Source organism: Alteromonas sp. PRIM-21 (assembly GCF_027563165.1).
GTDB classification, from domain to species: domain Bacteria; phylum Pseudomonadota; class Gammaproteobacteria; order Enterobacterales; family Alteromonadaceae; genus Alteromonas; species Alteromonas macleodii_A.
Genome location: NZ_JADOEK010000003.1, coordinates 1 through 57,671, shown reverse-complemented (window position 1 = coordinate 57,671; position 57,671 = coordinate 1). Strand labels below are relative to the sequence as shown.

52 protein-coding genes (1 of these 52 running past the window's edge) are annotated in these 57,671 nt (G+C 43.2%); 31 read left to right on the top strand and 21 right to left on the bottom strand.

Annotated elements, in window-relative coordinates:
* The 7 genes from IW644_RS06880 to gyrA all read right to left on the bottom strand — a co-directional run.
* Positions 1–1,801, bottom strand: partial view of a PilZ domain-containing protein gene (locus IW644_RS06880; protein WP_269916997.1) — the 5' portion only. It extends 542 nt beyond the left edge of the window; 1,801 of the gene's 2,343 nt are visible here — the first part of the coding sequence; the start codon lies at positions 1,799–1,801; its stop codon lies off the left edge, out of view.
* 202 nt (positions 1,802–2,003) lie between these two features.
* Complete coding sequence (gene ihfB / locus IW644_RS06875) at positions 2,004–2,291, bottom strand: integration host factor subunit beta (RefSeq protein WP_014949641.1); 288 nt, start codon at positions 2,289–2,291, stop codon at positions 2,004–2,006.
* A gap of 76 nt (positions 2,292–2,367) precedes the next feature.
* Positions 2,368–4,038 (bottom strand): 30S ribosomal protein S1, encoded by a 1,671-nt coding sequence (rpsA, locus tag IW644_RS06870; protein ID WP_179983542.1) that lies wholly within the window; start codon positions 4,036–4,038, stop codon positions 2,368–2,370.
* Between the two features lie 118 nt (positions 4,039–4,156).
* Positions 4,157–4,828 (bottom strand): (d)CMP kinase, encoded by a 672-nt coding sequence (gene cmk / locus IW644_RS06865; RefSeq protein WP_014976668.1) that lies wholly within the window; start codon positions 4,826–4,828, stop codon positions 4,157–4,159.
* Between the two features lie 184 nt (positions 4,829–5,012).
* Positions 5,013–6,296 (bottom strand): 3-phosphoshikimate 1-carboxyvinyltransferase, encoded by a 1,284-nt coding sequence (gene aroA / locus IW644_RS06860; protein ID WP_269916996.1) that lies wholly within the window; start codon positions 6,294–6,296, stop codon positions 5,013–5,015.
* A 1-nt stretch (position 6,297) separates the two neighbouring features.
* Positions 6,298–7,383, bottom strand: coding sequence for a 3-phosphoserine/phosphohydroxythreonine transaminase (serC, locus tag IW644_RS06855; RefSeq protein ID WP_269916995.1), 1,086 nt, complete (start codon positions 7,381–7,383; stop codon positions 6,298–6,300).
* A gap of 144 nt (positions 7,384–7,527) precedes the next feature.
* Positions 7,528–10,242, bottom strand: a complete 2,715-nt coding sequence (gene gyrA, locus IW644_RS06850) for a DNA topoisomerase (ATP-hydrolyzing) subunit A (RefSeq protein WP_269916994.1) — start codon at positions 10,240–10,242, stop codon at positions 7,528–7,530.
* A gap of 302 nt (positions 10,243–10,544) precedes the next feature.
* Between gyrA and ubiG the strand changes: the two genes are divergently transcribed.
* From ubiG to yfaE, 4 genes are all read left to right on the top strand, one after another.
* Positions 10,545–11,249 carry a bifunctional 2-polyprenyl-6-hydroxyphenol methylase/3-demethylubiquinol 3-O-methyltransferase UbiG gene (gene ubiG / locus IW644_RS06845; protein ID WP_269916993.1) on the top strand — a complete coding sequence of 235 codons (705 nt, stop codon included), beginning with the start codon at positions 10,545–10,547 and terminating at the stop codon, positions 11,247–11,249.
* A 547-nt stretch (positions 11,250–11,796) separates the two neighbouring features.
* Positions 11,797–14,118 carry a class 1a ribonucleoside-diphosphate reductase subunit alpha gene (gene nrdA, locus IW644_RS06840; RefSeq protein ID WP_269916992.1) on the top strand — a complete coding sequence of 774 codons (2,322 nt, stop codon included), beginning with the start codon at positions 11,797–11,799 and terminating at the stop codon, positions 14,116–14,118.
* A gap of 126 nt (positions 14,119–14,244) precedes the next feature.
* Complete coding sequence (gene nrdB / locus IW644_RS06835) at positions 14,245–15,375, top strand: class Ia ribonucleoside-diphosphate reductase subunit beta (RefSeq protein WP_269916991.1); 1,131 nt, start codon at positions 14,245–14,247, stop codon at positions 15,373–15,375.
* Positions 15,376–15,387: 12 nt separating this feature from the next.
* Entirely contained in the window at positions 15,388–15,660 is a 273-nt protein-coding gene (gene yfaE, locus IW644_RS06830) for a class I ribonucleotide reductase maintenance protein YfaE (RefSeq protein ID WP_269916990.1), read from the top strand.
* Positions 15,661–15,769: 109 nt separating this feature from the next.
* Here yfaE and IW644_RS06825 read toward each other — a convergent pair whose 3' ends face one another.
* Positions 15,770–16,012 (bottom strand): DUF2164 domain-containing protein, encoded by a 243-nt coding sequence (locus IW644_RS06825; protein ID WP_269916989.1) that lies wholly within the window; start codon positions 16,010–16,012, stop codon positions 15,770–15,772.
* A 389-nt stretch (positions 16,013–16,401) separates the two neighbouring features.
* Between IW644_RS06825 and IW644_RS06820 the strand changes: the two genes are divergently transcribed.
* Complete coding sequence (locus IW644_RS06820; protein ID WP_269916988.1) at positions 16,402–17,499, top strand: NADH:flavin oxidoreductase; 1,098 nt, start codon at positions 16,402–16,404, stop codon at positions 17,497–17,499.
* Between the two features lie 39 nt (positions 17,500–17,538).
* Here IW644_RS06820 and IW644_RS06815 read toward each other — a convergent pair whose 3' ends face one another.
* From IW644_RS06815 to dapA, 5 genes are all read right to left on the bottom strand, one after another.
* Positions 17,539–19,893, bottom strand: a complete 2,355-nt coding sequence (locus tag IW644_RS06815; protein WP_269916987.1) for a sensor domain-containing phosphodiesterase — start codon at positions 19,891–19,893, stop codon at positions 17,539–17,541.
* 255 nt (positions 19,894–20,148) lie between these two features.
* Positions 20,149–21,015 (bottom strand): DMT family transporter, encoded by an 867-nt coding sequence (locus IW644_RS06810; protein WP_269916986.1) that lies wholly within the window; start codon positions 21,013–21,015, stop codon positions 20,149–20,151.
* Positions 21,016–21,198: 183 nt separating this feature from the next.
* A complete protein-coding gene (gene purC, locus IW644_RS06805) occupies positions 21,199–21,912 on the bottom strand; it encodes a phosphoribosylaminoimidazolesuccinocarboxamide synthase (RefSeq protein WP_179983555.1) in 714 nt (237 codons plus the stop codon).
* 12 nt (positions 21,913–21,924) lie between these two features.
* On the bottom strand, positions 21,925–23,028 hold the full coding sequence (gene bamC, locus IW644_RS06800) for an outer membrane protein assembly factor BamC (protein WP_269916985.1): 1,104 nt from the start codon (positions 23,026–23,028) through the stop codon (positions 21,925–21,927).
* 12 nt (positions 23,029–23,040) lie between these two features.
* Positions 23,041–23,925: a 4-hydroxy-tetrahydrodipicolinate synthase gene (gene dapA / locus IW644_RS06795; protein WP_269916984.1), complete on the bottom strand. Its 885-nt coding sequence runs from the start codon at positions 23,923–23,925 to the stop codon at positions 23,041–23,043.
* A gap of 178 nt (positions 23,926–24,103) precedes the next feature.
* Between dapA and IW644_RS06790 the strand changes: the two genes are divergently transcribed.
* Positions 24,104–24,667, top strand: a complete 564-nt coding sequence (locus IW644_RS06790; protein WP_269916983.1) for a glycine cleavage system protein R — start codon at positions 24,104–24,106, stop codon at positions 24,665–24,667.
* Complete coding sequence (gene bcp, locus IW644_RS06785; RefSeq protein WP_118494502.1) at positions 24,645–25,109, top strand: thioredoxin-dependent thiol peroxidase; 465 nt, start codon at positions 24,645–24,647, stop codon at positions 25,107–25,109. The genes IW644_RS06790 and bcp overlap by 23 nt, the downstream gene beginning before the upstream one ends.
* A gap of 67 nt (positions 25,110–25,176) precedes the next feature.
* Here bcp and IW644_RS06780 read toward each other — a convergent pair whose 3' ends face one another.
* Positions 25,177–26,250: an AI-2E family transporter gene (locus IW644_RS06780; protein WP_179983560.1), complete on the bottom strand. Its 1,074-nt coding sequence runs from the start codon at positions 26,248–26,250 to the stop codon at positions 25,177–25,179.
* Positions 26,251–26,662: 412 nt separating this feature from the next.
* Here IW644_RS06780 and IW644_RS06775 point away from each other — a divergent pair, with 412 nt between their 5' ends.
* Entirely contained in the window at positions 26,663–28,126 is a 1,464-nt protein-coding gene (locus IW644_RS06775) for a M48 family metalloprotease (protein ID WP_269916982.1), read from the top strand.
* A 54-nt stretch (positions 28,127–28,180) separates the two neighbouring features.
* Here IW644_RS06775 and IW644_RS06770 read toward each other — a convergent pair whose 3' ends face one another.
* Complete coding sequence (locus IW644_RS06770; RefSeq protein ID WP_269916981.1) at positions 28,181–28,696, bottom strand: TlpA family protein disulfide reductase; 516 nt, start codon at positions 28,694–28,696, stop codon at positions 28,181–28,183.
* 217 nt (positions 28,697–28,913) lie between these two features.
* Between IW644_RS06770 and arsC the strand changes: the two genes are divergently transcribed.
* The 3 genes from arsC (at position 28,914) to IW644_RS06755 (ending at position 30,372) form a co-directional block, all read left to right on the top strand.
* Positions 28,914–29,267 carry an arsenate reductase (glutaredoxin) gene (gene arsC, locus IW644_RS06765; protein WP_269916980.1) on the top strand — a complete coding sequence of 118 codons (354 nt, stop codon included), beginning with the start codon at positions 28,914–28,916 and terminating at the stop codon, positions 29,265–29,267.
* Complete coding sequence (gene wrbA, locus IW644_RS06760) at positions 29,267–29,875, top strand: NAD(P)H:quinone oxidoreductase (RefSeq protein WP_269916979.1); 609 nt, start codon at positions 29,267–29,269, stop codon at positions 29,873–29,875. The genes arsC and wrbA overlap by 1 nt, the downstream gene beginning before the upstream one ends.
* A 74-nt stretch (positions 29,876–29,949) precedes the next feature.
* Positions 29,950–30,372 (top strand): DUF2069 domain-containing protein, encoded by a 423-nt coding sequence (locus IW644_RS06755; RefSeq protein ID WP_269916978.1) that lies wholly within the window; start codon positions 29,950–29,952, stop codon positions 30,370–30,372.
* A gap of 33 nt (positions 30,373–30,405) precedes the next feature.
* On the opposite strand, the gene hda is transcribed toward IW644_RS06755, so the two are convergent.
* Positions 30,406–31,143 carry a DnaA regulatory inactivator Hda gene (hda, locus tag IW644_RS06750; protein WP_269916977.1) on the bottom strand — a complete coding sequence of 246 codons (738 nt, stop codon included), beginning with the start codon at positions 31,141–31,143 and terminating at the stop codon, positions 30,406–30,408.
* A gap of 6 nt (positions 31,144–31,149) precedes the next feature.
* Complete coding sequence (locus tag IW644_RS06745; RefSeq protein ID WP_269916976.1) at positions 31,150–32,547, bottom strand: DUF2066 domain-containing protein; 1,398 nt, start codon at positions 32,545–32,547, stop codon at positions 31,150–31,152.
* A gap of 303 nt (positions 32,548–32,850) precedes the next feature.
* Between IW644_RS06745 and purM the strand changes: the two genes are divergently transcribed.
* From purM to IW644_RS06720, 5 genes are all read left to right on the top strand, one after another.
* A complete protein-coding gene (gene purM / locus IW644_RS06740) occupies positions 32,851–33,891 on the top strand; it encodes a phosphoribosylformylglycinamidine cyclo-ligase (RefSeq protein WP_269916975.1) in 1,041 nt (346 codons plus the stop codon).
* Entirely contained in the window at positions 33,888–34,538 is a 651-nt protein-coding gene (purN, locus tag IW644_RS06735) for a phosphoribosylglycinamide formyltransferase (RefSeq protein ID WP_269916974.1), read from the top strand. Before purM ends, purN begins: the two co-directional genes overlap by 4 nt.
* Positions 34,498–35,250: a DUF3108 domain-containing protein gene (locus IW644_RS06730; RefSeq protein WP_269916973.1), complete on the top strand. Its 753-nt coding sequence runs from the start codon at positions 34,498–34,500 to the stop codon at positions 35,248–35,250. Before purN ends, IW644_RS06730 begins: the two co-directional genes overlap by 41 nt.
* A 384-nt stretch (positions 35,251–35,634) precedes the next feature.
* Complete coding sequence (fadE, locus tag IW644_RS06725) at positions 35,635–38,097, top strand: acyl-CoA dehydrogenase FadE (RefSeq protein WP_269916972.1); 2,463 nt, start codon at positions 35,635–35,637, stop codon at positions 38,095–38,097.
* 73 nt (positions 38,098–38,170) lie between these two features.
* Complete coding sequence (locus IW644_RS06720) at positions 38,171–38,779, top strand: CAP domain-containing protein (RefSeq protein ID WP_269916971.1); 609 nt, start codon at positions 38,171–38,173, stop codon at positions 38,777–38,779.
* A gap of 48 nt (positions 38,780–38,827) precedes the next feature.
* Here the strand turns inward: IW644_RS06720 and IW644_RS06715 are convergent, their stop codons facing one another.
* A complete protein-coding gene (locus IW644_RS06715) occupies positions 38,828–39,463 on the bottom strand; it encodes a response regulator transcription factor (protein WP_179983573.1) in 636 nt (211 codons plus the stop codon).
* Between the two features lie 174 nt (positions 39,464–39,637).
* On the opposite strand from IW644_RS06715, the gene cmoA reads away from it, so the two are divergent.
* The 9 genes from cmoA to IW644_RS06670 all read left to right on the top strand — a co-directional run bounded on the left by cmoA (position 39,638) and on the right by IW644_RS06670 (position 49,848).
* Complete coding sequence (cmoA, locus tag IW644_RS06710) at positions 39,638–40,369, top strand: carboxy-S-adenosyl-L-methionine synthase CmoA (RefSeq protein WP_269916970.1); 732 nt, start codon at positions 39,638–39,640, stop codon at positions 40,367–40,369.
* Between the two features lie 57 nt (positions 40,370–40,426).
* Complete coding sequence (gene cmoB / locus IW644_RS06705) at positions 40,427–41,425, top strand: tRNA 5-methoxyuridine(34)/uridine 5-oxyacetic acid(34) synthase CmoB (protein WP_269916969.1); 999 nt, start codon at positions 40,427–40,429, stop codon at positions 41,423–41,425.
* 94 nt (positions 41,426–41,519) lie between these two features.
* Positions 41,520–42,392, top strand: coding sequence for a kinase (locus tag IW644_RS06700; protein WP_269916968.1), 873 nt, complete (start codon positions 41,520–41,522; stop codon positions 42,390–42,392).
* Positions 42,389–43,198, top strand: a complete 810-nt coding sequence (locus IW644_RS06695; protein WP_179983577.1) for an HAD-IIB family hydrolase — start codon at positions 42,389–42,391, stop codon at positions 43,196–43,198. Before IW644_RS06700 ends, IW644_RS06695 begins: the two co-directional genes overlap by 4 nt.
* Before the next feature lie 12 nt (positions 43,199–43,210).
* Positions 43,211–44,434: a glycosyl transferase gene (locus IW644_RS06690; protein WP_179983578.1), complete on the top strand. Its 1,224-nt coding sequence runs from the start codon at positions 43,211–43,213 to the stop codon at positions 44,432–44,434.
* A gap of 5 nt (positions 44,435–44,439) precedes the next feature.
* Positions 44,440–46,194, top strand: a complete 1,755-nt coding sequence (locus tag IW644_RS06685; protein ID WP_269916967.1) for a sugar phosphorylase — start codon at positions 44,440–44,442, stop codon at positions 46,192–46,194.
* Between the two features lie 93 nt (positions 46,195–46,287).
* On the top strand, positions 46,288–46,959 hold the full coding sequence (locus tag IW644_RS06680) for a phosphoglycolate phosphatase (RefSeq protein ID WP_269916966.1): 672 nt from the start codon (positions 46,288–46,290) through the stop codon (positions 46,957–46,959).
* 148 nt (positions 46,960–47,107) lie between these two features.
* The gene (moeA, locus tag IW644_RS06675; RefSeq protein WP_269916965.1) at positions 47,108–48,322 is read left to right on the top strand and encodes a molybdopterin molybdotransferase MoeA; all 1,215 of its coding nucleotides are present in this window, start codon (positions 47,108–47,110) and stop codon (positions 48,320–48,322) included.
* Positions 48,323–48,474: 152 nt separating this feature from the next.
* Entirely contained in the window at positions 48,475–49,848 is a 1,374-nt protein-coding gene (locus IW644_RS06670) for an MATE family efflux transporter (RefSeq protein ID WP_269916964.1), read from the top strand.
* 52 nt (positions 49,849–49,900) lie between these two features.
* Here the strand turns inward: IW644_RS06670 and IW644_RS06665 are convergent, their stop codons facing one another.
* From IW644_RS06665 to IW644_RS06655, 3 genes are all read right to left on the bottom strand, one after another.
* On the bottom strand, positions 49,901–50,683 hold the full coding sequence (locus IW644_RS06665; protein ID WP_269916963.1) for a nucleotidyltransferase family protein: 783 nt from the start codon (positions 50,681–50,683) through the stop codon (positions 49,901–49,903).
* Positions 50,684–50,830: 147 nt separating this feature from the next.
* On the bottom strand, positions 50,831–52,012 hold the full coding sequence (locus IW644_RS06660) for a vWA domain-containing protein (protein ID WP_269916962.1): 1,182 nt from the start codon (positions 52,010–52,012) through the stop codon (positions 50,831–50,833).
* Complete coding sequence (locus IW644_RS06655) at positions 52,012–52,848, bottom strand: AAA family ATPase (RefSeq protein ID WP_269916961.1); 837 nt, start codon at positions 52,846–52,848, stop codon at positions 52,012–52,014. Before IW644_RS06655 ends, IW644_RS06660 begins: the two co-directional genes overlap by 1 nt.
* 271 nt (positions 52,849–53,119) lie before the next feature.
* On the opposite strand from IW644_RS06655, the gene cysK reads away from it, so the two are divergent.
* The 6 genes from cysK (at position 53,120) to IW644_RS06625 (ending at position 57,448) form a co-directional block, all read left to right on the top strand.
* Entirely contained in the window at positions 53,120–54,085 is a 966-nt protein-coding gene (cysK, locus tag IW644_RS06650) for a cysteine synthase A (RefSeq protein WP_269916960.1), read from the top strand.
* A 230-nt stretch (positions 54,086–54,315) separates the two neighbouring features.
* Positions 54,316–54,774 (top strand): hypothetical protein, encoded by a 459-nt coding sequence (locus IW644_RS06645; RefSeq protein ID WP_269916959.1) that lies wholly within the window; start codon positions 54,316–54,318, stop codon positions 54,772–54,774.
* A gap of 226 nt (positions 54,775–55,000) precedes the next feature.
* Positions 55,001–55,630, top strand: a complete 630-nt coding sequence (locus IW644_RS06640; protein ID WP_269916958.1) for a hypothetical protein — start codon at positions 55,001–55,003, stop codon at positions 55,628–55,630.
* Positions 55,631–55,753: 123 nt separating this feature from the next.
* On the top strand, positions 55,754–56,215 hold the full coding sequence (locus IW644_RS06635) for a hypothetical protein (RefSeq protein WP_269916957.1): 462 nt from the start codon (positions 55,754–55,756) through the stop codon (positions 56,213–56,215).
* Positions 56,216–56,350: 135 nt separating this feature from the next.
* A complete protein-coding gene (locus IW644_RS06630; protein WP_269916956.1) occupies positions 56,351–56,734 on the top strand; it encodes an MAPEG family protein in 384 nt (127 codons plus the stop codon).
* 162 nt (positions 56,735–56,896) lie between these two features.
* Positions 56,897–57,448: a hypothetical protein gene (locus IW644_RS06625; RefSeq protein ID WP_269916955.1), complete on the top strand. Its 552-nt coding sequence runs from the start codon at positions 56,897–56,899 to the stop codon at positions 57,446–57,448.
* The last annotated feature ends 223 nt before the right edge of the window (positions 57,449–57,671 follow it).

The window sequence follows — 57,671 nt, the reverse complement described above, 5'->3', positions numbered from 1 at the left end:
TCATTACGCAAAGTACCGACAACGAAGGCATGTGCCTTACTGCAAGCTCCCAAATGTAACGATGTGTGAGGCGCTGAATACGCGCAATATCTCTTACTTTGAAATAAGCGGTATTCTCTTCAACCATATGGTCGACGTTAGAGCTCACTTTAGCTTTACGTGTGTCTTCTACAAGGCACAACCTGACTACGCCGGTTTCAGCTTGGTAATGGACAACTTTATATTTTTCGCCTTTAATTTTCAGTTCCGGTACAGAAACCCGAATTTCTTTTTGAAGGTCGCTGTGCGGTGCTACCGTCAATTTCATCCCGCTGGCGCTTAAATCGGCCACTCGCGCGTCAAGAGACGTAAGCAAACCAACTTTAATAGAAGCAGGTTTGTCTATAACGTAGCGGGTTTCGCTCCGTCTATCTAAGTCTTCTTCCATGACATAATCTATGCGCCAATTATTACCGCTGGCTTTCAACGTTTTCGACAAAGGCTTAAAGTCACATTTTGCAGAAAGCGTTAAATTTGTGAGGTAAGCGGAGACATCTTTGCAGTATAAAACGTGGGAAACCTGAGCAAGCTCCTCAAAATCCTTACTGGCAATATCGTGAATAGCAAAGGCCTTTTGCTTATCTTCACGAGTTACACTATCTAAGCGACAGTGGGTACATATAAAGTCTTCACTTTTAGCAAGCAAGTATACAAGTGCATTAAGTTGCTTAAGTTCAAGTAGCTGCCTGTGCGTAGCGGTTATCTGCACGTTACCATTTTTGGTTTTAATATTGCCATGAAATACATAAGCTTCGTTGTACTTACGCAGTTCATCAACTAACGTGGCGAAAATAGGCTTATCTTGCAAACTTGCCAGTAGTTTTTCTGCATCATTGTGTTCAACATTTGCCTTAGTAAAAAGTGCAATTATAGGTTTGAGCGATTGCTTTACAGGTGCGAGAAAAACAGGAAGCCACGGGCTATTTTCTAGAATACGGTCACGCTCGAGCTCTTGCATAGCACGCTCTATTTCTAGGTCTCGTTGTAGCGGTTGCTTGTATGAAGTTACTGCTACATAGCGCTTTAGTGTTGCAAGAAAGCTCTTATCGACGTCGTCTATAAAGTTAAAGGTCGTTTCGTATTTTCCCAAATGCTTGTTGTATTTAACAGACTCTAATTCGAGCGTAATTTCAGTGGGTTCTTTGGTTAGACCTTTAACTTCTGGGATAGTGAAAGTAATAATATCGCCAGTGGATGCATTGGGGGGTCTTTTTGTCTCCAGAGCAATACCTCGATGGGACATAGAGCTTATGGAGCAATGTCGACCTTTCTCAAATTCAGGTGAAGACAAAGTAAAGTTTGGGCGAATGGCAATGTCATCGCCAAAGTCGATATCGGTAAATGACTGACTCTCGACATTAAACGCGTCAACGATTTTTTTAAACTGTTCTTTTTTTATTTGGTTTTGGTAGAAGTCTGAGTTCATTACTGACTCAAACACACCTACAGTATATCTGTCTTGATAGAGTGACGTTTCGTTTTTAAGGATTTGCGCCCCTACCTTATCAAGACGCATTTGCACACCGAAGTGCTTAAATTTCATGACTGGAAACTGAGCAAAAGCAGAATTGTCGGCAGGTGCATCCGTCAGTGATGTTAATCGTACCACCTCTTCTTTCACGACCTTTCGGACACTACTAGGCAGACGCTTCGAAAACTTATTAATCCCCTCCAACAATCTATTTTGTTGTTCGTATGGAATTAACGCGCGAATGAGCGGCTGGTACTGTTTTATTATTGCTTGTTCATCGCCGGCTGACATTACTTCTATGTATACCGTTTATTATTATTTGAATAATATATAACCCTACTTTAGCCGGGGTCAATAGGTATAAAAATTTAAACGAATGTATATTAGGATATTCGTGATATAGAGGTGGGAGATAGTGCAAAAATAGTGAAGTCGTGACCAAGGTTAATCGACAGGCACAAAAAAGCCGCTTTACAGCGGCTTTTAAAATGCATTATGCGATTGAGGCGTCTACCCTTTCGCGAAGCTCTTTACCAGGCTTAAAGTGCGGCACATATTTACCGTCTAGTTTCACTGTCTCACCCGTTTTAGGGTTTCTACCTACGCGTGGAGCGCGATAGTGAAGAGAGAAACTGCCAAAGCCTCTTATTTCAATACGCTCGCCCTTCTGAAGGGTTTGAGCCATTTGTTCTAGAAGCTCTTTAATTGCCAGTTCGAGTTCTTTCGCCGGAATATGACGCGCTTGATCCGCGAGCCGTTCAATTAATTCAGACTTGGTCATGTTTAACCTCATTGTCAATATTATTGTTTAAACAGCTATCGCGAATTGGGTGTGCAAATGCACACCCACAAAAGCATTATTCGCCTTTAGCAGCTTTAAATGCTTCTGCCATCGCGTTAGCGAAACCAACATCTTCTTGCTGGTTAACTTTATCGATAGCTTCTTTTTCGTCAGCCTGATCTTTCGCTTTAACAGATAGGTTAACAGTGCGGTTCTTACGGTCAACGCCCATGAACTTCGCTTCGATGCTATCACCAACGCTTGCTACTTCAGTTGCGTCTTCAACACGCTCTACAGCAAGATCTGCAACGCGGATGTAGCCGTCAACTTCTTCAGCTAGGTTTACAGTAACGCCTTTCGCATCAACTGCTGTTACTGTACCAGTAACGATAGCACCTTTCTTGTTATCTGTCAGATACTTGTTGAAAGGATCTTCTTCGATTTGCTTAACGCCAAGAGAAATACGCTCACGCTCTGGGTCGACTTGTAGTACAACAGCAGAGATTTCGTCGCCTTTCTTGTAGTCGCGAACCGCGTCTTCACCAGACTTGTTCCAGCTGATGTCAGAAAGGTGAACTAGACCGTCGATGCCGCCGTCAAGACCGATGAAGATACCGAAGTCAGTGATTGACTTGATCTTACCAGAAACTTTGTCACCTTTTTCGTGTGACTCAGCAAATGTTTCCCAAGGGTTAGCAATGCACTGCTTAAGACCTAGAGAAATACGACGACGCTCTTCGTCAATTTCAAGAACCATTACATCTACAGTGTCACCTAGGTTAACAACTTTAGATGGGTGGATGTTCTTGTTAGTCCAGTCCATTTCAGAAACGTGTACAAGACCTTCAACGCCGTCTTCGATTTCAACAAAGCAGCCGTAGTCAGTAAGGTTAGTAACCTGACCTGTGATCTTAGTACCTTCTGGGTAACGAGACGCAATTTCTTGCCATGGATCGTTGCCCATTTGCTTCATACCAAGAGAAACGCGCTGCTTCTCTTTGTCGAACTTAAGTACTTTAACGTTGATTTCGTCACCAACATTCACGATTTCACTTGGGTGCTTAACGCGCTTCCAAGCCATATCTGTGATGTGTAGAAGACCGTCTACGCCACCAAGGTCAACGAACGCACCGTAATCGGTAAGGTTCTTAACGATACCCTTGATTTCGTGACCTTCTTCAAGGTTAGCAAGAAGCGTTTCGCGCTCTGCGCTGCTTTCTGCTTCGATAACTGCACGACGAGAAACAACAACGTTGTTACGCTTAGCGTCTAGCTTGATTACTTTAAACTCAAGCTCTTTGCCTTCAAGGTGTGTAGTGTCACGTACTGGACGTACGTCAACAAGAGAACCCGGAAGGAACGCGCGTACACTGTTAACTTCAACAGTGAAACCGCCTTTAACTTTACCGTTGATAACGCCTTTAATTGTAGCTTTATCTTCGTAAGCTTTTTCCAGCTCAACCCAAGCTTCGTGACGCTTCGCTTTTTCACGAGAAAGGATAGTTTCACCGAAACCATCTTCAACTGCATCTAGTGCAACGTCTACTTGGTCACCGATAGCGATTTCTAGTTCGCCTTCAGCATTTTTAAATTGGTCAGCTGGGATAGCACTTTCTGATTTCAAGCCTGCATCAACAAGAACGATGTCTTTGTCGATAGAAACAACAGTACCTTTTACAATTGAACCAGGACGTGTTTCTAGTTCTTGTAAGCTCTCTTCAAAAAGTTGTGCAAAATTTTCAGTCATAAGTCTCAAATAACTTTTAAGTTGATATCCACGCTTCTTATCCGGATAACGCGGGGTTATTAAATTTAGTCGCCACTTCCTGTAGCAACACTGCTTTGGATGCGATCAGCTCTCGTCATTAAAGGCGTGAGGAAATAATATCCATCGCTTTTTCAAAGACTTGGTCAATATCCAAGTCCGTTGAATCTATAATTACTGCATCTTGTGCCGGTACCAAAGGAGCCACCGCACGTTGTGTATCGCGCTCGTCTCTTGCCTTGATATCGGTTAAAAGGCGCGCAATATTAACATCCATGCCCTTTGCTTTCAACTGGCTATAGCGGCGTTCAGCGCGGGCCTCTGCGCTAGCTGTAAGGAAAATCTTTACAGGCGCATCAGGAAATACCACGGTACCCATGTCGCGACCATCGGCAACAAGACCTGGATCTTGTTGGAAAGCGCGCTGTCTGCGAAGTAACGCTTCGCGAACACGAGGTAATGCTGCAACTTTTGATGCCACAGCGCCAACTTCTTCAGTGCGAATATCGTCAGTAACGTCTTCGCCTTCTAAAATAATGCGAGTGGTATCGCCATTCGTCTCGAAACTAACATCAAGACCGGTTGCTAGAGGAACAACACATTCTTCATCATCACACGGAAGGTCGTGGTGAAGTGCAGCAACTGCTAATACGCGGTAAATTGCGCCGCTATCTAGAAAGTGCCACCCTAATTTTTTTGCCAGCAAGCTACTTAATGTACCTTTGCCTGCACCACTAGGACCGTCAACCGTGACTACGGGTGTGGAATGCATACCTGCTCCATCGTTTAAATTACTAAAAATCGCGCGCAATTATACGCTTTAGTGAGAGATAAGCAATGCCGCCTCTTAGTGACGGCATTGTACATTAGGATAAATCTGATTCAGATCAACGAAGCAACTAAAGGGTTAACCTACGTAGCCCTTCATTAACCTGTGACTTAGTTATACAAGGCTTTTACGCGCTATATAAAGTTTTAAAGCGGGTAAAATAGTCAGGAAAGGTTTTGCGTGTACAACCTGGGTCGTTAATTGTTACCGGGGTATCGCTTAATGCAACTAGTGAAAAGCACATTGCAATACGGTGGTCGTTATACGTATCTATTTCAGCATGTTTTAGTGAATCAGTTGGCCACACTTTTATGTAGTCGTGCCCTTCTTCTACTTTAGCACCTAGCTTTTGAAGCTCGGCCGCCATAGCCGCAAGTCGGTCTGTTTCTTTAACACGCCAGTTATAGATGTTAGTCATGGTCGTTGGACCTTCAGCAAACAGCGCTGTAGTAGCAATGGTCATGGCAGCATCCGGAATATGGTTCATATCCATGTTTACGCCTTTAAGTGGCGCACCGGTTATTTCAACATACTCATCATTCCATACTACCTTTGCACCCATAGCTTCAAGCACGTCAGCAAAGCGGATGTCGCCTTGAATACTTTTCTGCCCAATTCCGGTTACGCGTACCGCTCCGCCTTTAATGGCGCCGGCTGCAAGGAAGTAAGATGCCGAAGAAGCATCGCCTTCTACCATAAATTTACCTGGCGCAACGTACTTGGCGTTGCCAGAAACCGTAAACGTCTGGTAGTTGTCATTCTCTACAGTGACGCCAAATTTAGCCATGGTGTCTAACGTAATATCGATATAAGGCTTAGACACTAATTCGCCTTTAATACGAATAGTCACATCTCCTGAAAACAGGGGTGCTGCCATTAAAAGCGCCGTTAAAAATTGACTAGACACGCTGCCATCAACCGACATTTCGCCACCGCTTAACGTCTTACCTTTAATTTGAAGCGGAGGGTAGCCTTCATTTTTAAGGTAAGACACGTCAGCATCTGCTTCGCATAGCGCATCAACTAAATCGCCTATGGGGCGCTCTTCCATTCGCGGTTCACCCGTTAACACGGTATCCACGTTACTCGCGGCGAGTGCTGCGCATAAAGGACGCATTGCTGTACCGGCATTACCTAAGAAAAGCTCAAGTGGCTCAGCCACCTCAAATGCGCCACCATTGCCTTGCACAACGCATTGAGTTTTATCTTCGCTTAAGCGATAGCTAACACCCAACTTAGTAAGTGCATTTAGCATATGCTCGATATCTTCGCTATCAAGCAAGTTAGTTAATTCAGTCTCACCTTGTGCTAACGCAGCAAGCAACAGTGCGCGGTTAGACAGACTTTTTGAGCCAGGTACATTGACCTCTCCCGATACTTTTGCAATCGGGTCTAATGTTAACTGCTCCATTTTATCCATTCACTCTTTCAAATTCGCGCATAAATTCAACTAGCGCAACAATGCCCTCTACCGGCATTGCATTATAAATACTGGCACGCATGCCCCCTACCGAACGGTGTCCTTTCAATGCAAGTAAACCTGCATCTTGCGATTGCTCAAGGAATAGCTTATCTAAATCAGGATTAGCCAAATGAAACGGCACATTCATTTTAGAACGGTTGTCAGGGTGAACTTTACTTGAATAGAAATCAGAACTATCAATGGCAGAATACAAAAGTGCAGACTTCTCTGCATTGCGCTTCGCCATAGCATCAACGCCGCCCATGTCTTTAAGCCACTCAAATACAAGCCCAGCTAAATACCATGAGAAAGTAGGCGGTGTATTGTACATAGAGTCTGATTTTGCCGCTAATGCGTAGTCGAAAATAGAGGGCGTTTCTTTACGCGCTTTACCAACGAGGTCTTCGCGAACAATAACCACAGACAAACCGCTTGGCCCGATATTCTTTTGTGCGCCGGCGTATATAACACCGTGTTTTGCCACGTCTAGCGGTTGTGACAATATCGTCGAGGACATGTCAGAAACCAGCGGCACCTTACCAGATTCGGGCAGCCATTCATAAGCAATGCCATCTACCGTTTCGTTTGGACAAAAATGATAGTAGGCCGCAGACTGATCGATATCGCTAACATCAGGCTTAGCGATATAGTGAAGCCCATCTTTTTCTGTAACATCGCCCACAACTACCGCATTATTGTATTTATTCGCTTCACTCACCGCGCCTTTTGACCAAGAGCCGCTCACTAAGTGAAGGCTGGTATCACCAGCGGATGATAAATTGAGGGGAACAGCAGCAAATTGACCGCGTCCACCACCATGTGTGAAAAGCACATGGTAGTTAGACGGCACAGATAGCAAGTCACGCAAATCCTGCTCTGCTTTTGCGGCTATCTCAATGAAGTCTTTACCACGATGGCTAACTTCCATTACAGAACAGCCTAAATCGCGCCAATTTGTAAATTCTGATTGTGCCTTTTCCATCACTTCTTTAGGAAGCATGGCCGGCCCAGCACTAAAGTTAAAAACCTCTTTCATTGCGTTTTTCAACACCTGTAGATAAGTACCGTTCAACCCGCTTTATTACAAACATTTTGCGGGCTTATTAGGTAAACAAGCGGCAAAAGCCGCTTGTTTGAAAGAACACTGATAATGCGCATGGACTATACCTGCGCGCTATCCCTACTCTTCTGTCGTTGAGCTATCACCGTCTTCTGCGGTGTTTTCTTGCTCTTGAACAGCAGTTTCTGCTTGTTCTGGCGCATCTTCTGAAATGATTGGGTTACCGTCCTCATCGAGTTCCTGTAACTCTGCCACTTCTTCAATACGCTGTAACCCTACAACATGCTCGCCTTCTACTGTGCGTATTAAGCGAACGCCCTGTGTGTTACGGCCTACTACTGACACTTCGCCTACACGAGTACGAACCAGTGTACCTTGGTCACTAATAAGCATAATTTCATTGGTTTCGTCTACCTGCACAGCGCCAACTACTTTACCGTTGCGCTCAGACACCTTGATAGACACAACACCTTGTGTCGCACGGCTCTTCGCAGGGTAATCTTCAAGCGGTGTACGCTTACCGAAACCATTTTCTGTTGCTGTCAGGATTGGACCATCGCCTTTTGGAACAATAAGTGATACCACTTTTTGTCCATCTTGAAGACGAATACCACGAACACCTGTTGCAGTACGTCCCATTGGACGAAGTGCAAGAAGTTCTTCACCCGTCTCTGGGTCTCGTTTCACTTCACCGGTTTCGCTGTCGCGAAGCTTCTCGTTAAAGCGAACTACTTTACCCGCGTCAGAGAACAACATGATGTCGTCATCACCGTGGGTAATATCAACACCAATTAGCTCATCACCTTCATTTAGGTTAACAGCAATAATACCGCTTGAACGAGGGCGAGAGTATAGGCTTAGGTCAGTCTTTTTAACTGTACCGTTTGCCGTTGCCATAAGTACAAACTTGCCTTCTTCGAATTCTTTAATAGGAAGAATAGCAGTAATACGTTCGTTTTCTTCAAGCGGAAGAATGTTAACAATTGGGCGTCCACGCGCATTTCGGCTAGCGAACGGCAATTGATACACTTTCAACCAGTATAAGCGGCCACGAGTTGAGAAGCACAATATGTGATCGTGTGTATTCGCAACAAGAAGCTTTTCGATGAAGTCTTCATCTTTCATCTTAGTTGCAGACTTACCACGACCGCCACGACGTTGTGCTTCGTAGTCTGTAAGCTTCTGGTACTTCACATAACCTTCGCGAGAAAGCGTTACAACAACGTCTTCTTGCTCGATTAGATCTTCAATATCTATATCGTGGCTTGCAGCGGTAATTTCAGTACGACGCTCGTCACCAAACTCATCGCGAACTTTTTCAAGTTCTTCTTGAATCACTTCCATCAAACGCTCTGGGCTATTAAGGATGTGAAGAAGTTCTGCGATTAGCTCTAGAAGTTGCTTGTATTCTTCAAGGATCTTCTCGTGCTCAAGACCCGTTAGCTTGTGTAAGCGTAGGTCAAGAATTGCTTGCGCCTGCTGTTCCGTTAGGTAGTACTTGCCGTCGCGGATACCAAATTCTGGCATTAACCAGTCAGGGCGCGCAGCGTCATCGCCTGCGCGCTCAAGCATTTGCGCTACGTCGCCTAAGTCCCAACCCTGTGCAACAAGCGATTTCTTCGCATCTGCAGGGCTCTGCGATGCTTTTATCAACTCAATAATTGGGTCGATATTAGCAAGCGCAATTGCCAAACCTTCAAGGATGTGGGCACGGTCACGGGCTTTACGTAATTCAAATACAGTACGGCGTGTTACCACTTCACGGCGGTGAAGGATAAAGGCTTCAAGCGTTTCTTTAAGGTTAAATACTTTAGGCTGACCATTGTCTAGCGCAACCATATTGATACCGAATACCGTTTGAAGCTGTGTATTCGCATATAAATGGTTAAGCAGAACTTCGGCAGATTCGTTACGTTTAACTTCAATAACAATGCGCATGCCGTCTTTATCAGACTCATCACGCAGTGCCGAAACACCTTCAATACGCTTCTCTTTTACCAGTTCAGCGATCTTTTCAATAAGACGTGCTTTGTTAACTTGGTAAGGAATCTCGTTAACAACAATGGTTTCTTTACCGTTGTTGTCTGTTTCAATTTCCGCTTTAGCACGAAGATAGATTTTACCGCGACCGGTGCGGTAAGCATCTTCGATACCTTTACGACCGCTGATCATCGCTGCCGTTGGGAAATCAGGACCAGGAATATGCGTCATCAAATCATCAATGGTAATTGATGGGTCTTGAATTAAGGCAACACAGCCGTTGATCACTTCAGTCAGATTATGCGGCGGTATGTTTGTCGCCATACCAACTGCGATACCTGATGAACCGTTAACTAAAAGGTTAGGTACCTTAGTTGGTAATACTTCAGGGATGAATTCAGTACCGTCATAGTTAGGTACAAAATCAACGGTTTCTTTATCTAAATCGGCAAGTAATTCGTGCGCAATTTTCGCCATGCGAACTTCGGTATAACGCATCGCAGCGGCAGAGTCGCCGTCTACAGAACCAAAGTTACCTTGACCGTCAACCAGCATGTAACGCAGTGAAAACGGTTGGGCCATACGAACGATAGTGTCGTAAACCGCAGAGTCACCGTGAGGGTGATATTTACCAATTACGTCACCTACCACACGGGCAGATTTTTTGTATGGCTTGTTAAAGTCGTTTTTCAGTTCGTTCATTGCGAACAGCACGCGACGGTGCACTGGCTTCAAGCCATCTCTTACGTCAGGCAAGGCTCGCCCGACAATAACGCTCATCGCGTAATCAAGGTAGGAGTTCTTTAACTCTTCCTCAATATTAACGGGGAGGATTTCTTTAGCGTTATCAGACATAAACTGCTTAATCCCTTTATTTTGGTTTGTTCTGCGTTATCCAGCGCTTTACTTCACATCATTGTGAAAGCAAGGCTTGGGAGCGCACTGTTGTTATTATGTGGGTCATAATCGTGCTTCGAGTGTACCACTTGATGACAGAATTATGTAGCGCTTAATTACGCTTATTAATCAACTAAAAGGCAAGCGATTATTTTTCGCTCATCCCTTCGTATAATTTAGCTATTTCTGTTTAAAAACAGTGAAACACAACCTGAATTTACGATATCTTAAAAAGAGATAGGTTAAGGATTGTTTTACTAATGACGAACGTCGATCAACAAGAAATCAATAAATTCTCTGAACTTGCGTCTCGCTGGTGGGATCCAGAAGGCGAATTCAAGCCACTACACCTTATTAATCCACTGCGACTAGACTTCATTAATCAACATAGCCAAGGGTTATTTGATAAGAAAGTCGTGGACATAGGTTGTGGTGGCGGCATTCTCGCTGAATCTATGGCCCGTGCTGGTGCAATAGTAACAGGTTTAGATATGGCTGAAGCGTCGTTAGAAGTGGCCAAACTTCACGGTTTAGAGTCTGGGGTTAAAGTTGACTACGTCTGCTCAACGGCTGAAGCATTTGCTGAAGCAAACGCAGGTAAGTTCGATGTAGTAACTTGTATGGAGATGTTAGAGCACGTGCCCGACCCTGCCTCTGTTGTTATGGCCTGCGCGAAGTTAGTAAAACCTGGCGGCCATGTTTTCTTCTCTACACTGAACAGAAACCTGAAGTCATATCTGATGGGGATCCTTGGCGCAGAATACATTCTGAAATTAGTACCTAAAGGTACGCACGATCACGGTAAGTTTATTAAGCCTTCTGAACTTATGGCGATGACGGATCAAGCAGGTTTGTTGCCTCGCGATATGACAGGTTTGCATATGGACCCGATTTCTCAAGGCTTTTATCTTTCGTCTAATAATGTAGACGTAAACTACTTACTATATACAGTAGCGCAAAGTTAATTTAACACTATATGTTGGGCTGCGGTGATATTTTAAACACCATATATCGTGTCTGTATAAAAATTGAATTCTAAGAATAAATTAATTTTTATACTTAAGATTTTGTTTAAAACGCTTGCATTCCAGATATTTTACGCTTGTAGAACGCTAAAAAGTTAGTTGTTACTAACATAAATTTCATGCCAGATTGAGTGCTTGAAATACCACCAGATATTGGGTTGCAATCAAGACAAAACCTCACTATCTTGTGTTTAATTCAGCACGGGATCCCACCAATAATTTTTCGGGATCTCAACTAATGACAAACTGTCTCTGGGACACCATTGATAGTTTGAAACAATAATCTCGCTGAAAACAAAAAAGCAGTAAAGAATTTAATGAGCAGTCTCTACTACAATACTTCTTGGTATTAGTTTAGGCCGCTTTTTGTGTGTGTTTTTAACTGGCGTGAGCCAACAACATTAACAACATACGCATTTAAAATTAAAACGAAAATGGGCAATAGATAGCCCACGCATCAAGCGCTAACAGACAAACGGCCAGTAACATGAACAACAACTTATTCGTCACCAAACGAAACGGTGAAAAAGAGTCCATCGACTTAGAAAAAATCCACAAAGTCGTTACATGGGCAGCCAAAGGATTAAACAACGTTTCTGTTTCACAAGTTGAAATAAAAGCGCAAATTCAGTTCTATGACGGCATTAATACCAGCGAGATCCACGAAACACTGATTAAGTCAGCGGCTGACCTGATCTCTACTGATGCGCCAGACTACCAGTACTTGGCAGCGCGCTTGGCTATCTTCCATCTTCGTAAGAAAGCGTACGGACAATTTGAGCCGCCAGCGTTACTTGAACACGTTGAAAAAATGGTAGATTTAGGAAAGTACGACAAGCATTTACTTGAAGACTACACGCCTGAAGAATTCGCAGAGATGGAAACCTATATTGACCATTGGCGCGATATGAACTTCAGCTATGCTGCGGTTAAACAACTTGAAGGCAAGTATTTAGTTCAAAACCGTGTTACTGGTGAAATTTATGAAAGTGCACAGTTCCTTTATATTCTTGTAGCAGCGTGTCTTTTCGCAAATTACGACAAAGCGACGCGTATGGATTACATCCGTCGTTTCTACGATGCTGCATCAACGTTTAAGCTATCGCTACCTACCCCAATTATGGCCGGCGTACGAACGCCTACGCGTCAATTCAGCTCGTGCGTACTTATTGAAACAGGCGACAGCCTAGATTCAATTAACGCAACGGCAAGCGCGATAGTTAAATACGTAAGCCAACGCGCGGGCATCGGTGTAAACGCAGGGCGCATTCGTGCACTGGGTAGCCCTATTCGCGGTGGTGAAGCATTCCACACTGGCTGTATTCCGTTCTACAAATACTTCCAGACCGCAGTAAAAAGCTGTTCACAAGGTGGCGTTCGTGGTGGTGCTGCTACGTTGTTCTACCCTATCTGGCATATGGAAGTAGAATCTCTACTAGTGCTTAAGAATAACCGTGGTGTAGAAGAAAACCGTGTACGTCACTTAGACTACGGTGTTCAGTTCAACAAACTGATGTATCAACGCATGATGAAAGATGGCTATATTTCATTATTTAGCCCATCTGACGTACCAGGTCTTTATGATGCGTTCTTCGCCGATCAAGACAAGTTTGAAGAGCTATACGTTAAATACGAAAACGACGACAGCATCCGTAAGAAGCAAATTAAAGCTATGGAACTGTTTAGCTTGTTCATGCAAGAGCGCGCAAGCACAGGTCGTATATACCTTCAAAACGTTGACCATTGTAATACGCATAGCCCATTCAACCCAGAAGTTGCGCCAGTTCGTCAAAGCAACTTGTGTCTTGAAATTGCGCTACCGACTAAACCACTTCAACACGTTAACGACGAAAATGGCGAAATTGCCCTTTGTACGCTGTCTGCATTTAACTTAGGTGCAATTGAGTCAGTTGATGAGTTTGAAGAGCTTGCCGATCTTGCTGTACGCGCTCTTGATAATCTACTTGATTACCAAGACTACCCTGTTCCTGCCGCGTATAACGCAACTATGGGCCGTCGTACTCTGGGTGTGGGTGTTATCAACTTTGCTTATTACCTTGCTAAGAACGGCGTTAAATATTCAGACCACAGCGCGAACGGTTTAGTCCACCGCACGTTTGAAGCAATGCAGTACTACCTACTGAAAGCGTCGAACAACCTGGCTAAAGAGAAAGGTGCGTGTCCTAAGTTTAACGAAACGACCTACTCGCAAGGCATCATGCCAATTGACAGCTACAAGAAAGACCTTGATAGCGTGTGCAATGAACCGCTTCATTACGACTGGGATGCATTACGTGAAGAAGTTAAAACACACGGACTACGCAACTCTACACTGTCTGCATTAATGCCTTCAGAGACATCTTCTCAGATCTCTAATGCGACCAACGGTATTGAGCCGCCACGTGGTTTTATCAGCATTAAGTCGAGTAAAGACGGTGTACTTAAGCAAGTTGTACCTGAATACGAAACTTTAAAAGATAAATACGAGTTACTTTGGGATATCCCTTCTAATGATGGTTACCTGCAACTTGTGGGTATCATGCAGAAGTTTATCGACCAAACTATCTCTGCAAACACTAATTACGACCCAAGCCGTTATGAAGGTAACAAGGTCCCAATGAAGCTTCTGCTTAAAGACCTTCTTACTACTTACAAGCTTGGTGTTAAGACACTTTATTATCATAACACTCGTGACGGTGCTTCAGACACCTCGGCGTTAGACGCTAAAGCAAACGAGCCTATGCCACGTCAAGAAGAAGTCGTAGTAGAGGAAGATGATGATTGTGCAGGCGGTGCGTGTAAAATTTAATACACGCCCTTTTGCAAAAATGGCAGGTTCGTAGAAGGATTTTACGGTTACGCCTGCCATTAACGTTTCGCAGCAAGAACACAAACAATAATACGCGTTAATCATTAAGTTTTTAGTTAGGCCATCATGAAATACACTACGTTTAATCAGCAAAGTACTAATCCATTGATCGAGCCGATGTTTTTCGGTAACCCCGTAAACGTTGCACGCTATGATCAGCAAAAGCATGCCATCTTCGAAAAGCTTATTGAGAAGCAAATTAGCTTTTTTTGGCGCCCTGAAGAAGTGGACGTTTCTCGCGATCGTGTCGATTTTCAAAAATTGACCGACCCAGAAAAGCATATCTTCATATCGAATCTTAAGTACCAAACCCTTTTAGACTCGGTACAAGGTCGAAGCCCGAATATTGCATTCTTGCCTATTATCTCACTACCCGAGTTAGAAACATGGGTTGAAACATGGTCTTTCTTTGAGACTATCCACTCGCGCTCTTATACCCATATCTTGCGTAATTTGTTCTCAGACCCAAGTGAAATATTTGAAGATATCGTAGTGAACGACGAGATTAAGCGCCGTGCCGCTGATATCTCGAAGTATTATGACGACCTTATTTTTGCCACCCAACTTTGGCAAACACAAGGTGAAGGCGTTCATACCGTTAATGGTACTGCGTACACGATTAATATGTACGAGCTTAAAAAGAAGCTTTACCTGTGTATGAACTCGGTAAACGCGCTTGAAGCAATACGCTTCTACGTGTCTTTTGCTTGTACTTTCGCTTTTGCAGAACGTAAGTTGATGGAAGGTAACTCTAAAATCATTCGATTAATTGCCCGTGATGAGAACCTTCACTTATCTTCAACCCAGCACATTCTAAACTTGTGGGCCAAGGGTAAAGATGACCCTGAAATGGCACAAATAGCAGAAGAGTGTAAAGAAGAAGCCCGGGCTATCTTCATGAATGCGGTTGAGCAAGAAAAGCAATGGGCTGACTATCTATTCCAAAATGGCTCTATGATTGGCCTTAACAAAGAAATTCTTTGCCAGTACGTTGAGTACATTGCGAATCAACGTATGTCTGCCATAGGTCTAGATACACCATTTGAGATTAGTAGCAACCCGCTTCCTTGGATGAACAACTATCTAAATTCAGACAATGTACAAGTAGCACCACAAGAATCTGAAATCAGCTCTTACTTAGTTGGACAAATAGATTCTGCAGTAAGCGAAGACGACTTTGCTGATTTTGAGCTGTAACGCCCCAGCTTAATGAGCAGTAACGATAAATCACTCCGCATCGACGTTGTCGATGTGGGGGCGATTATTGCCCCTTCTGACATCACTATCTTAAACGCCCTTGAATCAGCGGGCGTTAATATTCACTACCACTGTCGCGAAGGGTTTTGCGGTGCGTGCCGTACAAAGCTTATTGAAGGGGAAGTTGAATACACTACTGACCCACTCGCCTTTATTGACGACGACGAAATTCTTCCGTGTTGTTGTGTGGCTAAATGCCCGTTAAAAATAAAAGTGCCGCTTTAGATTGTTAGCATGTTTGTTTAAAAGTCTGCATAACTCTGGTCGGATATTCCCATGGCTTTTTGTTTTTATCATTACGAGCGGAAAAGACACATAGCGTCACTATTTCGTATTAAAGCACTTTTTCGATGGCGTACAGCTCTTCATCAATAACCTGTAGTCGCGATGCAACAACGGCCCTCGCGTCATTTACACCTTTGTTATAAAACGACGCGCCCATTTCCTTACTAATAAAATCAAGTAGAAACTCTCCGTCAAATTGGCCAAGTTCCACGTTTAACTCATCATCACAGTATCGTTGTAGTTTAGCGACCAATGCGTCTTTTTCCTCACGGGTAAATTTGATTTCGTTCATTACCATTCCTCTTTTGTTATTTGTAAATAACATCAACTTTACTGTCTTTGGCTAAGAGCATTTTTGTTAAGACAAACTGTTTGAAGACACTTTAACGTTATCATGCTTATAATTTTGCATACTAACGTGTTTGCTAACCACTTGTTACCGGTAACCATAACGGTCTAATTAAAAAATGCCCTACGCAGTATACGTTTATACAGTCACATTTATAACCATACCTGTGTGACTTTGCTCCTAACTTATCATTGAGCCAGTTAATGAGAACGCCCGCTTAAGTTAACATCGCACTTCACTTTTACTTATGTCTTACTATCAAGATTTGAAAATTGACTTAACCTACCTTGCCAGTAATATCTGAAAACAAACTATAAACTTAGAGATAAAAAATGGCAGCAAACGCACTGTTTAAGCCTTATTCACAAGGCAACCTATCGTTATCAAACCGCATTGTTATGGCGCCTATGACTCGCCAATTTTCGCCTAACGGAATACCTACCAGTGATGTGGCAGGTTACTATAAGCGCCGCGCGCAAGGTGGCACAGGTTTAATCATTACAGAAGGCACTACGGTTAACGACAAAGTCGCTACTATGGATGCAAACATCCCTCAATTTCACGGAAACGAAGCCTTAGCCGGTTGGAAAAATGTGGTTGATGACGTTCATAGCGTAGGCGGGAAAATCATGCCGCAACTGTGGCACGTGGGTATGGCACGCGTTGCAGAAAAAGCCCCCTACCCCGAGCTTCCAAGCGCTGGGCCATCGGGACTATTCAAACCTGGTAAACAGGGTGCTGAACCCATGACAGTCGAGCACATTGAATCTGTTATATCCGGATTTGCCCAAGCTGCAGCTGATGCCAAAGCTATCGGCATGGATGGGATAGAAATTCACGGTGCGCATGGTTATCTCATCGATCAATTCTTCTGGGAAGGCACTAACCAGCGTACTGATAGCTGGGGCGGCAGTATGGAAAACCGCGGTCGGTTTGCGGTGGAAATAATTAAAGCCATTCGCGCTGCCACTGGTCCCGATTTCCCCATCGTGCTGCGCTATTCTCAATGGAAACAGCAAGACTACACCGCTCGCTTAGCACACACACCTCAGGAGCTAGAGCAGTTTCTACTTCCTCTCAGTGATGCTGGCGTAGATATTTTTCACTGTTCTCAACGCCGCTACTGGGAAAGTGAGTTTGAAGGCAGCGAACTAAACCTTGCAGGCTGGACTAAGAAGATTACTGGAAAACCCACAATTACAGTTGGTTCAGTAGGCCTTAATGATGACTTCTTCGGCGCATTTAAAGGCCAAGACTCAAGTACCCGTGCTGTTGATGACTTACTTGAGCGACTTGATGCCGGTGAATTTGATTTAGTCGCGGTTGGAAGAGCATTGTTACAAGACCCCAACTGGGCTAATAAGATTAAAGAAAACCGAACAGATGAACTAGAACAGTACTCTGGCAAAGCCCTAGCTACACTATCCTAGTTTTATGAGCTAATTGCACTGATGTGCAGCGTAACCATCTCAACTAGCACTTCTCACGGTGCTAGTTGCCTTTAAAAGGGATTCGAAATCAACTTTCCCCATCGGCCTCGCTATGTAATACCCTTGTCCATAGTCACAATTCATTGCTTTTAAGATCTCAAACTGCTCTTGAGTCTCAATGCCCTCTGCAACTACTTTAATTCCAAGCTTTTTAGCCATAATAATAATAGCTTCGCACAATACTTTATCGTTACTCACGTCTGTCATGGTTTTAACAAAGCTTTTGTCGATTTTTATAAAATCGGTAGGAAACTTTTTCAGATAAGAAATAGAAGAGTACCCCGTACCGAAATCATCAAGGGCTATACCAACACCGGCTTGCCTAAACTGAAACAACTTTTTAGAAACCTCTTCGTCAGCTTTCATTAAAAGGTTTTCTGTGACCTCAAGTAAAATAGACCTCGCTGAAACATTTTTCTCAAGCAATCTGTTAAGCCAGCTCGTAATATTCGACTCTTGATGAAGATATTGGCAAGGTGATGTATTTATACTTATTTGAAGATCACGGCAATAATGTGACTGCCAATACTTTACATTCCTGCACACCTCTTCAAAAACCCAGTCGCTAATTTCGATAATTAAACCAGACTCTTCTGCTAAAGGAATAAATTCATCGGGCGGAATTCGTCCTTTTTGTGGATGCTGCCATCGAAGCAAGGCTTCCGCCTTTAAAATCTGACCATTACTGAGCGTCGTTATAGGCTGATATTCAACGAAAAGTTCATTGTTTTTAACGGCATAACGTAGATCATTTAAAAGAGAAAGTCGTTTTACCGCCGCTTCATGCATGTCTAAGGTATAGTATTTGTAACTATTTTTCCCCGACGCCTTCGCTTTGTACATAGCTTGATCAGCGTACTTCAACAAGTCCTTAGTGTTATTAGCATCATCTGGATATAAGGTCACCCCTAAACTACCGCTTGTATGCACCTGCTCTACATCGATTAAAAAGGGTTCAGCTATCGTTTCTAGCAGTTTCTGTATTATATCGTCTACTGAACTTAAGCTATTGATGCTATTTAAAATGATGACGAATTCATCCCCGCCCAGCCTAGCAACTGTATCACTAGCGCGTACGCTGTGCTCTAAACGCTTAGCACACTCCTTTAAAAGTTCATCGCCTACATCGTGGCCGAGCGTGTCATTTATATCCTTAAAATTGTCGAGATCCAGGAAAAGCACCGCAACCTTATCGTTTTCTCTATTAGCAGTCTTAATCGCTAAGTCGAGATGATCCAGCATTAGGTTTCTATTTGGTAGGCCAGTGAGCGTATCAAAATTGGCTTGTTTCCAGATAAGGTCGTTTGCTATATCTCTTTCAATAGCAATGCTCGCAATATGGGCAAATTGCTCTATCAGAATAACTTCTTCAGAGGTCGGTATCGCTTTGTAACTGTGATAGATTGCAAAGGTGCCAATTACATTTCCATTTGCACCTCTAATGGGTTGAGACCAGCAAGACGCTAACCCCGCTTTTGCTGCTAATTCGTGGAAGCCAACCCAATAGGGATGCGTACTAATATCCTCAACTACGGTAGGGCTATTGGTGGCTGCTGCATTGCCACAAGAGCCTACACCATGACCAATTTGAAGACCGTCAATGGCATCGTTATAAAAACCGGGTAATGATGGCGCTGCACCTTTTCTTAGTTTGCCCTCTTGCAGCAGCAAAATACTACAGCGCTTATTCGGATATTCTCCTTCGATAGCATCAACGATATCGAAAAGTACACTGTGAAGAGATTCTGCATTTACCACTTTTTCAAGAATAGTACTTCTAACCCGCGTAAGTTTTTGCGTTTGCTCGAGTTGGTCTTGGTACTCAGTAATCTGTTTTGACAGCTCTGTGTGTTCTTCTCTACAAATTTCTTCGTTTGCCAGCTCAGCTAGCTTTTCAAGCTGAAAAAGTTGGCTTTCATTAAAGTCATGTGGCTTTGTGTCGAGCACACATAAAGTACCCACAGCGCAGCCATCTACAACAAGCTTTATTCCTGCGTAGAAGCGAATATGGGGTTCACCCAAAACAAACGGATTATCTTTAAAACGCGGATCTTTTTGGGTGTCAGGAACAATTAATGGGTCCGTTTCACAAATGGTGTGGCTGCAAAAGGCAATATCGCGAGCGGACTCTTTAATCTCAAGATTGACTGAGGATTTAAACCACTGTCTATTGCTATCAATTAACGTGATCGTCGCGAATCGGCAATTAAGCACACTGCTTGCTAGACCCGTAATCCGGTCAAAACGCGCTTCGTCGGGCGTATCTAGTAGCGCTAATCTTTTCAGAACAGATACTCTTTCGAGCTCGTTAGATAATGCTCCTGTAACTACCACACTAAGCTCCAATAAACTTTTCCACCAATAGTCGCTGTTTCATTTCGCCACTTTGCGCCCAACGATATACACATTGTTAATCGCTGAACTTTAGCATCACGCATGGAAATATAACATTTTTCTTTAGTCTACAAAGATGCGCAACTCTCGTTACACCTCTTCAAAAAAACTTGTGAGTGTGAACAGTCTGTAGATAAACCATAATTCAAATATGAGTAATTCAAAAGGGTGACGTATCTTCCTTCGCGTGGCTAACTACCTTTTTATAACCAAATAGATGCCACCCAGCGTCATGACAGAAGCGATAACAATCTGAATACTAAGTTGTTCACCAAGTATAGCCCATCCCATCAAAGTTGCGATTACTGGAACGCTTAACTGAACAGTGGCAGCAGTAGTTGATTTAATAACTGGCAGCACGCTATACCAAATTGCATAACCACACCCTGATGCCACAATGCCAGAAACAAGTGCTAATAAGGCGCCAGTATTGTCGAACACTAATACACGACTATTGAGCGATAATAGAAACCCAACTAAGGGAATACATAAAATAGATGCGTAAATGAAGTTGCCCGATGTAGCAAATAGCGCAGACTTGCTTCTTTTGCCTAATAGAGAATATACCCCCCACGCAATACCTGCGGTGACCATGATTATGCCAGCTAGAAGCGGTGGCGCCGATGCACTCGGCAGCAATAAAATGACTAGACCTGCCAATGCTAAAAGAAAGCCTAGCCATTGAAAACGCTTAAACCGTTCTCCTCTTGCTAGGCCGAAGCTAATCATAGTTAGCTGAACTGCGCCGAATAACAACAATGCCCCTGTGCCAGTAGCCATAGAAATATAGGCATATGAAAAACACAGTGCGTACAAAAACAGTGACGCGCCACCGAGGAAGGTTGCATTACTTTTTAGGTTAACCCAAAGGCTTGAATCCCCTGGTGCTTTTCGCAAAGAAAAGAGCGACAATAACGTGAGTGCTAATGCACCGCTTATTAAGCGCAACGCGGTAAAGCTAGCGGGGTCAATATCTGTATTTGCCAGCGCCATTCTGCACAGTAACGAATTTGCAGCAAAAGCAACCATTGCTACCGTGACTAAAGAAAGTGTTTTAAACAATGACCGCTCCTTTGCGCATATCTCTATTTCTAGATATTCATTCTTTCAAAGAATGTATCGTTAAAATAATAACTTAAAAAGGTTTTCTTCAAGTAACCAACTTTTAAATGTTAGTCATAAAGGCTTAAACAAAAAAGAGGACCTGAAGGTCCTCTTTTATTCAAACTGCAAGCAGGTCTGTATCTACAGAGACAAACCTAAACGCTCAGCAACTTCAATGTAAGTTTCTACAACCGAGCCAAGCCCCTGTCTAAAGCGGTCTTTGTCCATTTTCTTACGGGTTTCTTTATCCCACAAGCGACAGCCGTCAGGAGTAAACTCATCGCCTAACACGATGTTGCCGTCTTTGTCGACACCAAACTCTAGTTTGTAGTCAACAAGCAACATACCTGCTTCGTCAAACAATGCTTTAAGTACATTGTTCACTTTGAAGGTTAGTGCCTTCATTTCGGCAATTTGTGCTTCTGTAGCCCAGCCAAATGATAGAATATGGTAATCATTCACCATTGGGTCGTGAAGCGCATCGTTTTTAAGGAAAAACTCGAAAATAGGTGGGTTAAGCTCTTTACCTTCTTCCACACCTAGTCTGCGCACTAAAGAGCCAGCAGACAAGTTTCTCACCACACACTCGACAGGGATCATATCGAGCTTTTTAACCAAAGACTCAGTATCAGAAACTAAAGCTTCAACTTGTGTTGCAATGCCCGCTTCTTCAAGCTTAGTCATTATAAAGTGGTTAAACTTGTTGTTTACTTCACCCTTGCGATCAAGCTGCTCTATTTTTTCACCGTCGAACGCTGAAGTGTCGTTTCGAAAGTGAAGAATTAGTTTATCGCTATCATCAGTGTAATAAACAGTTTTTGCTTTACCGCGGTAAAGCTCGTCGCGTTTTTCCATTCTCAGTCTCAGTTATATATCAAGGTTATCTTCTGACATGACCTCAGCAAATGCACTGTATAGGTCGGAAACCTGATTTGCTTCAAACGGTACACTTTCATTGTTCATGAAAGTAACTGATGTGCGATTTGCACCCGCTTTTGCAACTTTCAAACGATAATCACCCTTTTCGAGTAATTCAGCATCGCTTGAGAATAAACCATCCCACCAACTACCCTGGTCACCATTATAAGTGATAAATAGCAGGCCATTTGATTTATCTAAATCTTTAACATCAAACCCAAGTTTGCGAAGTACCAAAAGCATTCTTGGCCAAGCAACGTCATATTGCGCTTCTACAATGTACGCTGGGTCCCCGTCATCGTTAAAGCCCATTTCCGTATTAATACCTTGTCGAATCTTCGCTATTCTTCGCGTTTCAGCAAGCTGAATTTGGTATTCGTAATGACCGATAACCTGGTTTAATACTTCAACTTCTTCGCGACGCTCTTCCAAAGAAGAAACGTCTGCAACTACGTCGTTACCAACGGTTTGCATGTAGTCTTTTAAATCAACCGTCAATGCAGCGCTACGACCATGAGGTTTGACATCCAGGCTGAATTCAAAACGGCGACCTATCTCGCTCTCTTCGTCGATAAAGCTATACCAAGGACCATCAATTTCCTTTGTCATGACCATCCAATCAGTGATCAAAACTTTATCTTCCGGGCTAAAGCTATCTACACCTATTCCCTGCTCATCTAAGAAACTTAATAATGAGTTCCAGATTGCTTGGCTTAGCGGTTGGCTATCATCAACTTGGTCAAACCAAATCGTTGCTGAGCTCTTACCTTCTTCCACGTGAGAGCCAGTAACTAAAGGAAGAACCAACGCAGGAGAACGAACCATCAAGTTCTTACCTACTAGCGACGTGTCTGCTTCTTTGCCTATCTCAGGTAAAGCAAAGTCTCTCGAAAAGGTAGGTGCATCTAAGCCAGGGGGTACTTCTAACGTCTTTTGTTCTTTAGTTTTTAAGTACTCGTAACTACCAGAAGCGGTCTTTCTATCTATTTGGCTTGAACAACCTGCAAGTGCAACCATCGCTACTGAACTTGCTATAGCCAGCGTTCTTTTCATCTGTATTCCTTATTAACCAGAAATCAATGCGTATTTTTTTAGTAGTTCTTCGATACGTTTTTGGCTTGATAGTTCCGGTAAAACCATAGGTAATCGCATAACAGCACTTTTCATCATTCCCATTTTGTATAACGCCCACTTAGGCATTACAGGGTTTGGTTCAATGAAAAGCTCACTGTGCAATAGCTTGATTGTTTCGTCGATCTCTCGACATTTATCGAAATCTTTATTGAGGGCAGTTTCGCACATTTGTGCAATAGCTTTAGGTACTATGTTAGCGGTAACTGAAATGACACCATGCCCGCCCTCGCACATGAATTCAGCACTTGTGCCATCGTCGCCACTTAAAATAACAAAGTCTTCCGGAACAAGAGGCTGGGTTTCTTTTAATCGAGCAATATCACCAGTTGCATCTTTAAGACCAACAATATTTTTGTGGGTAGATAATTCTGCAACGGTTTCTGGAAGCATATCAGCTACGGTTCGGCCCGGAACATTGTATAGGATCACAGGCAAGTCGCTAGCATCGGCAATGGCGTTGAAATGGGCAATCATACCCGCCTGTTGAGGCTTATTGTAGTAAGGTACCACGCTTAAGAAACCATCAATACCTGTAGCACCTAATTGCTCGGTAAGAAAAATCGCTTCGGCAGTAGAGTTTGCACCACTTCCAGCAATAACAGGGATAGCACCTGATGCCATTGCTACTGTTTCTTTAACCACGTTGATATGTTCATCAAACGGTAGTGTTGCTGACTCACCTGTAGTGCCAACAGACACAATACCATGAGTGCCCTGCTCTACATGAAACTTCACAAGTTTCTCTAAAGACTTGTAATCGATATCGCCGTTTTCGAGCATCGGCGTGACGAGTGCTACGTAACTACCAGTAAACATAATCTCTCCGCAAAATGTGAGCGCACATGGTAATTATGTCAGTGCTTAAACACAAGTAATAGCGCATGTAAAATGACAAGAATTTGACAATATCTTATTCAAAGGCGGGAAAAAGGCGCTGACTTCTAAAAAAACTCTGTGCTAACATCCCGACATTATTACCATTGAAGTGAAGTAGATGTCGAAACAACAACTTATCGTTACCATTTTAGGTACAGACAACACTGGCATCCTAAGCGAAATTGCAACAACGGTATCAGAAGCTCAGTGCAATATTTTAGATAGCAGGCAAGCTATATATGGCAAAGAGTTCTCGTTGACTATGATCATAGAGGGAACTCAAACTGCTATTACAAAAGCCGAGTGCATACTACCAGCATTGTTTCAGCGCCTTGATTTGCTGTCGATGATGAAGCGAACGAGTCACCATGAAAAGCAAAATCTCGCACACCTCTTTAATGTTGAATTTAGTGGTGAAGACGAAACGGGCTTGATTAAAGCCGTTACGGGCTTTTTCGCAGAGCGAGATGCCATGATTAGTGCGTTTAGACAGCGTACCTACAAAGACAAAGCCACTGGTAAAGACAACATGCGATGCAAATTTATTGTTTCGCTTACTTCAGATGAAAATATCGATATTTTAGAATCTGATCTAATGTCCCTGTTCAAATCGTTAAACGTGACAGGCAAAGTAGTAGACAAACACAAGAAGGATCCCAATGAAAACGTTACAAGCTGGTGATAAAGCTCCACAATTCTCATTGCAGAACCAAAATGACGAAACCGTATCTTTAACTGATTACGCAGGTAAAAAAGTACTCGTGTATTTTTACCCTAAGGCAATGACGCCAGGCTGTACAACTCAAGCACAGGGATTACGTGATGTTAACGACGAACTAACCGCGAAGAACGTGGTTGTACTAGGTGTAAGCCCAGACGCGGTTAAGCGACTGCCTAAGTTTATAGAAAAAGAAAACCTTAATTTCACCCTGCTTTCTGATGAAGACCATGCTGTTGCCGACGCATTTGGTGTGTGGGGGCCTAAAAAGTTCATGGGTAAAGAATATGATGGCATCCACCGTCAAACTTTCTTGATTGACGAGAACGGTGTAATTGAGCATGTTTTCAATAAATTCAAAACAAAAGAACACCACACAGTTGTTCTTGATTACCTGAACAGCTAAATTTCTTACATAACAAAAAAGCCCCGATAACGTGCAGTTATCGGGGCTTTTTTATACTTAGTGTTAGCTACTTTGCCTCTTCGGGAATTGCAACAGGATTACTTGACCACGCAGTAACCACAGCTTTTACCAACGTAGCAAGTGGTATGGCGAAAAACACGCCCCAAAAGCCCCAAAGGCCACCAAAGACTAAAACAGCAACAATAATATAAAGCGGATGAAGACTAACCGCTTCAGAGAATAATAACGGCACCAATAAGTTACCATCTAATGCCTGAATAATGCCGTAGGCTATCATTAGATACCAAAACTCTGGTGATATTCCCCACTGAAACATTGCAACAACTGCCACGGGTATTGTGACCACTGCAGCACCGATATAGGGAATGAGTACAGAAAAGCCAACTAAAACGCCAAGCAAAATGGCATAACGTAAGTCCATAAGAACAAAGGTCACACAGCTCACTACACCCACGATAATAATCTCAATCACTTTTCCGCGTATATAATTAGCGATTTGAGAGTTCATTTCGTGACCCACTTGGGTAATTAAGCGACGTTCTTTTGGCAATAAACGAGAAATGCTGTCTAGAAAGAAAAGCTTGTCTTTCAGCATGAAAAATACCATCAAGGGTACCAGCACCATATAAACGAGCAGTGCGGCTAAATTGGCGATATTACTGAACGAAGCGGAAATCAGGGTTTCTCCTACTTCTACTAGCTTTTCATTTAAGCCTTCCATCATCTGGTGGATTTGATACACCTGTACGTAATCTGGGTATTTATCAGGAAGCGTTAAGATCCATTCCTGGGCTTTTTGCCAAATTAACGGTGTTTCTTGAATAAGATTCACACTCTGCTTTGAGATAATTGGAACCAATCCAATCAAGGTTAAAATAGTGATAGTGATAAATCCGAGCATTACCACGCCGCATGCCAAAGTGCGACTAACGCCAACACTCACTAAACGACTTACTGGCCAGTCAAGCAGATAAGCAATAACCGCTGCAACCAGTACAGGCATAATTAGCTCGCCCCACAATAGCAACACTGTTGTGGTTAAAAGAATCAAAATGAGCAGCATTGCCGCATCAGGATCGGAAAATTTGCGTCGGTACCAACGACCAAAAACGCTAATCATAGAAACGCCTAGAAATAACCAAGAATAGGACACGCATCATAGTTGATAGCACTAGCAATTAGCAATAAGTAGTAGTTAAGAATCTTTCAAAATCAAACTGGTATGATGTTTTTACAGTATTACTATTAGCGTGTAGAGTGAGAGTGTAGATAGTTGTTAATTAAACTAGGTCAACGTGTCGTAATATCTGCGAAGCGTTTGGCTGAAATAGTCAGAAGCGTGTGAATAAATTAGATAACTTCTGGAGATTCGCTCTAGTATTTGTCTGACTCGTGTTAGTAAAACAACGCTAAATTTTAAATTTGGTCTACTGAAAAAGTAGATATAAGAAAATAATAAATTTTGAAACTGTTTAGCAACTTAGTGCTCTAAGCGTTATGCAGTATTAAACATGTACAATAATTGTAGGTTCATGAGAAAACATTTTTCAGCATCTTTGGTTGCCCTTTCCTTTGTGCTCACATCGAGCCTAACGGCTGTTGCACAAGATGCCAATTACAGCAATAAAAATGCACTACCTGAGATAGGTGTGGTTGCTTCAGACGCTATATCACTTGATAAGGAAATGATCGTAGGCGATGCCGTAATGCGCCAAATGCGCGGGCAAAGCCCGGTTATCTCAGACCCAGTGTTGGACGAGTATTTGCAAGATGTAGGCAATCGTTTAGTTGTCCACGCCGACAATGCAAAGTTCCCCTTCGAGTTTTTCTGGGTTAACAACGACGCCATAAATGCTTTCGCATTTTTCGGTGGTCATATCGGCGTACATACGGGCTTAATGCGTAGAGCTAAAAACGAGAGCGAGCTGGCTTCAGTACTTGCTCACGAAATTTCACACGTTACGCAGCGCCACATTGCACGGCGTATGCAAGCTCAACGACGCTCATCGCCTTTAGCACTGGCTTCGCTTATTGGTGGCGTACTCATTGCTATGGCTAACCCTGAAGCAGGCATTGCGGCCATGCAGGCAGGTTCTGCAGCATCGGCTCAGCTTCAAATTGACTATACACGGACAAATGAACAAGAAGCAGACCGAATCGGTATTGCTATGCTGGCAAGAGCTGGTTTTGATCCAAGCGCTGCGGCCTCCTTCTTTTCTACAATGGCAGAAGAATACCGTATGGTTTCTAGACCGCCTGCACGACTTCTAACTCACCCCCTAACTGAAACCCGTATTGCTGATGCAAGGAACCGCGCTGGGGATTATCCCAGACGTTATCTACCCATTAACAAACAATTTGAATTAGCGAAAGCACGAATAAAGGCGCGTTATTCGTTTAAAGCAGATTACGCATTGGAGTATTTTGAAGCAGCGGTAAACCAAGATGTTCAGCGGAGTAAAGAAGCATCGCTTTACGGTTTAGCTCTCGCCTACATGCGAAACGAACAAATTGATAAAGCAAAAAAAGTGATGGATAAGCTTATTGCCGGCGACGGAGATAACCTTTTCTATCTCGATGCTATGACTGATATTTACATCTCTTTAGGACAACCTTTAAAAGCGGTAGAAATGCTAGCGCCTCACGTTCAACATAACCCGAGAAATCAGGTTCTTGCGCTAAATCAGGCGAACGCCTATATCAGTGCACAGAAGTATGATGACGCCATTTCGTTGCTTAAGGATTTTCTACTGGTTAGAAAAGATTATCAAATAGCCCACCAATTGATGAGTGAAGCGTATCAAAAAGCTAAGCAATTCTCCCAAATGCACCAAAGCAAAGCGGAGGTCTATGCCCTTTACGGCGCATACAATCGCGCGGTGGATGAACTTCAATATGCTTACAATTTTGCCGGTGATAATCACCTTGCAAAGCAACGGATTAGGGCGCGCATAAAGCAGTTTCGCGACCAGGAAGAACGATTAGAACGGCTATAGTGCGTTTATAGTGTGTTAGCGTACAGCGCTACCGTTTTTCTATACACTGTTGACTTAATCTCGCTCAGCGCTTTTTAGTTGATTAAGGCGCTGGCGCAAGCCGTCAGCTGTCACTTCACCCATTATCGTATCTTTGATGTTTCCATCTGGGCCCACAATGAAAGTGGCAGGTAAATATGGAGGCTTAGCCATGGGTAGCTTAGTATCGGAAGAACTAACAATAACTGGCACAGCAATGCCGTATTTTTTTGACATTGCTGTCAATTCAGCTTTTGTTTTGGGGTCGTAGTTAATTGCAAATAGCTGCGTACCGCTAGGTAAAGATTGATGAAATGACGCTAATTCAGGCATTTCGCGAAGGCATGGCGCACACCAAGGCGCAAAGTAGTTCACAATTACCCACTGTCCTTTAAGACCGTTCCAGCTATATGTTTGCCCATCCAAGGTTTCAAAGTCATTCTGAAGACTCTGATAAGTAAAGAACCCAGCTAAAGACGCTGTAATAAAAAGAGTGATAAGAAGTAGCGGATTAGTTTTGCCCACATTGCTATTTAAAGGTGAGAACGACATGCAACCCTCTAATTATATTTGTTTTAGTCATAGTGCCAGATTCTTCTCCCCTTCTCTAACAGATTTTAAAATACTACTTGTTAAACACCTCGTTGATTAGGCGCGATGCAGAGGTATATTGCGCACTTTATTAATAACTAGGCCTAAACTGCTTGATATTAAGAAGCAAAAACGCAATAGTTCGCGCCAAACGTAACAACCTTAAAAAGGGGCTTATATGTTAGATATTACTATTATTCATAATCCACGCTGTTCTAAGAGCAGACAAACGCTTGCGCTACTTGAAGAAAAAGGTGAAGCGCCAGTTGTGGTTGAATATTTAAAACATCCCCTAGATGTCCAAGCGCTTAAAGCGATATTTAAAAAACTTAACCTTGAATCGGTTAGGGATATGATGCGTACAAAAGAGAAAGAGTACAAAGACGCTAATTTAGGGGACGAAGCATTGTCTGATGAAGCACTTTTTGATGCCATGGCTCAGACGCCTAAGCTAATCGAACGCCCAATTGTTATTAAAGGCGAGAAAGCACGTATAGGTCGACCGCCTGAATCGGTATTGGACATTTTGTAGTGCAACCCGTTCTTGTACTTTATTACAGCCGACATGGCAGCACCAAGCGTTTAGCCGATGCTATCGCCCAGGGAATATCGTCACAATATGTGCCGGTTATAGTGCGCACAGTTAAAAGTATTAACGAATTGAGCAGCACGTCTGAAGATGTCTCAAATGTTGCTTCTAGTACAGTCCCTGAGGTTACAATTCAGGAACTTGAGCAATGTAGCGCGTTGGCCCTTGGTAGCCCTACTCGCTTTGGCAATATGGCCGCGCCGGTTAAACACTTTTTAGACTCAACAAGTAGCCAGTGGTTGAAGGGCGCATTGATTGATAAACCGGCCTGCGTTTTTACTTCGTCATCGTCTATGCATGGCGGCCAAGAGTCCACGCTGTTGTCTATGATGATACCGCTTATCCATCACGGTATGGTAATTTGCGGTATTCCATACAGCGAGCCAGAACTGCACAATACAACCATGGGTGGTAGCCCCTATGGCGTAACACATGTCGCGCACCACAGTTTAAGTGCTCCACAACAATTGAGCGCAGATGAAAAAGCGCTGTGTTTTGCTCAAGGTAAGCGCCTGGCTACGTTTGCGAAAAGACTAGCAAATAACGATTGATTGGCGATACAACAAACGCGAATAGACACAACGTTTAGATAAATATTAAAACCTGATTTCTTCGGAGAATAAACATGGCACCAGATACGCGTTTCTTTCGCTATCTAGCACTTATCAGTCACACTGGGCTAATTATATGGATAACGCTTTGGCAATTTACATTTACTAAAGAGCATACTTACTCCCCAGTATTTATTGCCCTGTTTTATATTTTACCCTTATTGTTACCCTATTGGGGTGTATTGAAAGGCAAGCCATATACTCACGCTTGGGCAAATTTTGTTGTCTTATTTTACCTTATTCACGGATGTACCGTTGCCTACGCCGTGCCTGCTGAACGCTGGTATGCGGTAGTAGAAATTATTTTGTGTACCGGCATGTTCGTTGGGTGCAGCGCCTTCGCCAGAAAACGTGGTCGCGAGCTAGGATTAGGCATTAAAAAGCTTAAAGAAGAAATGAAAGAAGAAAAAGCGCGTTTTGAGCAAGGGCATCAGTAACGCTTAGCTAAATCAGGTTAAGCTCGCGCTTTGCTAATTTAGGTTAAGCTCGCGCTTAACCATGCCCACCGACAGGCGTTTCTGCTCTTGGAGTGAGCGGGTGTCTAGCCGGGCTAGCAAAGACATCAGGCTTTTTAAATCCCGCTCGCTGTGGTGTAAAAGAAATTGAAGCGCTTGGTTTGAAAGCTTAAGGCCCCGCTCTTCAGCGCGCAGGCGTACCGCCTCCTCACGTCCGCTATCATCAAGCTGATTAACATGATAAATAACGCCCCATGCCAAGCGGGAACGCAAATCAGGTAGCACGAATGCTGGGTTTGATGGACCTAAATGGCTGGTGCAAATCACCATGGCCTGTTTAGCTTCCATAACGCGATTGAATAAATCAAACAGCGCTTCTTCCCAGCGCTTATCACCCGCTATGGCGTGTATGTTATCTAACGCTATCAGCGACAAGTTTTCCAAACCTTCGAAGATATCTAAAGACCACGCTTTAAAGTCATTAAGATTTAAGTACAGGTGATTGACCGATCTGCCCGCTAACTGATGACAGGTGGCAAAAAGCAAGTGACTTTTACCAACCGCACTGCTGCCTAATAAGGTAAGTAATGGAAGTTGCAATGAAGCTAAAGCGCTTAATTTCGAGGCATCTCGCCAAAGCGGTAGCGCTTCTGAAATCTGCTCAAGCACTGAAACCACTTCTTCGTTACCCGTAGAAACGAAACTATCGAAGTTTTCGTCTACAGGTAACGTTACAGGCAAAGGCAGCTGCATGCTAATTTAGTTGCTCCAATAGAAACTGTTTTCGTCAACGGTTTGTCCGTAGGCGTCGGTTACTGGGCGTAGTTTGTTTTCTAACTTGACGCTGTTAAGTAAATCGTCAACCGTACCGACTAACGTTAACGAATAAGTAGCCACGGTACCCGATTGCTCAACGAGGGTTGCGTTTTCAATAACACTTAAGCTGTTCAAATAGTCTGTGGCACTAGCATAGCTTGCAATGGAACCAACGTTGGCGATTGAGACTGTAATCACCTCTCGTTCAGACTCCTCAATACCCACAACCGCATAAAGCGATGACAAATAGTTTGAATACGCGTCTACCAGTGCATTGCCCAAATCTTCCGGTGAATCTCCATAGATGCTGCCGTAGCTTACTTTACCACCGCCAATAAAAATCCAATCCAGCGCGAAGTCGCCCTCGTCTGCTCTTTTAGCGTAATTCGCAAATTCGTCCATAGTGAATGGTTCCGTTGTGTTTGCGAGTTGCCCTGTAGGCGATATTTCTTCAACATTTTCACTAGGCTGACCAGTAAGAGCGGCGTTCACGTTTATTGGGCTATCACCATTACCTTGTGACGGGTTCGATTCAGCGTTAGCTGAATCGTTTAGTTGATCGTCGTAGCGCTCAGCCTGAGCTTCTTCATTAAGCACGTTATCTAAAGACTTAACGGTACCAGAGGCCACAACGTTTTCGGGTAAATCTGGTATTGAATTTGGGTCATTGCGATATACCCTGGCACCGATAATGTTATCGACGCTGTAACGCATAGAAGCTTTACGCAGCGGCTCAGCAAATCGTCCCCACACATCATAGGTAGATATATTAACGCTGTCTGTTAAATCCATTAGAGGAAGGCTGAGAGGTACACCACGCTCTTTAGCCGTTTGTTTAAGTGCGCGTTGAAGTTCAGTATCGAGTGATTCGTCAAGAATAGTACGAGTTTCGTTCTCGTCTTCTTGTGCCAGCCACACTATAGTCTCTGGGCGTCTGTCTCCCCAAAGCGGAAGCAATTCTCGCTGCAAAATTTCATTAAGTTTCGCCTGATCGAATTCAGCAATGTAATAGGTTCTGTTGTTATCAAACGCAAAGCGATATGAACGAAGTAGCGACTGAGGCGATGTTAATGCCGCTCTGACACCAGGGTTGTCAAGTACACTCGTACTGCCCGACATTTTAATGAATACTTGCTTGAGCGCTTTTTTGAGCGCTGTTTGCTGAGTGCGCTGAGTTTGATCTTCAACTTGAATTTGCGCTTCATTAACAACAACGCGCTGAGCGGCGTGCGTGTTTGCACTGTAATTAAGTATTGCAAAAAGAGAGACAAACAGTATTCGTTTCAAACCTATTCTCTGCTTATTTGCCTTATTGGTGTTACGCATTACTGCCGTCAACATTGACACTCCATACTCTCTAAAAATCAATTCCTTACCTACCCAATCATGAGCCAAACACATTTCAAATAAAGCTTGAAAGCAGCCCAACATTCACGCTGCTCACTCTTAATATCAGAGCAAGACATTTTATTTAGCTAGATATTCACCAAAAGATAGCGCTCTATTGTCTTTTATATTCAATTTAATTTCACCCTTAAAATAAAAAAGATCAAAAAGCGCATAAAATAGCCGTCACAAATTGGACTTGTGCCGACTTGCTGGTAGAATCCGCGGTTTTCTACCTCTTAGTTTCAGGGCCCAACCGTGAGCGAAAATAAAACCTCTTTAAGTTACAAAGATGCAGGCGTAGATATCGATGCAGGCAATCAACTTGTTGAACGCATCAAATCAGTTACCAAGAAAACCCATAGACCAGAAGTAAAAGGTAATTTGGGTGGTTTTGGTGCACTTTGCGAACTACCTACAAAATACAAAAAGCCGCTACTTGTTTCAGGTACTGACGGCGTAGGTACTAAACTAAGAGTGGCAATGGATGCGAATCGTCATGACGGTGTAGGCATTGACCTTGTAGCAATGTGTGTTAACGACCTAATAGTGCAAGGTGCTGAACCGCTATTTTTCCTAGACTATTATGCTACAGGTAAGCTTGATGTTGACGTTGCGGCGTCAGTTGTTACTGGCATTGGTGCAGGGTGTGAGCAGGCTGGATGTGCACTTATTGGCGGTGAAACTGCTGAAATGCCTGGTATGTATCACGATGGCGATTATGACATTGCAGGCTTCTGCGTTGGTGTAGTTGAGGCTGATAATGTTATTGACGGCACGAACGTTAAACCAGGCCAAAAGCTCATCGCTTTAGGTTCGTCGGGCCCCCACTCAAACGGTTATTCGTTAGTAAGAAAAATTATCGAAGTAAGCGGCGCTGATGTAAATGCTGACCTGAACGGTAAACCAATCATTGACCAGTTGCTTGAGCCTACTCGCATTTATGTTAAGTCGGTATTGGCTTTGCTTGAAGAGGTTCAAGTTAGTGCAATTTCACACATAACAGGTGGCGGCTTCTGGGAAAACATCCCTCGCGTACTTCCTGAAGATGCGAAAGTGGTAATTGATGAAAGTTCATGGGAATGGCCTGCTATTTTCTCTTGGCTTCAAGAAAACGGTAACGTAACGCGTCATGAAATGTATCGCACCTTCAACTGTGGTGTTGGCTTAGTTATCGTTGTTGACGAAGGCGATACCGATACAGCCCTAAACATCCTTAAGCAACATGGTGAAAATGCGTGGGTTATTGGTGACATCGCTGCAAAAGACGGCGAAGAGCAAGTAGAGATCAACGCGTGAGTAGCAGTGTAACTAAAATATGCGTACTTATTTCTGGTAATGGCAGTAACTTGCAGGCCATTATTGATGAAATAAAAGGCGGCCGTCTTAACGCTAAAATCAGCGGCGTAATTAGCAATCGTCCTAACGCTTATGGTCTTGAGCGCGCTAAAGAAGCAGGGATCGATGCCGTGTGCCTTGATCACACTAATTTTGATACTCGCGAGTCTTATGACGAAGCACTTAAAGCACAAATTGATGCTTTTGGCGCTGACTGTGTTGTGCTTGCTGGCTTTATGCGCATCCTAACTCCTGAGTTTGTCGATAGCTTTGCTGGAAAATTAGTGAACATTCACCCATCTTTGTTGCCGAAGTACAAAGGTTTGAATACGCATCAGCGAGCCATCGATAATGGAGATAAAGAGCACGGTGTAAGTGTGCACTTTGTTACACCAGAGCTTGATGGTGGCCCGGTTATCATTCAAAGTCGTGTGCCTGTATTTGATGAAGACACAGCTAGCGACTTGGCTGAGCGTGTTCAGGAACAAGAACGCCGCATCTATCCGCTAGTACTATCATGGTTTAGTGCTGGTCGATTATCGATGCGAAACAATAAGGCAGTTTTAGATGAGCAAGAACTACCAGAATCTGGTTATGCAAGCGATTAAGCCTTTTGCTGTTGGTGCACTGTTAGCGGTATCCCTCTCGGGGAACGCGCAGACAATGTCCAGTGCAGAGAAAGCTGAGCTACCGCTTCAGCCTTACAAGGCTACGTATACCGCTTACAAATGGGGTGACGACGTAGGCGAAGCGAATATTGAGCTTTCGAAGTTAGGCAACCAACAATATTCCTTGATTTACACCTCCAAGGTCTCGAAGTTTTTCTTATCAGATAAGCGCAGCGAGCACTCGATCTTCACGGTAAACGAAGATACGGTTGTACCTTCTGAGTATTACTATAATCGCTCGGGAACTGGGCCGGATAAAGAACTCAAAGTTACCTTTAGTCAACAAGGTCAAGGGAAGATTAAAGTCGAAAATGGCGAAACCTTTGAATGGAACGGTGAATTTGATAATCAAATTTATCGAATAGATCTAGCTAAGCAGCTTGCTGAAGGTAAAACGTCTCTAGACTATAACTTTGTTAACTACCGTGGCGAGCTACGGCACTATGGCGTACAAGTGGTAGATGAAGAAGTATTGTCATTGCCGTTTGGAAAAGTTGAGGCTGTTAAAGTAAAGCTTATTCGCGACTCTAAGAAGCGTGAAACCTTTGCATGGTTCGCACCTTCGCTTAACTATACACTAGTCAGACTTCAGCAATTTAAAGAAGGTGATGAGCAAGGAGATATCAAGCTTAAGTCGTTTGAAATGCTGTAAATGAGCTAAAGCACTTTAGCTCTTTTTGTAACAACTTATTTAAAATACAAAAAAGCACGCTTAAAATTAGTTTTAGGCGTGCTTTTTTATTAACAAATTGCGGCATAAGCTAGCTGCGGTCCGCACCATATAAAAAGCGCAATTCACATTTCCAATCACGCTATATAAGTAACGTCTATACTTACTAGTAGTAAAGTCCACTACCCTATTATTTATGACGTTGTTAATAGAATATTCATGTAAAAATCTTGATCTTTGCCCTATTAAATAATAGGTTTACAGCATGCTGGTCAGACCTCGATCGTAAACGACTTTTGTTTGAAGGTTTTTTATAGAACGGAGGATATGACAAGCGTAACGTTTAACGCCTTTCAGGAGTGAAGTATGGCAGATTTTATATGGTTTTTACTGGTCGTTCTGACACTAGCTATTGCTAGCTATCAGCGTACCAGCTTGGTAACAGCTGTTGCCATGGGCGCAGGTGTTATGATTTTAGGCACCCTTTTCGGTGATATCGGCCTGCTTGGTTGGGTAGTGTTCCTTGCTTTAACGCTGCCGTTCACACTTGCCAATATTAGGCAACAGCACATTTCTAAAAAGCTGCTAGCCTTTTATCGCAAGGTTATGCCGGAAATGTCGAGCACAGAACAAGAAGCTATTGATGCGGGTACCGTTTGGTGGGACGGCGATATCTTTAGCGGTAAGCCAGACTGGGACAAGCTTCATCGCATCCCTAAAGGTCGCCTATCTGCAGAAGAGCAAGCGTTCCTAGATGGCCCTTGTGACAAAGTTTGCTCTATGGTCGATGAATGGCAGATAAACCACAAAGATGCGGACCTACCTCCTGAAATCTGGCAGTTCTTAAAAGAACACAAATTCTTCGCCATGATCATCAAAAAAGAATATGGTGGTCTTGAATTCTCAGCTTACGCGCAATCACGTGTCCTACAAAAGCTGGCAGGTGTAAGTGCGGTGCTATCAAGCACAGTTGGTGTACCAAACTCACTAGGCCCAGGCGAACTTCTGCAACACTATGGTACGAAAGAACAGCAGGATCACTATCTACCTCGCCTTGCAGCGGGTGAAGAAATCCCTTGTTTCGCATTAACTGGCCCTGAAGCAGGTTCTGATGCTGGTGCAATTCCAGATGTTGGTGTTGTTTGTAAAGGTGAATGGAACGGTGAAGAAGTACTGGGTATGCGCCTTACTTTTAACAAGCGCTATATCACTCTTGCACCTGTGGCTACAGTAATCGGCCTTGCTTTTAAATTACAAGATCCTGAAGGTCTTCTTGGCGATAACAAAGAGCCGGGTATTACCTGTGCGCTTATCCCTCGCGACACTAAAGGTCTAGAAATTGGCCGTCGTCATTTCCCTCTTAATACACCATTCCAGAATGGCCCTATCAAGGGTGAAGAAATCTTTGTACCTATCGATTACATTATCGGTGGTCCAGCGATGGCAGGTCGCGGATGGCGCATGCTTGTAGAATGCTTATCAGTAGGACGTTGTATTACCCTACCTTCTTCTGCTGCTGGTGGTGCAAAATCTGTTTCACTTGCAACCGGTGCATATGCACGTATTCGTCGTCAGTTCCGTATGCCTGTAGGTCATATGGAAGGTGTTGAAGAAATGCTTGCGCGTATTGGCGGTAATGCTTACTTAATGGATGGCGTAACGCGCTTTTCAACAGTGGGTGTTGACCTAGGCGAGAAACCTTCTGTTATCTCGGCAATCTGTAAGTACCATTTAACTGAGAAAATGCGTCAAGTCATCAACGACTCGATGGACGTTCACGGTGGTAAAGGCGTAATGCTTGGGCCAAACAACTACTTGGGCCGCGGCTATCAAGGCGTACCTGTATCAATTACGGTTGAAGGTGCAAATATCCTTACTCGTAACATGATGATATTTGGTCAAGGCGCAATGCGTTGTCACCCATACGTGCTTAAAGAAATTGAAGCTGCATCTATTGAAGACAAGAAAGAAGCTCTTCAAGCGTTTGATAAGGCAGTATTTGGACATATCGGCTTTGCGGTAGCTAACACGGTTCGCAGTATTTGGTTCTCGTTAACTAATGGTGCGTTTAGCAGTGCGCCATTTACTGATGAAACAGCGCGTTACTATAAACTGCTTCAAGGTTATAGCGCTAACCTAGCACTTCTCACTGATGTTTCTATGGGCGTACTTGGCGGTGACCTTAAGCGTCGCGAGCGCTTGTCTGCGCGTTTAGGTGACATTTTAAGTGGTCTATACATGGGCAGCACTACTTTGAAGCGCTTTGACGAAGAAGGTCGTTTGAAAGAAGATCTTCCGCTTCTTCATTGGGCGATGCAAACCACATTGCACGACATTGAAACTGCAATTGATGACTTCTTAGCGAACTTCCCCAACCGCGCAATTGCAGCAGCGCTTCGCGTTATGGTTATTCCTTTTGGTCGTCGTATTGGCAAGCCTTCTGATAAAACAGAGCATGCTATTGCGCAAATGCTTCAAACGCCTTCAACTGCACGTAGCCGTCTAGGCTATGGCCAGTATCTAACTCGTGAGGAAGGCAGTTTGTTTGGCGACCTAGAACAAACACTTGACGATGTATTAGCAAGTGAACCTATCTTCGAGCGCATTTGTAAGCACAAGAAAGCCAAGCTACCGTTCACTCGATTGGACGTACTAGCTGATGAGGCATTAGCTGAAGGTATTATTAACGAAGAAGAAGCGAACTTGCTACGCAAGACAGAAGCAGGACGACTTCGCACCATCAACGTTGATGATTTCGATCACGAAGAATTAGTAGCTAAAGTTAACTCAACGTCAGCTACTAAGAAACGAGGTGGTAAAGCTGCTTAGTTCAAACCCTAGAAAAGAAGGCCGCGAAAGCGGCCTTTTTTGTCAAAAATTCATTATAGCTACGCTAATTGCTATGACTACACAAAGTACTAGCTTCGCCAACCCAGTAACCTGCGGTAATACTGAGCAAGCACAAGCTTTGTCTTTACTTATTGCTAACGATAAAGGTCAAAAACGCAATCTGTTGCAGTGCAACCCGACACTCGTTGAATTAGCTGAGGCTAAGGTGAAAGATATGGCCGACAGAGGCTTAGTTTCACATTTTTTAGGTGGTAGCCCAAACACTCGCATTCGAAATGCGGGGCTTTCTCTACCTGAATATTATGGTAAGGCTATGAGCAATCAAGTTGAAGCGTTAGCGGGCGGGTACACTACGGCTGATGATGTTTGGTATGCATTGAAAAGGTCTACCTCTCATCGGCAGCACTTATTAGGCGAACTTCCGTTTTATGAAGAGCAAGATCAAATCGGTATCGCGTTTCATAAAGACTTTTCAACGCCGCATGTTGAATACTGGGCGGTTTATGTTACTAAGTTAGCGGACACTGCTACTTCTCTAGAGGACGATAACTCATCAACAACGTTACTCTTGAAACGCCAAAAGCGGTTTGATCATGTGCCTGATAAAGGTTTAGACATTGTAACCGAGAGCGGCAATATTATCTTAAAAACAGAACTTTAAAGACAAAAAAACCGGATGAATAATCCGGTTTTTTTAAGCAAATTGCGGTTAGCTTAGCTGAAGCTTATCCATTAATAACACAGCCTGCGTACGAGTATTAATCTCTAGTTTACGCAGTATGGCACTGATATGTGCTTTGATAGTTGCTTCGGTGACATTCATTTCATGAGCAATCTGTTTATTCATCAAACCGGCTCTTAAGTACGAAAGCACCTGAATTTGTTTTGGCGTTAGCTCACGGAAGCGTTGAAGTAACACTTTCAATTCATCATCAACTTTTTCAAGCTCTTCTTCCATACCTTCTGGAAGCCATTTCTTACCGCCGATGATATCTACGATAGCTTGAGCAATTTCTCGCGTTTGCGATACTTTAGGGATGAAACCCTGTGCGCCTAGGCTCATCACCTGAGCTACTACTTCAACCGTATCACTACCTGAAACTACACCAATAGGGATGTTTGGATACTGTTCACGTAGTGTGATAAGGCCGTTAAAATATTCACCGCCTGGCATGTTAAGATCAAGAAGCACTAGCTCAACGCCGTCGAATTCGTTAAGTTTTGCCAATGCATCGTCCAAACTTCCGGCTTGAATTATTTGTGCATTTTCAAAGTAAGGTTCCAACGCGCCGCTCAATGCCTCGCGAAACAATGGGTGATCGTCTGCTACTAGAATTCTCGTCATTAGCGTTACTGCTTCCTTTTTCTATTATGAGTATAGATTAATACTTTAGACCAGTAACGAAAAGACCTAATACTGAAAAATCCTGTAAAAAACTAACAAATTTAGCGTTTTCCATTGGCATTTACGTATCAGACGGTAAAATTGCGCCCCAAATTGGCTAATAGAAGATTCACAGTGAAGAAACACGACAATATTTATGCAAAGGCACTCAATAAAGTAGATGACTTTAAGTTTGATGAGTCTGTCGTTGATGTGTTTCCTGATATGATTCAGCGTTCAGTTCCCGGGTACGAAACGATTGTTCACACCATAGGCGAATTAGCTAAAACTGCAGTCACTTCAAATTCTGTAGTTTACGACCTTGGCTGTAGTTTAGGTGCTGCGAGTCTATCTGTAGCTAGAGCGCTGCCTAGCGAAACATGTAAAATTATAGGTGTAGATGCATCTGAAGCCATGGTTGAACGCTGTAAGCGTGTTGTTCAAACGTTTTCACTTCCAAATCCTATTTCCATACAGCACGGCTTTGCGCAAGATATTGAGATAAATAACGCGTCCATGGTTGTAATGAACTTTACCTTACAGTTTATTCCACCAGCTGACCGCGAAGCACTATTAAAACGCATTTACGATGGGTTAAACCCAGGCGGTATTTTAGTATTGTCAGAGAAAATTCGTCACCCTACCCTCAATGGAAACGAATTACTTGTAGACTTACACCACCAGTTTAAACGCGACAATGGATACAGCGAGCTAGAAGTAAGTCAAAAACGCGCAGCGCTAGAGAAGGTTATGTTAACCGACACCTTCAGTGAACATGAAACTCGCCTGAAAAAAGTAGGGTTTACAGATGTAGTGATGTGGTACAAGTGCTATAACTTTACGTCCATGGTCGCCATTAAAAGTTAGGCACTAGCGTCTTTCAAACTTCGCGTTATTTCGATATCAATACATATAAAGAAGACTATGAGTAAACTAGAACAGACTTGGTTTAACGATTGCTACAAATCGTTGATAGACAGCCCTCTTTCGCATTGGCTGCAAACCCTTCCTGCCCAAATGGACGACTGGCAGCGAAACGCAAAGCACGGCGAATTTGATAAATGGTGCCGGATGCTTGGAAAACTGCCATCGACCTCTCCAAGCCATGTTGACCTTTCATCGAGCATTTCGATAGGCACAAAAGACGACGTTGACGAATACACGCAAAAGCAAATAGAAGGTTTGCTGAAACAATTTATGCCATGGCGTAAGGGCCCTTTCCACCTGCATGGCATTCACATAGATACCGAGTGGCGTTCAGACTGGAAATGGGACCGTGTAGCACCTCACATTACCTCTTTAAAAGGCCGAAACGTTTTAGACGTAGGTTGCGGTAGTGGCTATCACATGTGGCGTATGCTTGGCGAAGGGGCCGACAACGTAGTAGGTATAGATCCTACTCAATTGTTTCTTATTCAGTTTCACGCCATTAAGCAATTTATCAGTAATTCCACAACCCCTTGTGACAACATTCACTTTTTGCCATTAGGCATAGAAGAGATGCAGCCACTGAAAGCCTTTGACACTGTATTTTCGATGGGTGTTCTTTATCATCGCAAAGATCCTATGGCCTTTCTACAGCAGCTTAAAGATCAGCTAAGGAAAGGTGGAGAGTTAATACTTGAGACCCTTGTTGTTGATGGTGACGAAAATACTGTGCTAATGGCCGGTGAGCGCTATGCGCAAATGCGAAATGTTTGGTTTTTACCCAGTACCGCCGCTCTTTCTGTATGGCTAGGTCGCCTGGGATTTGAAAATATCCGCGTTGTGGATGTTAACCACACTACCCTAGACGAACAACGTGCAACGTCATGGATGGAATCACAATCTTTGAAAGATTTTCTCGATCAAGAAGATATTACTCGCACCATAGAAGGTTATCCTGCACCACAACGGGCCGTTATCGTAGCAAATAAGAAGTAATCCTTAGGGTACCTAGCAAGTTAACCGATTGGCACAAATGTTGTTATCTTAATCAAGAAGAACGTGCGAATTCTGCATTGATTAAGGTGACAACATGGATATACATAGCTTTTTAACGACGCACCAATTGCCAAGTAGCTATGCAGAAACTGCACAAAAATGGTTCACACCATTATGCAAGCAGCTGCTTAAGCACCAAGAAGGTGCAACAAAACCTTTCATCGTCGGTATAAATGGAAGTCAGGGCTCAGGTAAATCTACTCTGACCAGTTTTATCGAATCTTTCCTTTCATCAGTACATAATAAACAAGTTGTTTCACTGTCTATTGATGACTTTTATTACGACCAATCTCAGCGCAACGCGCTAGCAATTAAAGTGCATCCGCTACTAGCAACGCGTGGTGTACCGGGTACACACGACGTTACCTTAGCTTTAAATACGCTTCGTAGTTTAGCTAAAGGCACGCGGACATCCCTACCTCGATTTAACAAGGCAACGGACAACCCATTCCCGCCAGAGCAGTGGCCTGTAATAGAATCTTCACCTGATTTCATCATACTAGAGGGATGGTGTGTGGGTGCGCCACCACAGGCTTCTGGCGAATTAAAGCGCCCAGTGAATCACCTTGAAGAAGTTGAGGATCCACTAAGTATTTGGCGTTCATTCGTTAATACCGAATTAGCGGGCGATTACCAAACACTCTTCGACAAAATTGACTATCGCATCATGCTTAAAGCGCCAAGTTTCGATTGTGTTTATCAATGGCGGTTAGAACAGGAACACAAACTTGCCCAAAAAGCTTCCATTGATAGCGACGGCGTTATGTCTGATGAAGAAGTGGCAAACTTTGTGCAACACTATCAGCGCATCACTGAACACGCGTTAGCGCATTTGCCTGAAAAGTGCGATACCGTATTTTATCTTGATGAAACAAGAACGATAACTAAACAGGACGTAAAACGATGACGAAAACGCTTGTTTTCACCGATATGGACGGCACGCTGTTAGACCACCATACCTACTCTTTCGAGGCGGCGAAACCGGCTTTAACGGCATTAGAAGCAAAAGACATCCCCGTTATTCCCACCACCAGTAAAACCTTTGCTGAATTACAGCCATTACGTGAAAGAATTGGCTTAGACGGGCCGTTTATTATTGAGAATGGTGCCGCTATTTTCATCCCCCATGGCTTTTTTAAACAAAAGCCTAGCGGCACGGTTTGGATAGACGGCTATTGGTGCAAAGCTTTTATCTCCAATAAAAATTATTGGATTAAGCTATTGGAAAAAATTGGCAGCGAATTTGAGGGTAAATATAAGCAGTTCTCAAAAATGTCAAACGCAGAAATTCAGGAGTGTACAGGTCTTGATGAGCGGTCTGCGTCACTTGCAGCTAAGCGTCAGTTCGGTGAACCCGTTTTATGGTTGGGCAGTGACGACGAAAAACAGCGATTTTTAAAAGTTGTAAAAGATCGCGGCGCCTTTCCACTGGAGGGTGGCCGTTTTATACATATTTCAGGTAATTGCGATAAAGGCCAAGCGCTTAAGTGGCTGGCTAGTGAATATCAAAAGCAACATACCACCAAAGTAAATACCATTGCCCTTGGCGATGGTAAAAACGACGTAGCAATGCTTGAAGCGGCGCACGTTCCAATTCGCATTTTATCACCGGTAAACCCTCCGCCTGCTGTAAAAAAAGAAGAGGTCTATACCAGTACCCTAGCCGGCCCTGAAGGCTGGAACGAAATGCTTACTCAATTATTATCCCTATGATCAGGAGGACACATGGCTGATTTTTATCAAAATGGTGTGGTTACTACGTTACATAATTTGGCTCGTCGTCCTACCGAAGAGCTAGAAACAGAGCTTTTACAGTTTTCACAAAAGCGCCCTATGGCACTTATTCTTCCCTCGCTGTTTTCAGAACTAGAAGGTGATGCACTTCCGCATATTGTTAACGAACTCACTGGCGTTCCCTATTTATCAGAAATTGTAATTGGCCTAGACAGAGCCAATGAAGAACAGTACAAACACGCGCTTAAGTTCTTTGGAAAGCTACCTCAGCACCACAGAGTACTTTGGAACGATGGTCCGCGTCTTAAAGCGCTTGACGAAGAACTTCAGTCTCAGGGTCTAGCACCTAAAGAGTTAGGTAAAGGCCGTAATGTGTGGTATTGCATGGGCTATGTATTAGCGTCTAACAGAGCAGAATCTGTAGCATTACACGATTGCGACATTGTTACTTACAACAAAGACTTGCTTGCCAAGCTTATTTACCCTGTCGCTAACCCTATGTTCAACTATGAATTTTGTAAGGGGTACTACGCACGTGTAGCTAACGGCAAAATTAATGGTCGTGTTTCACGTCTTCTGGTCACTCCCCTACTTCGCGCACTAAAACGCATTATGGGTGATAACGAGTACCTGGAGTTTATGGACAGCTTCCGCTACCCACTTGCAGGTGAATTTTCGTTTAGAAGGGATGTATTAAACGATATTCGTATACCAAGCGACTGGGGCTTAGAGATTGGCGTGTTGTCGGAAATGCACCGCAACTATTCACACAATCGTCTGTGCCAAGCAGATATATGCGATATTTATGACCATAAACACCAAGACCTTTCGCTTAATAATGACCAAGGTGGTTTGTCTAAAATGTCTATCGACATTACAAAGGCAATTTTCAGAAAGCTCGCTACGCAAGGCTACACGTTTAGCAATGAGATGTTCCGTTCGATTAAAGCGACCTATTTCAGAATTGCGCTAGACTTTATAGAGACTTATCACAATGATGCGGTAATGAATGGTCTGAACTTAGACATTCATAGCGAAGAAAAAGCGGTAGAGATGTTCGCCAGCAATATAATGAAAGCGGGGCAAAACTTCTTAGAAAACCCGATGGAAACACCGTTTATACCAAGCTGGAACCGTGTAACCAGTGCGGTGCCAGATATTTTAGAACGATTATTAGAAGCGGTTGAAGCCGATACTGCAGAATATATGGAGTAAGTAATATGGCATGGGAGCATCTCCATGACAAAGTAAAACACCATTTAGAAAGCATTTATGCTGATGTAGCGCTAGACGTCTCTTACGAGACGCTAGCCACTGAACTAATGAATACAATAGGCATTCAGCAGCAAACCGACATTGCGACACCTAAGTCACATCACAATTATTGGGATGAAGATGACATCATCATGATTACTTATGGTGATAGCGTTATTGACGACGACGAGCGCCCGCTAGTTACATTGAACAAGTTTCTTCATCGCTACTGTAAGAATACGGTGAACAATGTGCATATCTTGCCATTTTTTCCGTACAGTTCAGACGATGGATTCTCGGTTATCGATTATTCCACTGTGAACGAATCTTTAGGCTCGTGGGACGATATTGAAGCCATAGCCGCTGATTACGGACTAATGACAGATTTAGTGATCAATCATTGCTCTGCAAGAAGCGTGTGGTTCGATAACTTTATCAAAGGCGAAGGTCCGGGATCTGACTTTTTCTTTACAGCCGACCCAAGCGATGACTTATCTATGGTGACGCGCCCTCGTGTGTCGCCACTACTTCGCGAAACAGAAACTGCAAACGGTACTAAACACGTTTGGTGTACCTTTAGTCACGACCAAGTCGATTTTGACTTTAGAAACCCGAAAGTACTGCTGGCCTTTATTGATATTATTAAGCTTTACATCGACAAAGGCGCTAAGATTTTCCGTTTGGATGCCGTTGCATTTCTTTGGAAAATTGTAGGTACAAACTGTATCAACTTATTCCAAACCCATGAGGTTATTCGCTTGATAAGAACCCTTATTGAGCATGTGGACCCATCCATCATAATCATTACCGAGACCAATATTCCTAACAGGGAAAATTTGACGTATTTTGGTAATGCAAACGAAGCTCACGCTATTTACAACTTTTCACTACCGCCTTTGCTTGTAAACACCTTGGTGACTGGTGATTGCTCGTACTTGAAAAGTTGGATGATGAGTATGCCGCCGGCGCAAAACGGCACAGCCTATTTCAACTTTATTGCATCCCACGATGGTATTGGACTTCGCCCAGCAGAAGGCTTGCTTTCTGAAGAGGAAATATCTGACTTAGTGCATGCCATGCAGCATTTTGGTGGAAAAGTATCGTGGCGCGCATCTGAGCACGGACAGCAAAAGCCTTATGAGATCAATATTACGCTATTTGACGCTCTTCAAGGCACTATCAAGGGTCCGGACAAATATCAGGTTGACCGCTTTATCTGCGCCCACGCCATTATGTTAGGTATGGAAGGCATACCCGGCATTTACATTCACAGTTTACTTGGTACATCTAACGATTATGAAAAAGTTGCTAATACCGGCCAAAATCGCTCTATAAATAGAAAACGCTGGGACTTTAGCGAACTTGAGGCGCTGTTAGACTCGCCTTTCTCTCAACATCATAAAGTACTAACGCGGATCTCGCAGCTTATACGCATACGTAAAGCACAGCCTGCATTCCACCCGAACGCCACGCAGTTTACACTACAACTAAATAATCAACTGTTTGGCTATTGGCGTCAAAGCTTGGACAGAAAACAAAGTATTTTCTGTATTAGTAATATTTCAGATGAAGAACAAACTATTCTGTTGTCGGACATTAACCTTATTGGTACCGATAACTGGATTGACCTTATCGCCCGAGATGAAATAGCACTATCCAGTGGTTTCTTACAAATGAAGCCTTATCAAGTACTTTGGATCAGCAACCAAGATTTTGAGTAAATAATTTACAAAATTTAGGTGGCTAATAAATCTACCGCGGTACGGATACTGCGGTGTTATGATTATCACATTTGTTAGTTAATCAAGTTTGTAATGCAAGAAATTAATACCTTTCTTTTCGACTTAGACGGCACGCTGGTCGATTCTGTGCCAGATTTGGCGACAGCCCTTAATAAGATGCTAAGTGATTATCGACTACCAACTTATGACGAGCACGTTATACGACACTGGGTGGGAAATGGCGCCCGGGTTTTAGTGGAACGCGGGTTAAGTGGGGATACGAAAATAAACCACAACCGTAAGCAATTAGAGGTTGATACTGCGTTAGATAAATTTCTTTTCTATTATCGAACGTTAGAAACTAAAAGTACTGTGCTTTACGATGGTGTTTTTGACACGCTACATGCGTTAAAACAGCGTGGTTATACGCTAGTATTGATAACTAACAAGCCTTCAGAGTTTATTGAGCCTATTTTGTCTTCATTCTCGTTGTCGTCTCTGTTTTCACTTACTATCGGCGGTGACAGTTTAGCGGAGAAAAAGCCGTCTGCCCTGCCCCTTTTATACGCCTGCGAACAGTTTACGATTTCACCTTCACAGTGTGTAATGGTAGGCGATTCCAAAAATGATATTCTTGCTGCAAAGGCCGCCAACATAAAAAGTATTGGCCTTACCTATGGCTACAATTACGGCGAAAGTATTTCTACCTATCAACCTGACTGGGTGTTCGACAGCTTTAGTGAAATCCTGACACTGCATCAATAAAACTCTATTGATGTCATTTGGGGAGAATTCGTGACTGCCCTTAACACCCATTGCTAGCTACTTTCTTTTATTTCACGCTTTAACCTTTGGTATAAGGTGTTTTTTTCTGTAATATCCGCCTGTTAAATAATTAATTGGAGTTGTTGGTATGTCATCTAAATGGCTTTCACTTGAAGAAGCCCTTGCTAAAGCGCTTAACGCCGCAGAAACGATAAGCGACATTGAACATGTGAGTATTTTTGACGCCAACAACCGCATCTTAGCAGAAGATGTTATTGCTCATATTGATGTTCCACCTTGGGACAACTCGGCGATGGACGGCTACGCCGTTAACGTTGAGGGCCTTTCTAATAGCGCTGAGCTTGAAGTGCAAGGCGTTATTACCGCAGGTATGAGCGCTGACGAGCCGCTTGAAAATGGCAAAGCGTTTAAAATAATGACTGGCGCACCTATTCCGGATAACGCCAATGCCGTGGTGATGGTAGAAAATACTGAAACCCGCGACGAGACTGTAGTCATAAACAAACTTCCTTCTGCGAAAGAAAATATTCGCAAGAAAGCCAATGATATTGCCTCTGGCGATACGCTAATCAGCGAGGGCACCCGCCTTCACGCCGAGCACCTTATGTTGCTTTCCTCTCAAGGAAAAAGCACCGTAGCCGTTTACCGAAAGCTTCGCGTTGGGGTGGTAGCAACCGGTTCGGAACTTGCCGCCCCTGGTGACGTCCTTAAACCAACGCAAATTTTCGAGTCGAACCGCGTTGGCGTGAGCAGTATATTACGCAATGAAAACGTAGAACTTGTAGATTTCGGAATTGTGGAAGATGACGAAGCTTCCTTGCGTACGCTATTTATTGAAGCCAGCGAGCGTGTTGACGTGATGGTAAGTAGCGGTGGTGTTTCAGTTGGTGACGCAGACTACGTAAAAGATATCATCGCTGAACTAGGCACTATCGATTTTTGGAAAGTCGCGGTTAAACCGGGCAAACCTTTCGCTTTAGGCAAAATTAATAATACCTTGTTTTGTGGTTTACCGGGCAACCCCGTATCTTCATTTGTCACTGCTAAGTTACTGGTTGTACCCGTTATCAAGAAAATGCAAGGCCAAGCACAAATCCACGAGCCGTTTTGTGTGAACGCGACTATTACCACATCGCTTAAGCGCCGTGCGGGTCGACGAGATTTCCAGCGTGCAACTATGGTGAGAAACAAACAAGGAGAATGGGAAGTCACACCGTTTAAATCACAAAGCTCTGGTGTGATGACGTCAATCACCTCTGCCAACTGCCTTATGGTAGTGCATGAAGATACCAGTGAGCTGAAAGCTGGTGACACGGTTCCCGTTATGCCACTGCATTTTTAAAACGGCTGTTGTTTAAACGACCTACGTTAGAGCATTTTTTTCGCGATTCGGTTTGACGGCTTTATTTACCTAAAATAATTATCAAAACATTACGCGAAACAATTAGCCATTATCCTCGTCGCTCTTGGCGACTTATATAGAGACACATTACCGTGAATAAAAAACGCTTTCTTGTAGAAGGAAGAGATATTTTAAAACTAGCCTGGCCATTGCTAGTTGCGCAAATTACACAGATGCTAATGGGCGTAAGCGATACCATTATGGCGGGGCGTTATAGCGCTACCGACATGGCAGCAGTGGCCCTTGGGTTTAGCATAACCGTACCACTTCTGTGTTTTATACAAGGTATAGCCCTTGCGCTTCCCCCTATTATTTCGCGGTTACAGGGTAACAAAAGTATTAGCAGCATTGCTGATGCCAGTCAGCAAGCCGGCTACCTGATCTTCTTTGTAGGACTGGTAATAGCAGGGTTAATTCCCTTCACTGAAAATATGGTAGCGCTTTTTCCAATGGCGCCTGAACTGCACAGCATAACCGTAGACTATGTGCTTTACGTGCTATTTGCCATGCCGGGTTTTGCTTTGTACCAATGGCTTAGAAACTATTGTGAAGGCTTAGGTAAAACCAAGCCAACGATGATCATTACCGTAATTGGCTTGATGGCTAATATTATCGGAAATTACTTATTTATTTACGGTGTTGGCCCACTGCCTGCCATGGGCGGCGCTGGTTGTGGTATTGCTACTGGCATCGTTATTTACACTATGCTGATTGCAACCTTCATCTATGTACGCTTCGCACCTGCTCTGCAAAAATACAATTTGTTTAGTCAGCTGTACAAGCCAAACATGGTAACCATAAGCCGAACTTTTAAAATGGGTTTACCTATTGCCATGACAATTTTGTTCGAAGTAACGCTGTTCTCAGTAGTTGCATTGTTATTAGCACCATTTGGCGCCACTACGGTAGCTGCCCACCAAGTTGCCCTGAATTTCTCGGCGCTTATGTTTATGTTTCCTATGAGTATTGGGATGGCTGCCGCGATCCGTATTGGGTATCGCATTGGGCAAAGAAATCAGCGTCAGGCTAAAATAGCAGCCCGTACTGCTATTCTTATCGGTTTTTTCACCTCAGCATGTACGGCGAGCTTCACTCTGCTGGCTAAAGGTTTCATTATTGGGCTATATACCAGCGACGATGCTGTTTATACGTTAGCTAACGCGCTACTCATATATGCTGCACTGTTTCAGCTATCAGACGCCGTTCAGGTTATCTCTGCCAATGCATTACGCGGATACAAAGACACTACAGCGATGTTTATCATTACCTTTGTGTCGTACTGGTTAATAGGTCTTCCTACGGGTGTAGTGTTGGGAAGAACAGACTGGATAACGGCAGAGCCGATGGCTGCAGCAGGGTTCTGGATAGGTTTTATCGTAGGCTTAAGTGCGGCAGCAGTAATGCTTGGCGCGCGCCTTCTTCATATTCAAAGGCCAAATGCAGCTCATCGCTTAGCGAGTGCTTAAACAGGTTTGTTAGCGAAGGCTGCCTAAAAAGCACTGGAAACTGGAAAAAGGGCTAGTCTGGCTTTTTAACATTTTCCCAATCTTGCGGAGTGTCTATATCAAATTGTGCATTGGGTATAGACACAGCCTTTACTTTCCCTAACTTCGCATACTTTTTAATAATTGGCTTAGCGCCAGTATCTCCCTGTAGCGCTAATAATTCGCTAAACATTGCCTCTGGAAAAATGGCAGGCACTGTTAACCGACTATTAGGTTTTCCATCCTTCTGCCCGTCTTTCTGCCCATCCCTCTGCCCGTCCTTCACCCCATGCTTCTGCCACTCGCTACACACTATGTGGTTTGGATAAGCTTTAGAAGCATCAATAAGGCGGATAAGGTCTTGAGTGTTAAGGCTTGGCAGGTCAGCGAGGGTAAAAAGCACATGTGAAGGCTTGGTGTCTAAAGACGCTGCTTCTAACTGAATCGGTTTTGAAAGCGACGTTTCTGGCCGCGATGCTAGACTCAATAGATGCGAAAGGCCACTGCGAATGCTTGATGCTATCCCCTCTTCCCACTGCCTATTGTGTATCACCTCGATGGGTGTGTCAGTTAGACCACAAAAAGCCTCACTTAACTGCAAACTAACGCTGTCATGCCATTTACCTATTACAACCGTGACAGGATGTTTACTCATTGACCCTATTGCATCGCGAGCGCGAATAACTTCGTTAGCACTGTGCTGAACAAGCGGTAATTTTGTAATAGGATGCTCTGATAAGAGCTTGTTACCGTCATAGCGGGAGCTTTGCCCGCCTGCGAGTAAAACAAAAGCTAAGCGATAAACGTCAGAATTCAATGTAACACCTATTAATCAACGCTCGTAATCAAGACCAACGGAAAATCATCAACGTCGCAATAAAACCCGTTTTTAGTTAACGTGCTAGTGACGACGCAGTATTCGCGTGTGCCTGAGAGCCTTTTTCTCTTATATCTCTTATATGACTTAACGGCTTCTGCTAAGCCCTTTAATCGCTTCCGTTAACCCTTCAAGGGTCAGCCCATACATTCTGTCTTCCATTATTTCGCGAATAATTTTAACAGACGAATAATACGGCCAATAATTTTCAGGCTGCGGGTTAAGCCATACCGCGTTATTAAAGTGGTTTAACAAACGCTGCATCCATACACTACCAGGCTCTTCATTCCAATGCTCTACACTGCCCCCTGGGTAGGTAATTTCATACGGCCCCATGGTAGCGTCACCTACAAAGATAACCTTATAGTCTTTGCCGTAGCGATGAATGATATCCCAGATTGGAATACGCTCTTTATTGCGGCGAAGGTTATCTTTCCACACTTCTTCATACACGCAGTTATGAAAGTAAAAGTATTCAAGGTACTTAAACTCGGTCTGCACTGCTGAAAAAAGCTCTTGGGTGCTTTTTACGTGAGGGTCCATGGAGCCTCCCACATCAAAAAACATCAACACCTTTACCGCGTTATGACGTTCTGGCGCCATATGAATATCGAGTAAACCGCCTTTTTTTGCGGTTTCACCTATCGTCGTAGGCACATCTAGGTGCTCACTGGCGCCAGTGCGAGCAAACTTGCGTAGCTTTCTAAGGGCCACTTTTATGTTACGCGTACCCAGTTCTACATCAGAGCTTAGGTTTTTAAACTCGCGTTTATCCCACACTTTTGCAGCGGAGAACTTTCTATTTCCCTTTTGCCCTATTCGCACACCTTCTGGGTTGTCGCCGTAGGCACCAAATGGCGAGGTACCGCCCGTGCCAACCCACTTGTTTCCACCTTGGTGACGTTTTTCTTGTTCTTCTAAGCGCTTCTTCAAGGTTTCCATCAGTTCGTCGAGGCCGCCTGCCTTACGCAGTGCTTCGCGCTCTTCAGGACTTAAGTTTTTCTCAATTTCCTTACGAAGCCATTCTTCAGGAATGTCTTTACCAAACAAGTCGATAGACTCCACGCCTTCGAAATACTCAGCAAACGCCCTATCGAACTTATCGTATTGGGTTTCGTCTTTCACCATAATGGTACGAGACAAGCTGTAGAAAGCTTCGATGTCGGCGTACACCACGTGATGCTCTAACGCTTTAAGCAAGTCAAGCAACTCGCGCAACGTGGTTTTGACCTGATATTTTCGCAGCGTATAAAAAAACTGAATAAGCATTAGCGACGCGCCATAAAGACCAGTTTTTCAAACAAATGAATGTCTTGCTCATTTTTAAGCAATGCGCCGTATAATGGCGGTATTGCTGCTTTACCGTCTTTTGAATGCAGCGCCTCAGGTGGAATATCTTCGGCAACTAAAAGCTTAAGCCAGTCGATAAGTTCAGACGTAGAAGGCTTTTTCTTAAGCCCTGGAACATCGCGAATTTCAAAGAATGCTTTTAGCGCTTCATCAAGCAGATTTTTCTTTAGATCTGGGAAATGTACATTGACGATTTCTTGCATTTCATCTGGGTTCGGGAACTGTATGTAGTGGAAGAAGCAGCGGCGCAAGAAAGCATCAGGTAGCTCTTTTTCGTTGTTAGACGTAATAATAACAATAGGACGCTGCTTTGCTACTACGCGTTCTTGTGTTTCGTATACGAAGAACTCCATCTTATCGAGTTCTAGTAACAGATCGTTGGGAAACTCAATGTCTGCCTTGTCGATTTCATCAATCAACAGTACTGGACGCTTTTCTGCGCTAAACGCTTCCCACAACTTTCCTTTTACTATGTAGTTTCCTATATCGTGAACACGGTCATCGCCAAGCTGAGAGTCGCGAAGGCGCGATACTGCATCATATTCGTACAGACCCTGCTGCGCTTTGGTGGTTGATTTAATGTGCCACTGAATTAATTCGGTGCCTAAACTCTCTGCCAACTCTTCAGCTAGCATAGTTTTGCCTGTGCCTGGCTCGCCCTTAATTAGAAGCGGACGCTCTAGCGTAATAGCAGCGTTAACCGCCAGCTGTAAGTCTTTGGTTGCGATATAATTAGACGTGCCACTAAAAGCCATTATTGTTGTACTCCGTATAATTTTTCGTCTTTGCAATTTTAACTATAATATCAAGGCCTTCTCACGATTGCCCATAGATATAACATATAGCTAAAAAGCACTTTGCATTTTACTGATTGGGACCAATGATATAGGGGTATGACGAAATCCCCTAATTCAGGCTGTGAATTATTAACTATCACACGCGTTGAATTATTAACTACTAAAAAGGTCGTACAGATCACGACAGACGGGGTTTCCTATAAAATAAGGAACGAGGTAAGGATTTATAATGAACGTATTTGACGACAATTCCCTATCTATTGGCCGCACGCCACTAGTTAAGCTAAATCGCGTAACATCAGGTAATGTATACGCAAAAATTGAATCGCGTAACCCAAGCTTCAGTGTTAAGTGCCGTATTGGCGCTAACATGATTTGGGATGCTGAAAAGCGCGGTGTCCTTACCGAAGGTAAAGAAATTGTGGAGCCTACCAGTGGTAACACAGGTATCGCTTTGGCGTTTGTTGCTGCTTCTCGCGGTTACAAGCTAACACTAACCATGCCTAGCAGCATGAGCCTTGAGCGTCGTAAACTTCTAAAAGCACTGGGCGCAAACCTTGTACTTACCGAAGCGCCTAAGGGCATGAAAGGTGCCGTTGCTGCTGCACAAGAAATTGTTGAGTCAGACCCAGACAAGTACGTACTGCTTCAACAATTCGACAACCCAGCTAACCCAGCTATTCACGAAAAAACGACGGGCCCAGAAATTTGGGAAGATACCGACGGTAAAGTTGACGCGTTTGTAGCAGGTGTAGGTACGGGCGGTACTATTACCGGTGTTAGTCGCTACCTCAAGAACACAAAAGGTAAGGCAATTACTTCTATTGCCGTTGAGCCAACAGACTCTCCAGTAATAACACAAGCGCTTGCGGGTGAAGAGCTCACACCTGGACCACATAAAATTCAGGGTATTGGCGCAGGTTTCATCCCAGGTAATCTAGACTTAGACCTAATCGACGAAGTTGAACAAGTTACTAACGACGAATGTATGGACATGGCGCGCAAGCTAATGACCGACGAAGGTATTCTTGCGGGTATTTCTTCTGGTGCTGCCGTTGTTGCCGCTAAGCGTTTTGCTGAACGCCCAGAAAACAAAGACAAAGTGGTTGTAGTACTTCTAGCAAGCGGCACAGAACGTTACCTAAGTAGCCCACTATTTGCCGGTGCGTTTGACGAACAAGAAGAAGTTCAATAACCGCCTTTCAATTTCAATAATGCTAAAACGAGGCCCGGTGCCTCGTTTTTTTATGCTTCAAATAAAACCTTGTTATAACAACTATTTGTAAAACCTTATCGTCACTTTGCTTTTATACAGTTTTTTGTGAATAATCCGCTTAGCAAACTTCTTGGCAGTCGTTACATTGACTTAGTTAAGATATGAAACTATCAATAAGAAACGGACCTCTTTATATTAAGGTAACCCAAATGAAAACGCGTATGTGGTACGCCCTATTAGGGCTTTTTACAGTTTTGATTTTATCGGCTTGTGGTGAGAAAAAAGAAGGAATTGGGCGGTATGGCATGCTTGACGAAAGCACACCTGAATACACCACAGTTATGTTCTTAAAAAGTGTCTACGAAGACGACAACCTTGACACAGCAATACGCCTATCCAGTGAAAAAATGTCGCGCATACTGACGCGATACCACACCAATAGTAACGTTCAACGACATCTGCTTAATTTAAAGTACGACACTGTAACCGTAACTCCGCAAAGCGCAGGTAAGATTGGCAGAAACGAATTTTCTGAAAAATCCACTATTACCGTATTTTTGAGCGGAAACTATAATGGCGACAAAGTAGAAGACCTTCGAAGCCTAGATTTGATAAAAGAAGATGGCAAATGGAAGGTAAACAAAATACACCCTGACGCCTATTTATAACAAATAAACAAGATGCTGTACTTACATTCAGCGCCCGCTATTTTTACGATAAGTAAAAATAAAAAGGATGTTTTCCGGCTTTCAAGCTCGGATACATTTATTTTTTGTTTAATGTATTGTTTTAGGGTGATAACTTAAAACAACACAAAACTGATATACGGAATTTTTCCACCCTACATAAAGGATTTTTTCCGGACACTAAATTGTTATATTTCACGGAAGAATTATGCTTAAACATGCATCTATCATTATAAGCCTTATTTTAGCTTGTTTTTATGGTCTTGGTTTGTCTTATCATATGTCCTATCTATACGAACTGGGCATCGAAGAAAGCCAATTCCAGCTCACTCTCGATAGGATTTTTTTTCAAGGTTTTATGTCGACAATGGAGTTTAGCTCCAAAGGGATAATATGGTTTTTAGTGGCATCAGTCTCTATCGCAGCAATTACTACAGTGGCAGTTGAGATATCAAAAGCTGTGCAGAAAAAGCCTTCATTTTTTTCCGAGTTTGTGAAAAAGACAGATCAAAAAAAAGATAGTAAAACGACAGGCTTTCATGCTTTAAGCGAGACTATGGTCGGAATAAGTTTTGGGGGCTTTACCCTCTTTGTACTTGTCTTGTTAGTACTTATTTCTAGCGGAAACTCAGGCGAGGCATACGCCAAGAAGCTAAAACAAAATTTTGTATCAGGAAAAATCAAAAAAGTTGAAGTAAAGCTCAAGGATGAAGAAAAGACTATTTATGGAAATGCAGTGATTTGCAGCGAGACACAGTGTGCTTATTGGACCTCAGATGGTTCTGTTGTATTAAACAAGAGAGATATTGACTGGGTTAAATGGGCAAGTGAAATATAACAATCACATTAAGTCGGTCGCAAGTTCCCTGGGACAGTAACACGTGGGCTGTGTCGCTTCGCTCGGATTTTAGCCCACGTATTACTGCCCCTTATGTGGGTGTTATGCGACAAGGAGGTCTAAGTGACAAAAAGTGAAATACTTACCATTATTTGTTCACTGCTTGCCTTAACAATCTCTTTAATTTCGCTGGTGCGAACGAGAAAGCATCAGGATAGAATATTGCAGTTAGAAGAGATAAATGCTCGTTTAAGTCAAAAGCAGTTAGAAGAACTGGAAAGTGCAGACAAGCAAAAATTAAAAGCAAATGTCGATGTTTACAGACAAGATGGTTCACTAGTTATTAGCAATAATGGTGAATCAGAAGCTTCAAATGTATCTCTGTCATTTGCAAGTTCTGAACAAAATTTACTTGCTCGCGGAGAATTTGATAAATTTCCATTACGAGTGTTACAACCATTCAAGAGTTTTAAACTGCTTGGTTTTTACAATACTGACCAAAGCCCGGAGCAGGTTCAGGTCGTCGTACGGTGGACAAACCTTGATGGAACCAAAGGTGAAAACGTAGTCGACATCCAATGCTAATTCAGCGTGTCGCATAACAATCACATTAAGTCGCTTCGCTCGGATTTTAGCCCACGTGTTACTGCCCCTTATTTAAAAGTTAGGTGTCAGCGCACACTGATAAATCAGTGGAAAAAACGAAGAAAAGGAACTTCTATGAATTTAACTATTTTAGCAATTTCTGGATACATTACTTGGATGTTAGTGCTATTGCTTGCATTAGAAGCATTTCGCACTTATTTGGTCATTTCCTCTGGTCGAAAATCAAATAGCTTCAATACAAGCGGCAGCGATACGACTGAATTCGGGCACAGACTTACTCGAGCACATGCAAATTGCTATGAATTTTTCCCAATATTTGGTGGCACTCTTATTTTAGCTGTCATCACTAATACAACCAACATAACGAACCCACTTTCTTTACTTTGTCTGTTTGCAAGAATAGCCCAATCATTTACTCATTTGCTTTCAGGGAGCAACATTGCAACCCAGATAAGGTTTCTATTTTTTACAATTCAAGTCGGTGTTTGTTCATTGTAGATGTATCAAATAGTCAGCACTTCGTTTTAAACAAATGCCACCTAACAAAAAAATTAAGACACTCACTTCGTTCGTTGGGACGCAAACATGCAGGGCGGCTTCGCCATTATGCCCCACATGCCTGCGCCCCTTATTTAAAAGTTAAATGGCACGGAAATTAAAGTGACTACTGTAGTTGTTACGGATATCTTTGGTAAAACTCCCGCTCTTGAAGAATTGGCAAATGCCATCTGTAAGAACCACATCATTGTTGACCCCTATGACGGTCAAAATAAGATGTTTCACACTGAAAGTGATGCATATGAGTATTTCTCCTCCAATATTGGCTTAGAAAATTACAGCAAGCATTTGATTAACTCGCTAACCAAATTGGATTCTTCTGTAAATCTCGTGGGTTTTAGCGTTGGTGCTGCTGCCATTTGGAACCTCTCAGGAAGTTTCGGGCCTTCGCATATAAACAAAGCTATATGCTTTTACGGGTCTCAAATAAGAAACAATCGAAAAGTTGTTCCATTATTTCCAGTCACTCTTGTTTTCCCAAAAACAGAGAAGCACTTTTCAGTATCACAATTAATCTCAGAATTGCACACCAAACAAAGAACCAAAATTAGACAGGTGCCTTACTTTCATGGTTTTATGAATAAGTGTTCTACGAACTTCGACTTGCAAGGCTACGAAAGTGAGCTTCGAATTTTTGCGGCTAATGCCATCTAACAAAAAAATTAAGTACGCCCACTGCGCGGGCTGGGACGCAAACATGCAGGGTGGCTTCGCCATTATGCCCCACATGCCTGCGCCCCTTATTTAAAAGTTAGCCGCTACTTGTAAATCCAGCCTTTCACTTCTCTTTTTTAGTGGTAATATCAAATCATACCCAATGGGAGTTATTTTATGTCTGATGCATTGAAAGTGATGCTTGAAAATATCGAGCAACTCA

What these genes read in the sequence shown, in the direction of transcription:
- dapA (WP_269916984.1), bottom strand. Translation starts at nt 23,925, where the DNA reads ATGTTTACTGGTAGTTACGTAGCACTCGTCACGCCGATGCTCGAAAAC.
- nrdB (WP_269916991.1), top strand. Translation starts at nt 14,245, where the DNA reads ATGAAATACACTACGTTTAATCAGCAAAGTACTAATCCATTGATCGAG.
- IW644_RS06790 (WP_269916983.1), top strand. Translation starts at nt 24,104, where the DNA reads ATGTCGAAACAACAACTTATCGTTACCATTTTAGGTACAGACAACACT.
- IW644_RS06755 (WP_269916978.1), top strand. Translation starts at nt 29,950, where the DNA reads ATGGCACCAGATACGCGTTTCTTTCGCTATCTAGCACTTATCAGTCAC.
- gyrA (WP_269916994.1), bottom strand. Translation starts at nt 10,242, where the DNA reads ATGTCTGATAACGCTAAAGAAATCCTCCCCGTTAATATTGAGGAAGAG.
- bamC (WP_269916985.1), bottom strand. Translation starts at nt 23,028, where the DNA reads ATGAAAAGAACGCTGGCTATAGCAAGTTCAGTAGCGATGGTTGCACTT.
- IW644_RS06780 (WP_179983560.1), bottom strand. Translation starts at nt 26,250, where the DNA reads ATGATTAGCGTTTTTGGTCGTTGGTACCGACGCAAATTTTCCGATCCT.
- hda (WP_269916977.1), bottom strand. Translation starts at nt 31,143, where the DNA reads ATGCAGCTGCCTTTGCCTGTAACGTTACCTGTAGACGAAAACTTCGAT.
- serC (WP_269916995.1), bottom strand. Translation starts at nt 7,383, where the DNA reads ATGAAAGAGGTTTTTAACTTTAGTGCTGGGCCGGCCATGCTTCCTAAA.
- IW644_RS06630 (WP_269916956.1), top strand. Translation starts at nt 56,351, where the DNA reads ATGAATTTAACTATTTTAGCAATTTCTGGATACATTACTTGGATGTTA.
- IW644_RS06700 (WP_269916968.1), top strand. Translation starts at nt 41,520, where the DNA reads ATGGATATACATAGCTTTTTAACGACGCACCAATTGCCAAGTAGCTAT.
- IW644_RS06640 (WP_269916958.1), top strand. Translation starts at nt 55,001, where the DNA reads ATGCTTAAACATGCATCTATCATTATAAGCCTTATTTTAGCTTGTTTT.
- IW644_RS06660 (WP_269916962.1), bottom strand. Translation starts at nt 52,012, where the DNA reads ATGCTTATTCAGTTTTTTTATACGCTGCGAAAATATCAGGTCAAAACC.
- IW644_RS06770 (WP_269916981.1), bottom strand. Translation starts at nt 28,696, where the DNA reads ATGTCGTTCTCACCTTTAAATAGCAATGTGGGCAAAACTAATCCGCTA.
- fadE (WP_269916972.1), top strand. Translation starts at nt 35,635, where the DNA reads ATGGCAGATTTTATATGGTTTTTACTGGTCGTTCTGACACTAGCTATT.
- IW644_RS06730 (WP_269916973.1), top strand. Translation starts at nt 34,498, where the DNA reads ATGAGCAAGAACTACCAGAATCTGGTTATGCAAGCGATTAAGCCTTTT.
- IW644_RS06775 (WP_269916982.1), top strand. Translation starts at nt 26,663, where the DNA reads ATGAGAAAACATTTTTCAGCATCTTTGGTTGCCCTTTCCTTTGTGCTC.
- IW644_RS06825 (WP_269916989.1), bottom strand. Translation starts at nt 16,012, where the DNA reads ATGAACGAAATCAAATTTACCCGTGAGGAAAAAGACGCATTGGTCGCT.
- IW644_RS06745 (WP_269916976.1), bottom strand. Translation starts at nt 32,547, where the DNA reads ATGTTGACGGCAGTAATGCGTAACACCAATAAGGCAAATAAGCAGAGA.
- ubiG (WP_269916993.1), top strand. Translation starts at nt 10,545, where the DNA reads ATGACGAACGTCGATCAACAAGAAATCAATAAATTCTCTGAACTTGCG.
- IW644_RS06655 (WP_269916961.1), bottom strand. Translation starts at nt 52,848, where the DNA reads ATGGCTTTTAGTGGCACGTCTAATTATATCGCAACCAAAGACTTACAG.
- ihfB (WP_014949641.1), bottom strand. Translation starts at nt 2,291, where the DNA reads ATGACCAAGTCTGAATTAATTGAACGGCTCGCGGATCAAGCGCGTCAT.
- nrdA (WP_269916992.1), top strand. Translation starts at nt 11,797, where the DNA reads ATGAACAACAACTTATTCGTCACCAAACGAAACGGTGAAAAAGAGTCC.
- IW644_RS06720 (WP_269916971.1), top strand. Translation starts at nt 38,171, where the DNA reads ATGACTACACAAAGTACTAGCTTCGCCAACCCAGTAACCTGCGGTAAT.
- cysK (WP_269916960.1), top strand. Translation starts at nt 53,120, where the DNA reads ATGAACGTATTTGACGACAATTCCCTATCTATTGGCCGCACGCCACTA.
- cmk (WP_014976668.1), bottom strand. Translation starts at nt 4,828, where the DNA reads ATGCATTCCACACCCGTAGTCACGGTTGACGGTCCTAGTGGTGCAGGC.
- yfaE (WP_269916990.1), top strand. Translation starts at nt 15,388, where the DNA reads ATGAGCAGTAACGATAAATCACTCCGCATCGACGTTGTCGATGTGGGG.
- IW644_RS06685 (WP_269916967.1), top strand. Translation starts at nt 44,440, where the DNA reads ATGGCATGGGAGCATCTCCATGACAAAGTAAAACACCATTTAGAAAGC.
- arsC (WP_269916980.1), top strand. Translation starts at nt 28,914, where the DNA reads ATGTTAGATATTACTATTATTCATAATCCACGCTGTTCTAAGAGCAGA.
- IW644_RS06695 (WP_179983577.1), top strand. Translation starts at nt 42,389, where the DNA reads ATGACGAAAACGCTTGTTTTCACCGATATGGACGGCACGCTGTTAGAC.
- moeA (WP_269916965.1), top strand. Translation starts at nt 47,108, where the DNA reads ATGTCATCTAAATGGCTTTCACTTGAAGAAGCCCTTGCTAAAGCGCTT.
- bcp (WP_118494502.1), top strand. Translation starts at nt 24,645, where the DNA reads ATGAAAACGTTACAAGCTGGTGATAAAGCTCCACAATTCTCATTGCAG.
- IW644_RS06645 (WP_269916959.1), top strand. Translation starts at nt 54,316, where the DNA reads ATGAAAACGCGTATGTGGTACGCCCTATTAGGGCTTTTTACAGTTTTG.
- IW644_RS06680 (WP_269916966.1), top strand. Translation starts at nt 46,288, where the DNA reads ATGCAAGAAATTAATACCTTTCTTTTCGACTTAGACGGCACGCTGGTC.
- IW644_RS06715 (WP_179983573.1), bottom strand. Translation starts at nt 39,463, where the DNA reads ATGACGAGAATTCTAGTAGCAGACGATCACCCATTGTTTCGCGAGGCA.
- cmoB (WP_269916969.1), top strand. Translation starts at nt 40,427, where the DNA reads ATGAGTAAACTAGAACAGACTTGGTTTAACGATTGCTACAAATCGTTG.
- IW644_RS06820 (WP_269916988.1), top strand. Translation starts at nt 16,402, where the DNA reads ATGGCAGCAAACGCACTGTTTAAGCCTTATTCACAAGGCAACCTATCG.
- IW644_RS06690 (WP_179983578.1), top strand. Translation starts at nt 43,211, where the DNA reads ATGGCTGATTTTTATCAAAATGGTGTGGTTACTACGTTACATAATTTG.
- rpsA (WP_179983542.1), bottom strand. Translation starts at nt 4,038, where the DNA reads ATGACTGAAAATTTTGCACAACTTTTTGAAGAGAGCTTACAAGAACTA.
- aroA (WP_269916996.1), bottom strand. Translation starts at nt 6,296, where the DNA reads ATGGAGCAGTTAACATTAGACCCGATTGCAAAAGTATCGGGAGAGGTC.
- purC (WP_179983555.1), bottom strand. Translation starts at nt 21,912, where the DNA reads ATGGAAAAACGCGACGAGCTTTACCGCGGTAAAGCAAAAACTGTTTAT.